The sequence below is a fragment of the Pseudaminobacter sp. Soil_N_29 genome (assembly GCF_057656055.1).
This window is the reverse complement of sequence record NZ_JBDGLC010000010.1, coordinates 1-55,229: the sequence shown is the minus strand read 5'-3', so window position 1 is coordinate 55,229 and position 55,229 is coordinate 1. Positions and strand designations below refer to the sequence as shown.

At 63.6% G+C, this 55,229-nt stretch carries 56 protein-coding genes and 1 tRNA gene (1 of these 57 running past the window's edge); 25 read left to right on the top strand and 32 right to left on the bottom strand.

What is annotated here, in order from left to right; translation table 11 throughout:
- Positions 1-843, top strand: partial view of an NAD-dependent epimerase/dehydratase family protein gene (locus AC3A4H_RS20630; protein ID WP_487768383.1) — the 3' portion only. 162 nt of this gene lie to the left of the window's left edge; only the last 843 of its 1,005 coding nucleotides appear in the window; the start codon falls outside the window, past its left edge; its stop codon occupies positions 841-843.
- 9 nt (positions 844-852) lie between these two features.
- On the opposite strand, the gene AC3A4H_RS20625 is transcribed toward AC3A4H_RS20630, so the two are convergent.
- The 6 genes from AC3A4H_RS20625 to AC3A4H_RS20600 all read right to left on the bottom strand — a co-directional run bounded on the left by AC3A4H_RS20625 (position 853) and on the right by AC3A4H_RS20600 (position 9,478).
- Positions 853-1,011 (bottom strand): DUF3309 family protein, encoded by a 159-nt coding sequence (locus AC3A4H_RS20625; protein ID WP_348780198.1) that lies wholly within the window; start codon positions 1,009-1,011, stop codon positions 853-855.
- Between the two features lie 158 nt (positions 1,012-1,169).
- A complete protein-coding gene (locus AC3A4H_RS20620) occupies positions 1,170-4,331 on the bottom strand; it encodes an efflux RND transporter permease subunit (RefSeq protein WP_487768382.1) in 3,162 nt (1,053 codons plus the stop codon).
- A 40-nt stretch (positions 4,332-4,371) separates the two neighbouring features.
- Positions 4,372-5,505 carry an efflux RND transporter periplasmic adaptor subunit gene (locus tag AC3A4H_RS20615; protein ID WP_487768381.1) on the bottom strand — a complete coding sequence of 378 codons (1,134 nt, stop codon included), beginning with the start codon at positions 5,503-5,505 and terminating at the stop codon, positions 4,372-4,374.
- A gap of 356 nt (positions 5,506-5,861) precedes the next feature.
- The gene (locus tag AC3A4H_RS20610; protein ID WP_487768380.1) at positions 5,862-8,129 is read right to left on the bottom strand and encodes a xanthine dehydrogenase family protein molybdopterin-binding subunit; all 2,268 of its coding nucleotides are present in this window, start codon (positions 8,127-8,129) and stop codon (positions 5,862-5,864) included.
- 1 nt (position 8,130) lies between these two features.
- Entirely contained in the window at positions 8,131-8,589 is a 459-nt protein-coding gene (locus tag AC3A4H_RS20605; RefSeq protein ID WP_487768379.1) for a (2Fe-2S)-binding protein, read from the bottom strand.
- Positions 8,590-8,695: 106 nt separating this feature from the next.
- The gene (locus tag AC3A4H_RS20600; protein ID WP_487768378.1) at positions 8,696-9,478 is read right to left on the bottom strand and encodes a 3-hydroxybutyrate dehydrogenase; all 783 of its coding nucleotides are present in this window, start codon (positions 9,476-9,478) and stop codon (positions 8,696-8,698) included.
- 129 nt (positions 9,479-9,607) lie between these two features.
- Here AC3A4H_RS20600 and AC3A4H_RS20595 point away from each other — a divergent pair, with 129 nt between their 5' ends.
- Entirely contained in the window at positions 9,608-10,447 is an 840-nt protein-coding gene (locus tag AC3A4H_RS20595) for an AAA family ATPase (protein ID WP_487768377.1), read from the top strand.
- Between the two features lie 122 nt (positions 10,448-10,569).
- A complete protein-coding gene (locus AC3A4H_RS20590) occupies positions 10,570-11,016 on the top strand; it encodes an N-acetyltransferase family protein (protein ID WP_487768376.1) in 447 nt (148 codons plus the stop codon).
- A 38-nt stretch (positions 11,017-11,054) separates the two neighbouring features.
- Here AC3A4H_RS20590 and AC3A4H_RS20585 read toward each other — a convergent pair whose 3' ends face one another.
- Complete coding sequence (locus AC3A4H_RS20585) at positions 11,055-12,119, bottom strand: GH25 family lysozyme (RefSeq protein WP_487768375.1); 1,065 nt, start codon at positions 12,117-12,119, stop codon at positions 11,055-11,057.
- Between the two features lie 177 nt (positions 12,120-12,296).
- On the opposite strand from AC3A4H_RS20585, the gene AC3A4H_RS20580 reads away from it, so the two are divergent.
- From AC3A4H_RS20580 to AC3A4H_RS20570, 3 genes are all read left to right on the top strand, one after another.
- The gene (locus AC3A4H_RS20580; RefSeq protein WP_487768374.1) at positions 12,297-13,487 is read left to right on the top strand and encodes a vWA domain-containing protein; all 1,191 of its coding nucleotides are present in this window, start codon (positions 12,297-12,299) and stop codon (positions 13,485-13,487) included.
- A 103-nt stretch (positions 13,488-13,590) separates the two neighbouring features.
- A complete protein-coding gene (msrB, locus tag AC3A4H_RS20575; RefSeq protein ID WP_348780208.1) occupies positions 13,591-13,992 on the top strand; it encodes a peptide-methionine (R)-S-oxide reductase MsrB in 402 nt (133 codons plus the stop codon).
- Between the two features lie 4 nt (positions 13,993-13,996).
- Complete coding sequence (locus AC3A4H_RS20570) at positions 13,997-14,362, top strand: DUF488 domain-containing protein (RefSeq protein WP_487768373.1); 366 nt, start codon at positions 13,997-13,999, stop codon at positions 14,360-14,362.
- A gap of 54 nt (positions 14,363-14,416) precedes the next feature.
- Here the strand turns inward: AC3A4H_RS20570 and AC3A4H_RS20565 are convergent, their stop codons facing one another.
- The 6 genes from AC3A4H_RS20565 to AC3A4H_RS20540 form a co-directional block, all read right to left on the bottom strand.
- Positions 14,417-14,803, bottom strand: a complete 387-nt coding sequence (locus tag AC3A4H_RS20565) for a VOC family protein (protein WP_487768372.1) — start codon at positions 14,801-14,803, stop codon at positions 14,417-14,419.
- Between the two features lie 141 nt (positions 14,804-14,944).
- A complete protein-coding gene (locus AC3A4H_RS20560) occupies positions 14,945-15,538 on the bottom strand; it encodes a DJ-1/PfpI family protein (protein WP_487768371.1) in 594 nt (197 codons plus the stop codon).
- Between the two features lie 67 nt (positions 15,539-15,605).
- A complete protein-coding gene (locus tag AC3A4H_RS20555; protein WP_487768370.1) occupies positions 15,606-16,559 on the bottom strand; it encodes a substrate-binding domain-containing protein in 954 nt (317 codons plus the stop codon).
- 59 nt (positions 16,560-16,618) lie between these two features.
- The gene (locus AC3A4H_RS20550; RefSeq protein ID WP_487768369.1) at positions 16,619-17,611 is read right to left on the bottom strand and encodes an ABC transporter permease; all 993 of its coding nucleotides are present in this window, start codon (positions 17,609-17,611) and stop codon (positions 16,619-16,621) included.
- On the bottom strand, positions 17,608-19,203 hold the full coding sequence (locus AC3A4H_RS20545; protein ID WP_487768368.1) for a sugar ABC transporter ATP-binding protein: 1,596 nt from the start codon (positions 19,201-19,203) through the stop codon (positions 17,608-17,610). Before AC3A4H_RS20545 ends, AC3A4H_RS20550 begins: the two co-directional genes overlap by 4 nt.
- A 4-nt stretch (positions 19,204-19,207) precedes the next feature.
- Positions 19,208-19,906 carry a GntR family transcriptional regulator gene (locus AC3A4H_RS20540; protein ID WP_487768367.1) on the bottom strand — a complete coding sequence of 233 codons (699 nt, stop codon included), beginning with the start codon at positions 19,904-19,906 and terminating at the stop codon, positions 19,208-19,210.
- A gap of 161 nt (positions 19,907-20,067) precedes the next feature.
- Here AC3A4H_RS20540 and AC3A4H_RS20535 point away from each other — a divergent pair, with 161 nt between their 5' ends.
- From AC3A4H_RS20535 to AC3A4H_RS20485, 11 genes are all read left to right on the top strand, one after another.
- Positions 20,068-20,307 (top strand): hypothetical protein, encoded by a 240-nt coding sequence (locus AC3A4H_RS20535; RefSeq protein WP_487768366.1) that lies wholly within the window; start codon positions 20,068-20,070, stop codon positions 20,305-20,307.
- A complete protein-coding gene (locus AC3A4H_RS20530) occupies positions 20,307-21,533 on the top strand; it encodes an iron-containing alcohol dehydrogenase (protein WP_487768365.1) in 1,227 nt (408 codons plus the stop codon). Before AC3A4H_RS20535 ends, AC3A4H_RS20530 begins: the two co-directional genes overlap by 1 nt.
- Before the next feature lie 15 nt (positions 21,534-21,548).
- Positions 21,549-23,024 (top strand): NAD-dependent succinate-semialdehyde dehydrogenase, encoded by a 1,476-nt coding sequence (locus AC3A4H_RS20525; RefSeq protein WP_487768364.1) that lies wholly within the window; start codon positions 21,549-21,551, stop codon positions 23,022-23,024.
- A gap of 8 nt (positions 23,025-23,032) precedes the next feature.
- Positions 23,033-23,893: an alpha/beta hydrolase gene (locus AC3A4H_RS20520; RefSeq protein ID WP_487768363.1), complete on the top strand. Its 861-nt coding sequence runs from the start codon at positions 23,033-23,035 to the stop codon at positions 23,891-23,893.
- A gap of 382 nt (positions 23,894-24,275) precedes the next feature.
- Entirely contained in the window at positions 24,276-25,202 is a 927-nt protein-coding gene (locus tag AC3A4H_RS20515; protein WP_487768362.1) for an NAD(P)-binding domain-containing protein, read from the top strand.
- Between the two features lie 3 nt (positions 25,203-25,205).
- Positions 25,206-26,570: an MmgE/PrpD family protein gene (locus AC3A4H_RS20510; RefSeq protein WP_487768361.1), complete on the top strand. Its 1,365-nt coding sequence runs from the start codon at positions 25,206-25,208 to the stop codon at positions 26,568-26,570.
- Positions 26,571-26,578: 8 nt separating this feature from the next.
- Positions 26,579-27,562, top strand: coding sequence for an aminopeptidase (locus tag AC3A4H_RS20505; RefSeq protein ID WP_348780221.1), 984 nt, complete (start codon positions 26,579-26,581; stop codon positions 27,560-27,562).
- Positions 27,563-27,633: 71 nt separating this feature from the next.
- Positions 27,634-28,629 carry a TRAP transporter substrate-binding protein gene (locus AC3A4H_RS20500; protein ID WP_487768360.1) on the top strand — a complete coding sequence of 332 codons (996 nt, stop codon included), beginning with the start codon at positions 27,634-27,636 and terminating at the stop codon, positions 28,627-28,629.
- Between the two features lie 7 nt (positions 28,630-28,636).
- Entirely contained in the window at positions 28,637-29,206 is a 570-nt protein-coding gene (locus tag AC3A4H_RS20495; RefSeq protein ID WP_487768359.1) for a TRAP transporter small permease, read from the top strand.
- Positions 29,207-29,226: 20 nt separating this feature from the next.
- Complete coding sequence (locus AC3A4H_RS20490) at positions 29,227-30,543, top strand: TRAP transporter large permease (RefSeq protein ID WP_487768358.1); 1,317 nt, start codon at positions 29,227-29,229, stop codon at positions 30,541-30,543.
- Between the two features lie 72 nt (positions 30,544-30,615).
- Positions 30,616-31,401 carry an IclR family transcriptional regulator gene (locus tag AC3A4H_RS20485; protein ID WP_487768357.1) on the top strand — a complete coding sequence of 262 codons (786 nt, stop codon included), beginning with the start codon at positions 30,616-30,618 and terminating at the stop codon, positions 31,399-31,401.
- 171 nt (positions 31,402-31,572) lie between these two features.
- Here AC3A4H_RS20485 and AC3A4H_RS20480 read toward each other — a convergent pair whose 3' ends face one another.
- The 3 genes from AC3A4H_RS20480 to AC3A4H_RS20470 all read right to left on the bottom strand — a co-directional run bounded on the left by AC3A4H_RS20480 (position 31,573) and on the right by AC3A4H_RS20470 (position 33,076).
- Positions 31,573-31,833: a DUF2312 domain-containing protein gene (locus tag AC3A4H_RS20480; protein ID WP_348780226.1), complete on the bottom strand. Its 261-nt coding sequence runs from the start codon at positions 31,831-31,833 to the stop codon at positions 31,573-31,575.
- Between the two features lie 125 nt (positions 31,834-31,958).
- Positions 31,959-32,267: a DUF1244 domain-containing protein gene (locus AC3A4H_RS20475; RefSeq protein WP_487768356.1), complete on the bottom strand. Its 309-nt coding sequence runs from the start codon at positions 32,265-32,267 to the stop codon at positions 31,959-31,961.
- Positions 32,268-32,278: 11 nt separating this feature from the next.
- Entirely contained in the window at positions 32,279-33,076 is a 798-nt protein-coding gene (locus AC3A4H_RS20470; RefSeq protein ID WP_487768355.1) for an N-formylglutamate amidohydrolase, read from the bottom strand.
- Positions 33,077-33,319: 243 nt separating this feature from the next.
- Between AC3A4H_RS20470 and AC3A4H_RS20465 the strand changes: the two genes are divergently transcribed.
- Positions 33,320-33,808, top strand: a complete 489-nt coding sequence (locus tag AC3A4H_RS20465; RefSeq protein ID WP_487768494.1) for a DUF1036 domain-containing protein — start codon at positions 33,320-33,322, stop codon at positions 33,806-33,808.
- Complete coding sequence (gene pyk / locus AC3A4H_RS20460) at positions 33,805-35,241, top strand: pyruvate kinase (protein ID WP_487768354.1); 1,437 nt, start codon at positions 33,805-33,807, stop codon at positions 35,239-35,241. The genes AC3A4H_RS20465 and pyk overlap by 4 nt, the downstream gene beginning before the upstream one ends.
- A 58-nt stretch (positions 35,242-35,299) precedes the next feature.
- On the opposite strand, the gene AC3A4H_RS20455 is transcribed toward pyk, so the two are convergent.
- From AC3A4H_RS20455 to AC3A4H_RS20435, 5 genes are all read right to left on the bottom strand, one after another.
- Positions 35,300-35,890 carry a tetratricopeptide repeat protein gene (locus AC3A4H_RS20455; protein ID WP_487768353.1) on the bottom strand — a complete coding sequence of 197 codons (591 nt, stop codon included), beginning with the start codon at positions 35,888-35,890 and terminating at the stop codon, positions 35,300-35,302.
- Between the two features lie 96 nt (positions 35,891-35,986).
- Positions 35,987-36,112: a type B 50S ribosomal protein L36 gene (gene ykgO / locus AC3A4H_RS20450; protein ID WP_348780232.1), complete on the bottom strand. Its 126-nt coding sequence runs from the start codon at positions 36,110-36,112 to the stop codon at positions 35,987-35,989.
- Between the two features lie 197 nt (positions 36,113-36,309).
- A complete protein-coding gene (locus AC3A4H_RS20445; protein WP_487768352.1) occupies positions 36,310-37,398 on the bottom strand; it encodes a 5-(carboxyamino)imidazole ribonucleotide synthase in 1,089 nt (362 codons plus the stop codon).
- A complete protein-coding gene (purE, locus tag AC3A4H_RS20440) occupies positions 37,395-37,892 on the bottom strand; it encodes a 5-(carboxyamino)imidazole ribonucleotide mutase (RefSeq protein WP_487768351.1) in 498 nt (165 codons plus the stop codon). Before purE ends, AC3A4H_RS20445 begins: the two co-directional genes overlap by 4 nt.
- 201 nt (positions 37,893-38,093) lie before the next feature.
- Positions 38,094-38,297, bottom strand: a complete 204-nt coding sequence (locus AC3A4H_RS20435; protein WP_348780235.1) for a YdcH family protein — start codon at positions 38,295-38,297, stop codon at positions 38,094-38,096.
- A 232-nt stretch (positions 38,298-38,529) separates the two neighbouring features.
- Between AC3A4H_RS20435 and AC3A4H_RS20430 the strand changes: the two genes are divergently transcribed.
- Entirely contained in the window at positions 38,530-38,709 is a 180-nt protein-coding gene (locus tag AC3A4H_RS20430) for a YdcH family protein (protein WP_348780236.1), read from the top strand.
- A gap of 199 nt (positions 38,710-38,908) precedes the next feature.
- Here the strand turns inward: AC3A4H_RS20430 and AC3A4H_RS20425 are convergent, their stop codons facing one another.
- The 3 genes from AC3A4H_RS20425 to tkt all read right to left on the bottom strand — a co-directional run bounded on the left by AC3A4H_RS20425 (position 38,909) and on the right by tkt (position 43,961).
- On the bottom strand, positions 38,909-40,732 hold the full coding sequence (locus AC3A4H_RS20425; protein WP_487768350.1) for a potassium/proton antiporter: 1,824 nt from the start codon (positions 40,730-40,732) through the stop codon (positions 38,909-38,911).
- Positions 40,733-40,926: 194 nt separating this feature from the next.
- Positions 40,927-41,937 carry a type I glyceraldehyde-3-phosphate dehydrogenase gene (gene gap / locus AC3A4H_RS20420; protein WP_487768349.1) on the bottom strand — a complete coding sequence of 337 codons (1,011 nt, stop codon included), beginning with the start codon at positions 41,935-41,937 and terminating at the stop codon, positions 40,927-40,929.
- 26 nt (positions 41,938-41,963) lie between these two features.
- Positions 41,964-43,961 carry a transketolase gene (gene tkt, locus AC3A4H_RS20415; protein ID WP_348780239.1) on the bottom strand — a complete coding sequence of 666 codons (1,998 nt, stop codon included), beginning with the start codon at positions 43,959-43,961 and terminating at the stop codon, positions 41,964-41,966.
- A 260-nt stretch (positions 43,962-44,221) separates the two neighbouring features.
- On the opposite strand from tkt, the gene AC3A4H_RS20410 reads away from it, so the two are divergent.
- Positions 44,222-44,494, top strand: coding sequence for a DUF4164 domain-containing protein (locus tag AC3A4H_RS20410; protein ID WP_348780240.1), 273 nt, complete (start codon positions 44,222-44,224; stop codon positions 44,492-44,494).
- 6 nt (positions 44,495-44,500) lie between these two features.
- The gene (locus tag AC3A4H_RS20405) at positions 44,501-44,863 is read left to right on the top strand and encodes a cell division protein ZapA (protein WP_487768348.1); all 363 of its coding nucleotides are present in this window, start codon (positions 44,501-44,503) and stop codon (positions 44,861-44,863) included.
- Positions 44,864-45,345: 482 nt separating this feature from the next.
- Here the strand turns inward: AC3A4H_RS20405 and AC3A4H_RS20400 are convergent, their stop codons facing one another.
- The 3 genes from AC3A4H_RS20400 to AC3A4H_RS20390 form a co-directional block, all read right to left on the bottom strand.
- The gene (locus AC3A4H_RS20400) at positions 45,346-45,636 is read right to left on the bottom strand and encodes a GIY-YIG nuclease family protein (RefSeq protein WP_487768347.1); all 291 of its coding nucleotides are present in this window, start codon (positions 45,634-45,636) and stop codon (positions 45,346-45,348) included.
- A 627-nt stretch (positions 45,637-46,263) separates the two neighbouring features.
- Positions 46,264-47,175 (bottom strand): RNA polymerase sigma factor RpoH, encoded by a 912-nt coding sequence (gene rpoH / locus AC3A4H_RS20395; protein WP_348780243.1) that lies wholly within the window; start codon positions 47,173-47,175, stop codon positions 46,264-46,266.
- A 176-nt stretch (positions 47,176-47,351) separates the two neighbouring features.
- The gene (locus AC3A4H_RS20390; protein ID WP_487768346.1) at positions 47,352-48,380 is read right to left on the bottom strand and encodes an RluA family pseudouridine synthase; all 1,029 of its coding nucleotides are present in this window, start codon (positions 48,378-48,380) and stop codon (positions 47,352-47,354) included.
- Positions 48,381-48,410: 30 nt separating this feature from the next.
- Here AC3A4H_RS20390 and AC3A4H_RS20385 point away from each other — a divergent pair, with 30 nt between their 5' ends.
- The 3 genes from AC3A4H_RS20385 (at position 48,411) to AC3A4H_RS20375 (ending at position 49,371) form a co-directional block, all read left to right on the top strand.
- Positions 48,411-48,800, top strand: coding sequence for a fimbrial protein (locus AC3A4H_RS20385; protein WP_487768345.1), 390 nt, complete (start codon positions 48,411-48,413; stop codon positions 48,798-48,800).
- Entirely contained in the window at positions 48,797-49,198 is a 402-nt protein-coding gene (locus tag AC3A4H_RS20380) for a VOC family protein (protein WP_487768344.1), read from the top strand. Before AC3A4H_RS20385 ends, AC3A4H_RS20380 begins: the two co-directional genes overlap by 4 nt.
- A 98-nt stretch (positions 49,199-49,296) precedes the next feature.
- Positions 49,297-49,371, top strand: a tRNA-Glu gene (locus AC3A4H_RS20375).
- A gap of 642 nt (positions 49,372-50,013) precedes the next feature.
- Here the strand turns inward: AC3A4H_RS20375 and AC3A4H_RS20370 are convergent.
- The 5 genes from AC3A4H_RS20370 to AC3A4H_RS20350 all read right to left on the bottom strand — a co-directional run bounded on the left by AC3A4H_RS20370 (position 50,014) and on the right by AC3A4H_RS20350 (position 54,526).
- A complete protein-coding gene (locus tag AC3A4H_RS20370; RefSeq protein WP_487768343.1) occupies positions 50,014-51,477 on the bottom strand; it encodes an MFS transporter in 1,464 nt (487 codons plus the stop codon).
- 427 nt (positions 51,478-51,904) lie between these two features.
- A complete protein-coding gene (locus AC3A4H_RS20365; RefSeq protein ID WP_487768342.1) occupies positions 51,905-52,474 on the bottom strand; it encodes a tetratricopeptide repeat protein in 570 nt (189 codons plus the stop codon).
- Positions 52,475-52,565: 91 nt separating this feature from the next.
- Positions 52,566-52,796: a hypothetical protein gene (locus AC3A4H_RS20360; RefSeq protein ID WP_487768341.1), complete on the bottom strand. Its 231-nt coding sequence runs from the start codon at positions 52,794-52,796 to the stop codon at positions 52,566-52,568.
- A 60-nt stretch (positions 52,797-52,856) separates the two neighbouring features.
- On the bottom strand, positions 52,857-52,988 hold the full coding sequence (locus AC3A4H_RS20355; RefSeq protein WP_487768340.1) for a putative transporter small subunit: 132 nt from the start codon (positions 52,986-52,988) through the stop codon (positions 52,857-52,859).
- A 17-nt stretch (positions 52,989-53,005) separates the two neighbouring features.
- Positions 53,006-54,526 (bottom strand): sodium:solute symporter family transporter, encoded by a 1,521-nt coding sequence (locus AC3A4H_RS20350; protein ID WP_487768339.1) that lies wholly within the window; start codon positions 54,524-54,526, stop codon positions 53,006-53,008.
- Positions 54,527-55,229 lie beyond the last annotated feature (703 nt).

Sequence of the window (55,229 nt, the reverse complement as noted above, 5' to 3'; positions counted from 1 at the left end):
CAGTCGCTGATCCGCGCCACGCAAGGCGTGGACATCGTCTTCAACGGGCTGAGCCCGATCTATTCCGACTGGAGCAACTGCCTGCCAATGGCGGAAAACGTGATGGCCGCCTGCCACGCCAACCTTGCCCTGCACCTGTTCCCGGGTTCAGTCTACAATTTCGGATCGCCGATGCCGGCGGTCATCACCGAGGAAACTCCGCAGCACCCTACTACCGAAAAGGGCCGTATCCGGGTCGCGATGGAAGGCCTGTTCCGCCGTGAGGCCGCCGCCGGCCGGGTTCGCACCACTTTGCTCCGCGCCGGAGATTTCTTCGGCGGCAAGGGCGCGGGATCGTGGTTCGACCTGGTCGTGGCCTCCAAGATCGCGAAGGGCGTCTACACCGCGCCGGGTCCGGTCGATCTCGTGCACGAGTGGACCTATCTGCCGGATTTCGCCGCCGCCTTCGTCGCACTGGCCGACAAGCGCGACCTGCTGGGCGCCTATGAAAACCTGAATTTCCCGGGCCATGCCGCGACCGACCTAGAGATGAAGGAGGCGGCCGAGAAGGCAGTCGGGTGCACGCTGAAGCTTGCCTCGATGCCCTGGTGGGTGCTGCGGGCGGGCAGCCCGTTCGTGCCGATGTGGAAGGCGATCCTGTCGATGTCCTATCTGCACTTCGAGGAACACCGACTGGCGTCGACGCGGCTGGAAGGCATTATCGGAACTGTCCCGCACACACCGCTGGATGAGGCCGTGGCGCAGGCGCTCGCCGATCTTGGTCTGGCGGGCGCAGCGCGCCAGCAGGCGGCGTTTCTAAAAGACAAGGACGCCCGGAGCACAATTGCTGCGGGCGTTCTTTAGACGAGACGGTCAGACGCGGCCCGTCAGCAACAGGATCACCAGAACGATCAACAAAATACCGACGATGCCGGAGGGGCCATAACCCCAGCCGCGTGAATAGGGCCACGCCGGAAAGGCGCCGACCAGGATCAGGATCAGGATTATGATCAGCAGTGTGGATAGCGTCATGAGTGTCTCCCTCCATTGAAAAGTTTCAATGGGTTGACAATGCTTGACGGGAATTGTGGTTCCCTGCGCGTCGGCCAGAGCAGAACTCGCGGCCCCGGGCCGAGCGGCCTGCCGAGACGCGCCGCACGCCGTTCAGGTGGCGTACGGCGCGGGGCGCATCACTCCGCGGCCTTGGGATAGGCAACGGCGCCGGAGCCGTCGGCCGGTTCTGTGGTTGCCCCGGCCGTTTCGGCCTTGCCGCCGCGGCGGAACACCCGGCCGAGGAAGCGATTGACGCGGCTGTCCTTGCTGCGCGTGAACACCATCAGCATCGCCGGCGTGACGATCAGCGTCAGGACCGTCGCGAAGGACAGGCCGAAGACGATGGCGCTCGACAGCGAGATCCACCACTGCGTCGACGGCGCATTGATCGTGGTCTCGTGATGGAAGATTTCCAGCCCGAGGCCGAAGGCGATCGGCAAGACGCCGAAGATGGCCGACAGCGCCGTCAGCACCACCGGGCGGGCACGCTCGCGGCAGGTCTGCAGCACCGCTTCCATCTTGTCCCAGCCTTCGTGGCGCAGCCGGTCATAGGTGTCGATCAGCACGATGTTGTTGTTCACCACCACGCCGGCCAGCGCGATGACGCCGATGCCGGACATGACGATGCCGAAGGGCTGGCCGGTGATGAGCAGCCCCAGGAACACGCCGATGGTCGACATGACCACGCAGGAAAGAACCATCATCACGCTGCCGAACTTGTTGAACTGCGCCAGCAGCACGATGAAGATCAGGAACAGCGCCGCGCCGAAGGCCTTGCCGAGGAAGGCGCTTGCCGCCTTGCTTTCCTCGTCCTGGCCCGCGAGCTTCCAGCGTATGCCGGGCAGGTCCATCTTCTTCATCGCCTCGGTCACCTGCGCCTGCGCCGCTGCCGGCTGCACGCCGCTGGCGACGTTGGCCTGCACGACGATGGTGCGCTGGCCGTCGATGCGGTTGAGGATGCCGATCTTCGGCTCGGGTTGGCGGGTGACGAAGTTCGAGATCGGCACCGAGCCCTGCGCGGTCTCCACCCGAAGCTGGTCGAGCGTCGACAATGTGCGGCGGTCTTCCGGAAGCCGCAGGCGGATGTCGACGGCGTCGTCAGCGCCGGCGGGGCGGTAATCCGACAGCTTCAGGCCAGTGGTGACGAGCTGCACGACCGAACCGACCGCAAACGGGCTAACGCCATATTGCGCGGCCTTGCTGCGGTCTATCTTCAGCGCCCAGTCGATGCCGGGCGGCGGCAGGCCGTCCGAGACGTCGATCACGCCGGGGATGGTCTTCAGCATTGCCGCGACTTCGCGCGCCTTGTCGTTGAGCCCGGTCGGGTCGACAGCCGAAAGTCGCACCTGGATCGCCTTGCCGGTGGGCGGGCCGGCCTCGGGCACCTGCACTTCCACGCTCACGCCCGGAATGCCGGCCATGGCGGCGCGCAGTTCGTCCAGAACTTCATGTGCCGGCTTGCGCTCGCGCCAGTCGACGAATTCGTACTGGATCACGCCGACGACATCCTCGTCGACATTGTTGCCGCCGCCGGTGGTCTTGCCGGCGCGCGTATAGACGGACTTCACGCCCGGCCAGCCCAGGATGCGCTTCTCCGCCTGGCTGACAGCCGCGTCCATCTCCGCCAGCGAAAGGTTGCCGCGCGCATGGACGTAGAGCAGGCCGTATTCCGGCTCGACATTGGGGAAGAACTCGACGCCCTTGCCCTTGTGGGCATAGACCCAGGGCACGGCGACGAGAAGGGCGACGGCCAGAAGCATCGTGCTGATCGGATGGCGCACGGCCAGCTTGACCGTGTTCATGTAGAGGCCGTCCTTGTGCTCCGGCTCGTGATGCGCCTTGCCGAAGATCGCGCCCAGCGTCGGCGTGAACACCAGCGCATAGAGCATCGAGGCCGATAGCGTCACGATAAGCGTGATCGGCATGTATTTCATGAACTCGCCGACGATGCCCGGCCAGAACAGCAGCGGCGAGAAGGCCGCGATGCGGGTCATGGTGGCGGCGATGACGGGGCCGGCCATGCGGTTGGCCGCCAGTGCGTAGGCCTCCTTCTTGTCCATGCCCTCGGCCATGCGCCGCTCGGCAAATTCGGTGACGATGATGGCATCGTCGACCAGCATGCCGACCGCAAGGATCAGGCTGAACAGCACCACGATGTTGACCGTGTAGCCGGCCAGCGAGAGCAGCAATATTCCAAGCAGGAACGAGGTCGGGATCGCCAGGCCGATCAATATGGAGGCGCGGCCCGAGAGCGCGTAGAGAATGATGATGAACACCAGGATGACGGCGATCATCACATGGTTCTGGAGGTCGCCGAGCAACTGCCGGATCGAGGTCGACTTGTCCTGGCTGTAGGACACGACGCTGCCCTCGGGCAGCTTCTTGGCGAACTCGTCGGCCACCACCTTCACCGCGTCGACCGTCTCGACCAGATTGGCGCCGACGCGCTTCTTGACCTCGATGGCGATCGCCGGCTTGCCGTCCAGGCGGGTGATGGTCTCGGCGTCCTTGTAGGTCGAACGAACGGTGGCGACATCCTGGGCACGCACCACGGCGTTGGGGCCGGCCACGATCGGCAGGTTTGCGATGTCTTCCGGCGTTTCGATCAGCGACGGCACCTTGATCGCGTAGCGACCTTCCGCGCCCTCGATATTGCCGGCGGCGACCAGGCTGTTGGAGGCGTTGACGCCCTGAATGAGCTGGTCGAGGCGCAGGCCGTAGGAGGTGAGCTTGACCGGGTCGATGATGACCTCGACCAAGTCGTCGCGAGCGCCCCGCAGGTCCGCCTGCAGCACGCCCGGAACCTCCTCGATGCGATCACGCAATTCGCGCGCCGCCCCGGTCAGCGTGCGCTCGGGCACGTTGCCGGCGAGCGTGACCACCAGAACCGGAAATTCCGACAGGTTGACCTCGTTTACGGTCGGTTCTTCCGCGCCTTGCGGCAGGTCGCGCTTGGCGTCCTGAACCTTGGCGCGGACGTTTTCCAGCGCGTTGGAAAGGTCCGCGCCGGCATTGAACTCGACCAGAACGTAGCCGCCGCCCTGGTAGGCGGCCGAGCGCATCTCCTTGACGTTGGAGAGGCTCTTCATCCGGGTCTCGACCGGCCTCAGCAGCAGCCGCTCGGAATCCTCTGGCGAGATGCCGTTATAGGCCAGGCTGACATAGATGATCGGAATCTTGACGTCCGGTTCGGCTTCCTTGGGGATCGACTGATAGGCCAGCGCGCCGGCGATCAGGAAGAACACCATAAAGGAAAGCGTGAGCCGCGCATTGCGGATTGCGTAGCCGACGATACCCATTGTTGAAACCTTTATCGTGTGGGCAGGTGTTCTGCCGGCCCTACTGAACGCTTCCGGTCACTTCGCCGGCCAGCTTCTTGATCGTTTCGGCGTCCGCCTCCACGGCCTCGACCTCGTCGCCCTCGCTGACCAGGTCCTGCCCGGCGACGATGATGCGGGCTTCCGTCGGAATTCCGCCGAGCACCAGCCCGTTGGGCGTGTCGTCCACCAGGTCGATCGGGTGGAACGTGACCTTGCCCTCCTGGTCGACGGCGCGGATGCCGAGGTCGCCATTGTCGCTCAACGTCACTACCGAACGCGGCAGGATGACCGCGTCGGCCGGTTTCGCGCGCAGCGTGATCTCGGCTGTCATGCCCGCCGGTATCGCACCGTCGGCATTGGGCACGTCGACTTCGAGGCGGAATGTGCGCGTCGGCGCGGAGGCGTCGCGGCTGATGTAGCGAACGGTGCCCTTGACGGTCTGGCCATCGACCAGCTTCACCTGCGCCTCGTCGCCGAGCTTCACATAGCTCAGGTCGCGTTCGCTGATTTCGCCCTTGGCAACGATGGGATCGAGGCTGAGAATGGTTGCGACTTCGCCGCCGGTCATGATCGAGCTGCCGAGCTCGACCGGCAGGCGGTCGATGACGCCATCGAACGGCGCCTTGACCTCGGTGCGCGCAAGTTCTGCCTGCGCGGCCTCGAGCTGCGACTTGGCGGCGGCCAGCGCGGAGCGGACGATATCGCCCTGAAGCTTGGGCGAGTTGCCGGACTTGACCAGGCGCTCCTGGGCTTCCGCTTCGGCCTGCCGCTGAGCGACCAGCTGGCGCGCGGTTTCCACCGCGGCGGTCTTTTCCTCGGCGTCCAGCATCAGCACCAGGTCACCTGCCTTGACGTGCTGTCCCTGCTTGACCGGCAGCTTGGCGATGATGCCGCCTGCACGCGTCGCAAGAACGGCGCGCTTGTCGGCCGCGGTCTGGCCAGACATCCGGATGGCGCGGGCATGCAGGGTGCGCGGCGGCGTGATCACCGCTACCGTCCTCACCGGAGGCTTGACCTGCTCCGCTTCTGCGGGCTTCTTGTCATTTTCGGCTGCCGCGCTGCCGACCGATGAAAATTCGCCCGTGCCCATCCAGACTGCAAAGCCGATGAGCACGCCGATAGCGGCAAGCTTGTGAAACCTAAACCTGGCCATGATCAATTCCAATAATCTGGGTCCCCGGCGAGACCACGGTCGTTTGCAGGCGTGCCGCTCTATAGGGGTCCGTTCCCCGGACGATTCAATCGGTTTATCCACCTAAGCCGACAGGCGGCGGTTTCTACATCAAAGTCCAGACGCAAAACAGTCAGAAAAATTCATCGACCGACAATTACTGACAATGGGTTGTCAGGAACCTCGCTTCACACAAGAGTCTCCGAAAGACGCTTATCTTTCGACATAGCCGACATGTCGGCGAAATATTTCCGGCTGCAAGAGCTCGACCGGGCCGTCGCATAAGAATGTTACCTAGAGCTTGCATCATGCGATCCCCTCTCCAGGAAATCGATGGTTCAGGCGAACCTGACCTGCTTGTTCAAGGGCAATTCACGAATCCGCTTGCCGGTAAGGGCGAAGACTGCGTTGGCGAGCGCGGGAAGCGAAGGCGGCGTCCCGACCTCACCGACACCACCCATCTCGGGCGCGTTCTCCAGAATGGCGACCTCGAATTGCGGGCACTGAGACATGCGCATTAAGTCGAAATCATGGAAATTCGACTGCTCGACCTTGCCCTCTGCAAAAGTTATCTCCTGCCCCATCGCAGCCGACAGGCCGAAAACGGCGCCCGAGGTAAGCTGCGCCTCGATGATGCCGGGGTTGAGCGCGGTGCCGACATCGGCGGCGATCCAGACCCTTTCGATGCGGATGCCTTGCGGCGTTTCGGCGATCTGCACCACCTGGGCCACCCAGCTTCCGAAACTCAGCGTGAAGGCAAAGCCCTTCGCCTTGCCGCTCGGCAGCGTCTCGTCCCAGTGCGACATGGCTGCGACCTTCTCAACCACTTTCACGGCAGTGGGATAGGCCGCCATCAGCCGCTTGCGAAGTTCGACCGGATCGATGCCTCCGGCCGTCGCAATCTCGTCCATGAACGCTTCGTGGAAGAAGCCGTTGATGGAATTGCCTACCGAACGCCAGAAGCCGACCGGTACGGCAAGCGCGGCCTTCACGCCGGAAACCCGATAGTTCGGGATCTGGTAGGGCTGGTTGAACAGACCGTCGGTCAGCGTCTTGTCGGGGCCGAGCGCCGAAAGCATCGGATAGAAGCGCGGCAGCACGCTGGCCATGATCGAGGGCGAGACCACCTTCAGGTCCACCGCCACCGGCATGCCGGCCTCGTCCAGCCTCGCGCGGAAGCGGCCGAGGGCTGCCGGGCGATAGGTGTCGTGCGTGATGTCTTCCTCGCGCGTCCAGGTCACCTTCACCGGCCGCCCGTCGGCGACCTGCGCGAGCTTGGTGGCATAGAGCGCGTAGTCCGCTTCCAGCCGCCGCCCGAAGCCGCCGCCGAGATAGGTCACGTGGACGTTGCACTTCGCCTCGTCGATACCGGCTTCGCGGGCGCAGACAGTGCGCAGCAGCGACGGCGCCTGGTTCGGCACCCAGATGTCGAGCACCCCATCCTTGAGGCGCGCAGTGGCGTTCATCGGCTCCATTGCCGCATGGGCCAGGAACGGCACCTGGTACTCCGCCTCGATCAGCCTCTCGCGCGGCGCGTCGGCGAATTCGTTCTCGACATTGCCGTCGTCGCGCATGACCGAGCCGTTTCCGGCTGCGGCGTCGGCCAGCACCTGCCACATGGCGGCACTGTCGGCGGGGTAGGGGGCCTGGCCCCATTCCACCTTGACCGCATCGGCCGCCCGGAAGGCGTGCCATGTCGTCTTCGCGATCACGCCGAAACCGTTGCCGAGATGCGTGCGGATCGGCACGACCTTGATGACGCCCGGCATCTTCTCGGCTTCGGACGCATCGATCGAGACGAGCGCGCCGCCCAGATGCGGGTTCATGCGCACGGTGCCGAAGACCATGTCGGGCAGATCGACATCGATGCCGAAGATCGGCTGGCCGGTGACCTTGGCAAGCATGTCGGTGCGCATCTGCGGCTTGCCGAGCAGGCGCCACTCGCCGCGCTTTCGCAGCGCGATGTCCGCCGGCGGCGCAAGCTTCGCGGCGGCCGCGGCAAGAGCCCCATAGGTCATGCTCCTGCCGGACGCGGGATCGGTGACCCTGCTGTTCCCCGTGGCCAGCGTGGATGCGGCGACGCCGAATTCCTTTGCCGCCGCCGCCTTCAGCATCTCGCGGGCGGCGGCACCGGCACGGCGCATCTTGTCGAAGGCATCGATGGTTGTGGTCGACCCGCCGGTCGCCTGCACCGCCAGGAACTTGCCCACGATGGCCATGCCGTCGCGAGCCAGTTTGGCCAGCGTGGACTGGTCGAAGACCGGGAAGGGCAGGCCGTCGGTCAGAAGGGCGATGTTGGCATAGGCTAAAGCCACCGGGCCGTGCTCGACCTTGATGGCAGCCAGGTCGACGTCGAGCTCCTCCGCCACCAGTGCCGCCAGCGTCGTTTCCACGCCCTGGCCCATCTCGGCGCGTGGCGCGATCACGGTTATCGTGTTGTCGGGGGCGATCTTCACATAGGGATTGAAGGTCGCCTCGCCGTCTGCAAGATCGCCCTCCAGAGGGTTGGGGAAGGGTTTGCGATAGCTGTAGTAACCGAAGGCGACGCCACCGGCGACTGCGGCGGCTCCGATAAGGAAGGTGCGCCGTGCAATCTTTCCGACCATGTCAGGCTCCCGCCTTCAGCGATGCCGCGCGCTTGATCGCCGCCCGGATGCGTGGATAGGTGCCGCAGCGGCACAGATTGCCGCTCATCGCCTGGTCGATATCGGCGTCGGTCGGCTCCGGCGTATGCTCGAGCAGCGCCACGGCGCTCATGATCTGGCCGGTTTGGCAATAGCCGCATTGCGCGACCTGCTCATCAAGCCAGGCCTGCTGCACCGGATGCAGTTTACCATCCGTCGAAAGGCCCTCGATGGTGGTGATGGCGCCCTCAACCTGGCCGACCGGCAGCGTGCAGGAGCGCACCGCCTCGCCGTTCACGAGCACAGTGCAGGCGCCGCACAAGGCGATGCCGCAGCCGAATTTCACGCCCCTCTTGCCGGCAAGGTCGCGTAGCGCCCACAAGAGCGGCATGTCCGGATCGGCGTCGATATCGATCGGCTTTCCGTCGACCACAAGGTGCATGGCAGCTCCTTCCTGAAGTTGCGACTTTCGAAACTAGCATGTCATGAGTTTCGAAAGTCCATCATTGAGCATTCCATCGCGCGGAGTTCGCGCAAGAGCACGGCCCTCAGCCCGCCGTCCATCCGCCGTCGACGGAGAGATGGGTCCCGTTGATCTGGGCCGCCGCGTCCGAGCAGAGGAAGACCGTGGCGGCGCCAATCTGGTCGACGGTCACGAATTCCTTGGTCGGCTGCTTGTCCAGCATCACCTCGCGGATCACGGTTTCGCGGTCCATATTGTGCGCCTTCATCTGGTCGGGAATCTGCGCCTCGACCAGAGGCGTCAGCACATAGCCCGGGCAGATGGCGTTGCAGGTGATGCCGAAGGTCGCGACTTCCAGCGCCACTGTCTTGGTAAGACCCATGATGCCGTGCTTGGCCGAGACATAGGCCGACTTGAACGGCGAGGCGATCAGGCCGTGGGCGGAGGCGATGTTGACGATGCGTCCCTTGCCCTGCTTCTTCATGAGCGGGATGGCAGCCGCGATGGTGTGGAAGGCCGAGGAAAGGTTGATGGCGATGATCGCATCCCATTTCTCGATCGGAAAATCCTCCACCGGCGCGACATGCTGGATGCCGGCATTGTTGACGAGAATGTCCACCGAGCCGAAACGTTCGGCTGCCTTGTCCACCAGCGCGCGGCATTCGGCCGGTTTCGACATGTCGGCCTGTATGTAGACAGCCTTGACATTGTGGTCGTCGGCAATCCCCTTGGCTGTCGCATGGTCGCTTTCCGTGTCGGAAAAGGAATTGACGACGATGTTGCAGCCTTCTGCCGCCAGCGCATGGGCGATTGCGAGGCCGATGCCCGAAGTGGAGCCGGTTACGATGGCGGTCTTCCTGGCGCTCATTGCTTGCGTCCTTTGTCCGAGGGTGCGATCCCATTCTATATATTGAAGTGCAGCAAGTTTGCGAACTGCGCCTTGTCGCGATGGCCTGCGGCTCCTAGTGTCGCCGCCGGCATGAAAGCGGAGTTTGGAATGCGTTTCGAAGGCACTTCGGCCTATGTCGCCGAAAAGGATCTGATGGTGGCCGTAAATGCGGCGATCGCACTGGAGCGGCCGCTGCTGGTCAAGGGCGAACCCGGCACCGGCAAGACCGAGCTCGCCAAGCAGGTGGCCGCGGCCCTTGGCCTCGATCTCCTCGAATGGCACATCAAGTCCACCACCAAGGCGCAGCAGGGCCTTTATGAATATGACGCCGTCTCGCGCCTGCGCGACAGCCAGCTCGGCGACGACCGCTTCAACGACATCAACAACTACATCCGCCGCGGCAAGCTGTGGGAGGCCTTTGCCGCGGGCCGCAAGGTGGTGCTGCTGATCGACGAGATCGACAAGGCCGACATCGAGTTTCCCAACGATCTCTTGCAGGAACTCGATAAGATGGAGTTCTTCGTCTACGAGACCGGCGAGACGATCCGCGCGGAGCACCGCCCCATCGTCATCATCACCTCCAACAACGAGAAGGAGCTGCCCGACGCCTTCCTGCGCCGCTGCTTCTTCCACTACATCCGCTTTCCCGACGCCGAGACGCTCGCCAAGATCGTCGAGGTCCATTATCCGGGCATCAAGCAGAGCCTGGTGCGCGCGGCGTTGACGCAGTTCTACGAGGTGCGCGAGGTGCCGGGGCTGAAGAAGAAGCCGTCCACCTCCGAGGCGCTCGACTGGATCAGGCTGCTGGTGGCCGACGATGTCGATCCGGCCGACCTGCGCGCCGACCCCAAGAACGCGCTCCCGAAGCTGCATGGCGCGCTGCTCAAGAACGAGCAGGACGTGAATCTGTTCGAGCGCCTGGCGTTCATGGCGAGACGGCAGGGATAGGGGGCCGCGAAGCCGCCGGGTGAGGGGCAGGCCAGCGGTTTTCGTTATCTGGCCCGTTGGCGTTGAAACGATGCTCGGGCAGGCTGCCGCAATCAGGTAACAATCAGGGAAAGCGACAGCCGATGAGCGACGTCACCATCCGCCCTCTCCAGCAGGCCGACCATGACGACTGGCGGCGCCTCTGGACAGCCTATCTCGAATTCTACAAGGCGACTGTTTCGGAAGAGGTCTACCAGACCACCTGGAAGCGCCTGTTCACCGATGGCGAGTTCGAGCCCAAAGGCTTCCTCGCCCTGATCGACGGCAAGCCGGTCGGGCTGGTGCACTACCTCTACCACCGCTCATGCTGGTCGATCGTGAACAACTGCTATCTGCAGGACCTGTTCACCGCGCCGGAAACGCGCGGCAAGGGCGTGGGCGCGGCGTTGATCGATGCGGTCAAGCAAGAGGCTGCCAAGATCGGCGTGACCAACGTGTACTGGATGACGCACGAAACCAACGCCACTGCGCGCAAGCTTTACGATCGCGTCGCGCGACAGACCGGCTTCGTCGAATACGACCTGCTCTAGTTCCTGCGGACTGCTGCCGGTTCTGTGGTCGCGGCGACCTAGCTCGATTTCGCCGCGACCCAGCGGTGCCAGTCGTCCTCGCTGCCGTGGAAGACGTTGAGGTCGATCTTGCCGTCCACGCCCTGCGAGAGGCCCGAGCCCGAATACTGCCAGAACACCCACTTCCGGCCCGGATAGACCTTTGACGGATGCTCTGCCACTGCGCGCAGCCAGAACGGATAATCCAGGAACGCGCCCTGAAGGTTATCGCGATAGAAGTCCGGCGCGGTGTAGATGATCGGACGCTGGCCGTAGTGGCGTTCCAGCTTGTCCATGAAGACCTGCATCTTCTCGCGGATTTTCTCGGGCGACAGGCGCCGCTTGCAGCTCGACTCGCCATTGTACTCAACGTCGATGACCGGCGGCAGCGCGCCCGGTTCCCTCGGAACGTTGCGGATGAACCAGTCGGCCTGCTCGCCGGCGGTGCGGCACCAGTAGAAGAAATGATAGGCGCCGCGCTTCAGCCCGGCTTCGTGGGCGGCGCGCCAGTTCTTCCTGAACATCGGATCGAGATGGTCGCCGCCGTCGGTCGCCTTGATGAAGGCGAAGTTCGCGCCCTGCGTGCGCAGCTTCGGCCAGTCGATGTCGGCTTGCCACCGGGAAACATCGACACCGTGGACAGCCAGCGCCCGCGGCGAAGCCTTGCCGAAATTGATCGGCTTGGCGTCGCGGAAGCGGTGGCCGTAGATCTTGCCCCGCCCATGCGGCCTCGCGCCGGTGGACGGCTTGGCCGGCACCACGAACGCCGCCGGCTTCGCCGAGGGAATGGGCAATTCCGGCTCTGGCCTGGGAGGCAGCAGCGCCATCGGCACGGGCATGGGCGCGGCCATTGCCATCTGCGCCGGTGGCATCGTTTCCACCGAGATCGTCGGCACCTGCTGTTCCGCGACCGCCGGCCCCACATCTGCCGACGGAACGGGGCTGCTTGGCCTGGTAACGGAATTCGTCGTCTCGCGAGATGGCGGCTGAACCTGCGCCATCAGGTCGGCCAGGCCGGAACTGGATGAGCAGCCGGCAAGCGACATGCACGCCAAGAGAATTGCTGACACGCCTGAGAAACGCATAGGAACCCGCACGCAAAACAGAATCGACGGCGAAATCGGCGCCATCGGAACCCACTGCCCGAATTGCTAACGGGAAATTACCAAGAAAGACTGAATCCGAATTTTTACCAATGTGGCGCCGCACCGATTCGGGAACCGCGGCTTGCCTCGACGGCTTATGCGACGCAAAGTGAAAGCATGTTCATACCCTTCTTCCTCGAGCTCAAGGCAGCCAAGGTCCCGGTTTCGCTGCGAGAATACCTGTCGCTGCTCGAGGGCATGGAGGCTGGGCTGGTCGACTATGATGTCGAAGGTTTTTATTACCTGGCACGCTCGGCGCTGGTGAAGGACGAGCGCCATATCGACCGCTTCGACCGGGTCTTCGCCCATGTCTTCAAGGGCGTGGAGGCGGTGTCGGGCGAGGGGGCCGTCGACGTCGCCAACATTCCGGAGGAATGGCTGCGGCGGCTCGCCGAAAAGCACCTGACCGAAGAGGAAAAGAAGCTCGTCGAGGCGCTGGGCGGCTTCGAGAAGCTGATGGAGACCTTGAGGCAGCGGCTTCAGGAGCAGCAGGGGCGGCATCAGGGCGGTTCGAAATGGATCGGCACGGGCGGCACTTCGCCCTTCGGTGCCTATGGCTACAATCCCGAGGGCGTGCGCATCGGCCAACACGAAAGCCGCCATCGCCGCGCGGTGAAAGTGTGGGACAAGCGCGAGTTCCGCAACTTCGACGACGCCGTTGAGATCGGCACGCGCAACATCAAGGTGGCGTTGAAGCGCTTGAGGCGCTGGGTGCGGGAAGGGGCGGATGAAGAATTCGACCTGCCAGGCACCATCCACGCCACGGCCGAGCACGGCTATCTCGACGTGCGCACGCGGCCCGAGCGGCGCAACGCGGTGAAGCTGCTGATGTTCTTCGACGTCGGCGGCTCGATGGACGACCATATCCAGGTGGTCGAGGAGCTGTTTTCGGCGGCGCGTGCGGAATTCCGGCAGCTCGAATATTTCTATTTCCACAACTGCCTCTATGAGGGCGTGTGGAAGGACAACCGCCGCCGCTACTCCGAGACCGTGCCCACGCTCGACGTGCTCCACAAATACGGACACGACTACAAGGTGATCTTCGTCGGCGACGCCTCGATGAGCCCCTATGAGATCACCTATGCCGGCGGCTCCGTCGAGCACTGGAACCCCGAGCCCGGCGCGCTGTGGCTGCAGCGCGTGCTCCAGCAATGGCCGAACGCGGTCTGGCTCAATCCGACGGCCGAAAAGCACTGGAGCTATACGCATTCCATCGGCATGATCCGCGAGATTTTTGCGGGCCGCATGTATCCGCTGACGCTTTCGGGGCTGGAAAGCGCGACCAGGGAGCTGTCAAGGAAGCACTGAGCACCAGCGAAATGCCCTCGGCCTTTGCAGCGGGCAGGCTGCGGCACTACATTTCGGCTCGGACTGTCGAAAATCGAGCCGGCGATTCAGGGAGTTTGAGAAAATGGATGAACATCGCTTTCCGGTGACCCGCACCGACGCGGAATGGCGCGCGCTTTTGACGCCGGAGCAATATGCGGTCATGCGCGGCCATGGCACCGAGCGGCCGGGCAGTTGTGCGCTGCTTCACGAGAAGCGCGCCGGCACCTTCACCTGCGCCGGCTGCGACCAGCCGCTGTTTGAATCGAAGCTGAAATTCGAGAGCGGCACCGGCTGGCCAAGCTTCAACGACCCGGTAGAAGGCTCGGTGGAAACCACCGTCGACCGCAGCTACGGCATGGTCCGCACCGAGGTTCATTGCGCGCGCTGCGGCAGCCATCTCGGCCACGTCTTCGAGGACGGCCCGCCGCCGACGGGCCTGCGCTATTGCATCAATGGCGTGGCGCTGAACTTCCAGCCGGCGTGACGACATGGCCGGGCCCATCCCAGCGGAAAGGGTCAGGCTCAAGCGGGCCTATGAGCCGCCGTCTTCCGGGGATGGCATTCGTGTCCTGGTCGATCGGCTCTGGCCGCGCGGCGTCGCCAAGGCAGACGCCGCAATCGACGAATGGCTGAAGGAAATCGCCCCGAGCACCGAACTGCGCCAATGGTTCGGCCACGATCCTGAAAAATGGGAAGAGTTCCGCCGTCGCTATCGCGCCGAACTCACTGCGCGCGGCGCCGAACTGGATCGTCTGCGCAATCTGGCCCACAAGGGTGCCCTGACGCTGGTCTATGCAGCCCATGACGAGGAGCACAACGATGCAGTCGTGCTGCGCGAGGTGCTGCTGGAATGAGCGCCGGCCGCGACCGGCCGGACGAACTGGCACGCGGCTCAGGTACCTTGGGCGCTAATCCCGACGCGCCGGCTGGAAGAGTTCCACCAGGTTCCCGGATGGATCAACCAGAAGAACCTGCGACCCGCCCGGCCCCGACACGATGTCGTTGCGCAGGCGCACGCCGGCAGCCTTGAGGCGAGAGACCTCGGAGGCAATATCCTCGACGATCAGATGGATGCGGTTCCAGCCGCCGGGCCGGGGTTGCTCGCCATCGGCCATGGGCCTGCCGGCGGAGCTGGTCGGCCCGCTCAGCAGCAGCCGCAACGAACCGCGCCGAACGTCGGCGAAGGCCGGGCTTTGCTTGAAGGCGAGCGTGAACCCGAGATGCGTGGTGTACCACGCGACCGCGGCTTCGACGTCATCGACGATGTAGCGGACGCTGACGGTATCGGTTGTCATGTTGCCTCCTAGTGCCACTTCATGGTCCACCTCAATGACTGATGTCGCTGTCTGATGCAATCGGCACCAGCAGTCACTGGCAACACCGCCGAGGCTGCCGCGCACACGGGTTGTGTGTGGCGGCAGCCTGGGTTGGTGGGGTCAGCTGTGGCGGATCTCGGTGCCCAGCACTTTCAGGCATTCCCGGATGAATGCGGCGAGCGCGGTCCAGCCCTTGGCCGAGACCATCGTTCCATCGACATAGGCTTCCGTCGGCGACAGGTCGATATAGGTGCCGCCGGCAAGCGTTACCTCCGGCTCGCAGGCGCCGAGGGCCCCGACCTTCTTGCCGCGCACCACGCCGTCCACTGCAATCAGGATCTGGACGCCGTGGCAGATGGTGAAAATGGGCTTTTGCTCCTCATGGAAGTGACGGACGATCGCCTGGACCCGCTTGTCCGTGCGGATGTATTCCGGGCCGCGACCGCCGGCGCAGTAGACCGCGTGATACTGGTCAAGCTGCCGTTCCGCTTCCGAAAACGTCTTGTTGATCAGGGCGTAGTGACCCAGCTTCTCGGTATAGGTTTGGTCGCCTTCGAAGTCGTGCAGCGACGTCTTGATCAGGTCGCCGGCATTCTTGTCGGGGCAGACGACATGCACGGTGTGTCCCACCGCTTCCATGGCCTGCTGGAATACGTAGATCTCGTACTCCTCGGTGAATTCACCGGTCAGCATCAGTATTCTTTTGCCTGGCAAAATGAAGTCCTCCTCCAGTTCGGGAACGCGGGACGGCAAAGCCACCGTCCCGCTTTTGGTTGGGTGCTCAGAAGGGTGAATCGGGGAAGTAGAATTCCTCGGCGTTCTGCTGGGTGATCAGCGGCGCGTCGAGCTTGACGGCGCCGCGCACCGGCGCATGCCCCACGAGATTGGCGACGGTCATGTAGACGGCCGTCTTGATCATCGACGGCGGATAAGGCGTCTCGACCGGCGTCACCGGATCGCCGTCGATGACCTTCTTGACGATTTCCTTCATGCCGTTGCCGCCTAGCGCATACTTGATCTCGCTGCGTCCCGATTCCTTGACCGCCTCGAGCACGCCAAGCAGCATGTCGTCGTCATTGGCCCAGACCGCATCGATATGCGGATATTTGGCCAGATAATCCTGCATCAGCTTGAAGGCGTCATCGCTGTTCCAGTTGGCATACTGGATATCCAGGATCTTGAGTTCGGAGCCTTCAATGCCTTCCTGAAAACCCTTGATGCGTTCGTCGTCGATGACGGTCGGGATGCCGCGAAGCACCACGAGATTGCCCTTGCCGCCCAGCTTGTCGACCAGGTACTTCGCCGTGTTCTTGCCCACCGCGATATTGTCGCCGGCGACATAGAGGTCCTGGATGGTCGGGTCGTTGAGGCCGCGGTCGACGACCGTGATGAAGGTGCCCGCGTCCTTGACGGCCTTCACCGGCATCGTCAGTTCCTCGGAGGTGTGCGGGAGAATGACCAGCGCATCCAGCTTCCGACCCGCCGAGAGATCTTCCAGCGCACTCACCTGCGCGCTGGCCGACGGCGAGGTCTTCACGACCACTTCGACAGTGTCCGCAAAGGCGGCATTGATTTCCTTGGCCGCAGCCTGTGCGTGGTAGACAACGCCCGCGGTCCAGCCGTGGTCGGCTGCCGGGATCGACACGGCGACGACCTTCTTCTCGGCCGCCCAGGCCTGGCCGGCGACAAGCAGGGCGCCCAGCGCGGCCGTCGCAATCCAACTTGCTCTCAACATTGATACCTCCCTTTGAAATGGACCGATTGAAAACGGCACCCGCCTGGTCCGAACGCGGGCTACTTGGAAAACCTCTGGATGAGCATGGCGATGATGATGATGACCCCCTGCACCGCGGCCACGAGGTACTCGGAAACGAAGTCCGAAAGCACCATCAGGTTGGCGATGAGTTCGAGGATCACCGCTCCGGCAACGGTCCCCCATACCCGCCCCTTGCCGCCTCGCAACGCCGTGCCGCCGATGACGACGGCGGTAATGACCTGCAGCTCCCACAGAACACCGGTGGTCGGCGTTGCGGCGCCCAGGCGGGGCACGTAGCAGATGGCCGCGATGGCGACGCAGGCGCCCTGGATCACATAGGCCAGGGTCCGGGTCTTGATGATGGAGATCCCTGAATAGCGGGCCACATCCTCGTTGGCGCCAACGGCAGCGCATTTGCGGCCATACTTCATCTTGTAGAGGATGAAAGAGCCAATCGCCGCCACCGCAAGCGAGATGAGGATCGGCACTGGAATACCCACCACCGTGCCGAAATAGACCGGCCGATAGGCTTCGCGCAGGGTGCGGTCGATCGGGATCGTTCCCCCATCGGACATGTAGGTGATCAGCGCGCGGAAGATGCCCATCGTTCCCAGTGTGGCGATGAACGGCTCTATCCTGCCGACCGTGACGATCAGGCCGTTGGCCAATCCACATGCCGCTCCGGCGACAAGGGCGATAGTCATGCCCGCGGGAATGGCCCAGGCGCCATAACTGGGAGCCATCATGTTCATGAACATGATGGTGATGCCGGTGATGAACGCAGCCATGGAGCCGACGGAAAGATCGAGACCGCCGGACGAGATCACGAATGTCGCGCCCACGGCGATGATCGCAATGAAGGCGCTACGGGTGATGACATTGCCGAGATTGGTGGCCGAGAGAAAATCGGGATTGATCGCAAAGCCGATGACCAGGAGCGCGGCAAGGGCGAGGAACGGCCCAGCATCGGCCCAGGTGACAAAAAATTCCTTGTCGCGCGCGAGACGGGCGGTCTGGCTGATGGCGGTCATGATCTCCCCCCTCGGGCGACGCTTCCGGCGCCAGCATCGCTGGTCGCCAACAATGCAATGTTCTTTTCGGTCATCTCGTCTCCGGAGACTTCGCCCGTGATCCGGCCTTGGCGCATGACCAGAATGCGGTCGCAGATGCCGATCAGCTCCTGCATCTCGGACGAGATGACGATGCAGGCCTTGCCCTGGGCGACGAGCTGCTGGATGAAGGCGTAGATTTGCGCCTTGTTGGCGATGTCGATGCCGCGTGTCGGCTCGTCGATGATGACGACCGATGGATCGGTCAGGAGCACCTTGGCGAGCAGCAGTTTTTGCTGGTTGCCGCCCGAAAGCTGGCCGGCCCTGGCGCTCATGCTCTTCAGGCGGATGTCGTAATTCTCCACCGCCTGCGCGAGCGCCTCGGCCTCCCGGGCACGGCGCAAGTAAAGCCCTGGATGGAAGCGGGCGAGCGCCGAGAGCGTCAGGTTCGGAGCAAGGCGCTCCTGCAGCAAGAGGCCCTTGCCCTTGCGATCCTCCGTCAGATAGCCGATGCCTGCCTCGATCGCTTCGCGCTGGGAGCGGATATGGATGGGTTTGCCGTTCAGCTCGACATCCGCGACCGCAGGGCGCAATCCCACGATGCCCTCGAACAGCTCGGTCCGGCCGGCACCGATCATGCCGGCGAAGCCAAGGATCTCGCCCTTGTGGACGGTGAAGGAGACGCTTTCGCCAAAGCCCGCGACAAGGGCATTCCTGACGCTGAGGATCGCCTCGGCCGTCTTGAACGCTCCTTTCGGGGGATAGAGCGCCGCCAACTCGCGACCGACCATGAGCTGCGCCATCTCCATCTGGCTCAACGTGCGGCCCGGATAGGTGCCAACCATCTTGCCGTCGCGCAAAACGGTCACCCGGTCGGCCAGCCTCTGCACTTCGTCGAGCCTATGGCTGATGTAGAGAACGGCGATGCCTTCGGACTTCAGGCGAAAGATGATCTCGAGAAGCCTCTCGACTTCTTCGCCGGTCAGCACCGCCGTGGGTTCGTCGAAAATCACGAGCTTGTGGTGATCGAGCAGCGCGCGGGCGATCTGAACGAGCTGCCGATCCGCCAGCGCGACGTTTCGCACGAGCGCGTTGGGAGAAATATGGCATCCGAGCTCCGCGAGCTTTTCCGCCGTCCTGCGCCTCATCGTGCGGTCGTCGACCATGCCGTTCCGGGTCAACTCCTGCCCGAGGAAGACGTTTTCGGCGACGGTCAATCCATCGGCAAGGAGGATCTCCTGGTGGACGAGAGCGATTCCAGCATCCTGCGCCGCATGCGGGTTGGGGAAGCTGACCGGCTTGCCCTCCAGGAACAGGGCGCCGTCCGTCGGGTCGGCATAGCCGGACAAGAGGCGCATCAAGGTCGACTTGCCCGCGCCGTTCTCTCCGATGATGGCGTGTATTTCACCGGGAACGATGTCCAGGGAGATGTCCGAGAGAACCGTTACCGCGCCATACCGCTTGCAAAGGCCCTCCGCCCGCAGCAACGCCGAGGCATGCGGCCCAGTGCTGCGGCTGACGTCATGAGACGGCGTGTGGTCCTCAAGCATATCGACGCTCTCGGCAGCGGACATCGACTCAGTCCCGCTCGAATGCCGGCAGCAGCCGGTCTCGCGAACGCTCGATGTGAAGGCGCATGGCCTTTGCTGCGGCGTCAGGATCGCGGGCCGCAAACGCATCGAGGATGGCCTGGTGCTCGTCCAGCGCCTCTTCGGTGACGCGCCAATGGAACATCAGGCGGAAAATGTGGAAATGGGTGTGCTGGAAGCTCAGCGTCTGCCGGATGAGCTGATTTCCGGCGAACTCCATGATCTTGTCGTGAAAGACCCCATCCTGACGGGCAAAGGTTGAATAGTGGAGGCGCTCGTCCTTGTCGTCGCGGCGGGCCATCACTCCGGCAGCGTCCTGCAGGACCTTGAGCTTCTCCTCATCCATTGAGGCCGCTGCCTTTGCAGCCCCATCCGGCTCCAGAAGCAGGCGCAGCTCGTACAGCTCGTCAAAGCGGCGCCGCGTGATCTGCGGCGCGGCCCGATAGCCCACCAGGTGCGTCTTGACCACCAGCCCTTCGCCTTCCAGGCGCCCCAGCGCCTCGCGAATGGGCGTGTGGGAAACATTGAACTGCTTGACGAGCGTGTCGACGGTGATCCGCTCGCCCGGAGCGATCTTCAGCGACATGAGCTGCGCAAAGATCGCCTCATACACGTCGTCCGAGAGACTGTTGGCGCGATGGATATGATGGGTTCCATCGGGCGCATCCGAAAGCCTGGGTGAATTCATGACCTGCCGTCTTTTTTCGTCTTGACAGGTCACATCGCTAGCATGGATGCTCCGCGCAATGCAATACTATATCCTATACGATTTTATATAGGAGACGATTTTATTTCTGCTCCGGGCGCGCTCTGCGCTCGCCAGCGGTTCTCTTGGAGGAGAGTTCTGCCTTGAAAAAACTAGCTTTTCCCTGGTTTCCATTGGCCCGCGGTTCAGCGCCGGGCCAATTTCCCGCAGCTTTGCTGCGCTTGCTGAATGCCACGGTCCGCATAGCCCCCTACGCGACCAAGGCCGCAGCCTTGATGCTTGCGGCACCATATCGGCTGCGCGCCACGGCCGATCTCAAGCCGTGGGCTGCCGCCCTTCCGAAATCACGTGCTCTTTCCCCCGCCTTCGAAGGAAATCGATAATGACGCTCTATGCCGCCATGAGGCTGCCGCGCGAGATTCTGTTTGGACAAGGGCAGCGCCGGGCATTGCCCAGCGTCGCCCTGAAGCACGGCAAGCGGGCCTTGATCTGTACCGACAAACGCTTTGCAGGTACCGAGCTCTTCGCCGACATATTGCAAGGGCTGAAGGCGGCGGCGATCGATGCTGTCGTCTACGATCGTGTCTTGCCTGACGTTCCCCGCGACACGGTCGCCTCATGCGTGGAGGAGGTTCGATCCTTCAATCCAGACATGGTGATAGGCATCGGCGGCGGCAGTTGCCTGGACATGGCCAAGTGCGCGGCATTGCTGCTCACGCATGGGGGCGCGCTCCCGGACTATTATGGGGAGTTCAAGGTTCCGGGCCCGATCTTGCCGGTCATCGCCGTGCCGACGACCTCTGGCACCGGATCGGAAGTGACGCCGGTGGCCGTGATCTCCGATCCCGACCGAACGCTGAAGGTGGGGATTTCCAGCCCTCACCTCATCGCATCCTGCGCCATCTGCGATCCCGACCTGACATTGACATGTCCGGCAGGCTTGACGGCGATAGCTGGCGCTGACGCGCTGACCCACGCCATCGAGGCCTTCACCGCCGCAAGGCGCGGCAACGGCCACGAGCTCGCACAGCAGCACGTCTTCATCGGCAAGAATGCCATGAGCGACCATTTTGCGCTGCTTGCGATCAGGCTGCTCGGGCGCAGCCTGGAAAAGGCGTTCCTGGACGGCTCCGACGAGGCGGCCCGCGCCGACGTGATGATGGGCGCTCTCGCCGCCGGCTGCGCCTTCGGCACGGCGGGAACCGCCGCCGCCCATGCCGTCCAGTATCCTGCCGGCGCCCTCACCCACACCGCGCACGGCCTGGGGGTCGCGACCATGTTGCCCTATGTGATGAGCTATAACCGGGCGGTCGCCGCTGCCGAGATCGCGCAGATCGGCGCAGCCCTGGGGCTCGACGACACCGGCCGTAGCACCGAGGAGATGGCCGATGCGACGATTGCCGAAATCGGCAGGCTCTTCGCCGCAATAGGCATCACGCCGACTCTCGCTTCTTTGGGGCTTCCCGCCGACAAGCTCGACTGGACGGCAGAGCAAGCCCTCGGCATCGACCGGCTCATCAAGAACAACCCGCGCACCTTCGATCTCGCTGCAATGAGGCGCCTCCTCCAGGCCGCCTATGACGGCGACCTTGCCGCTTCCGCCGTCTGACAATCAGGACCTCCGATGAACATTTCCCATCAGTCTGCCCATCAACACGACATCAGCGCCTTTTCGCGCGGCCTCTATATAGACGGCGAATGGCGTCAGTCCGGAAGCGGAGAGCTGATCGAGGTCGTCGATCCTTCGACTGAGGCCGTGATCGCCGCGGTTCCGGACGCGACCCTCGAAGACGCCGCCTCAGCCGTCGAGGCGGCCGCCAGGGCTGCCGCCGGCTGGCGCGAGACGGCACCGCGCAAGCGCTCCGAGATCCTCCGGCGCTGTTTCGAGCTCATGGTCGAGCGATCGGAAATGCTCGCGACCCTGATTTCGCTGGAGAACGGCAAGGCGCTGCGCGATGCGCGCGGCGAGGTTGCCTATGCCGCGGAGTTCTTTCGCTGGAACGCGGAAGAAGCAGTCCGTATCACCGGCGAATACGCAATCGCGCCCAGCGGCACGAACCGCATAGTGGTCGACCATCAGCCGATCGGCATCTGCGTGCTCATCACGCCGTGGAACTTCCCGGCCGCGATGGCGACCCGCAAGATCGCACCGGCTCTCGCGGCCGGCTGCACGGTAATCCTCAAGCCTGCCAGTGAAACGCCGCTGACCGCCTTTGCGCTCGCGGCCCTCTACGAGGAAGCCGGCGTTCCGCGCGGTGTCGTCAACGTTCTGACGACGTCGCGGCCCGGCCCCGTCACCGCGGCAATGCTGGCCGATCCTCGCGTGCGCAAGCTGTCCTTTACCGGATCGACCGGCGTTGGCCGGGTGCTGCTCGCGGAGGCCGCAAAGAACGTTATCTCCTGCTCGATGGAGCTTGGCGGAAATGCGCCATTCATCGTCTTCGACGATGCCGATCTTGAGGCCGCGCTCGACGCCGCCATGATCGCCAAGATGCGCAATGCAGGCGAAGCATGCACGGCGGCAAACCGCGTCTATGTCCAATCAGGCATCTACCAGGCCTTTGCGGAAGGCCTGCGAAGCCGCATGGCAGCTTTGAGGGTGGGAGCCGGCGTCGACAGCGCGACCGAATGCGGGCCCATGATCACGCGCAGGGCGGTCGAAAAGCTCGACCGCCTGGTGACCGACGCCGTCTCCCGCGGCGCGCGGGTTCTTTGCGGCGGCGTCGTTCCTGAAGGAAGCGGTTTCTTCTACCCGCCGACCGTCCTGTCGGACGTGCCCGCCGATGCCGAGATGGCGCATGAGGAGATATTCGGGCCTGTCGCGCCGCTTTCGCGCTTCGATAGCGAGGATGAAGTCATCGCAAAGGCAAACGACACCGAATATGGTCTTGTCGCCTACATTTTCACGCGCGATCTTGCGCGCGGCATGCAGGTGGGCTCAAAGATCGAAGCGGGCATGATCGCCCTCAACCGGGGGCTGGTGTCCGATCCGGCTGCGCCATTCGGGGGGATGAAGCAAAGCGGCCTGGGGCGAGAAGGCGGCCAGCACCACGGCATCGCCGAGTTCCTCGAGATGAAATACTTCGCCGCCAGCTTTTGAGAGGGCAGATGGCATCGACGACCGACCCTTTCCGCATCCGCGATCATGTTGCCGAGTTCGACGATATCGTTCGCGAAATCGTCAGCAGAAGCGAGAAGACGCGCCTGCAACTGCCCATGGTCGCCGATGTCGCCTATGGCGCCGACCCGACCGAGACCGTCGATCTGTTCTTTCCGGTCGTCCGCCAGGAAAGCATGCCCGTGCACATGTTCATCCACGGCGGCTACTGGCGGATGTTCTCCAAGCGCGACTATTCCTATGTCGCCGAAACCGTCACCAAGGCCGGGGCAATCGCCGTCATTGTCGACTATGCCCTGATGCCGTCGGTCAGGATGGCCACAATCGTCGACCAGGTGCGACGGGCAAAACGCTGGGTTGTCGACCACATCGCCGAGTTCGGCGGCGACCCGGCACGGCTGACGGTGAGCGGCCATTCCGCCGGCGCGCATCTTGCGACATTCCTGTTCAACGAAACGGAATTGCCATCGGGGATACAGGCTGCGCTGCTGCTCGGCGGCCTGTATGAACTCAAGCCGCTCCAATCATCCTTCCTGCAGGGCGAGATCGGCATCACCGACGAGGAAGTCGACAGCTTCACGCCGTTGACCCACCGGCATGACCGGAACACGAAGGTCACGATCATGGTCGGAGCGGACGAAACTGCGCCCTTCCACGATCAGGCGGAGAAATTCGCGAACTCCCTTCGGTCGCAGGGCCTGCCGGTCTCATCCATGACTCTGGCCGGCCGCAATCATATGGATAGCGTCAGAGACCTAGGAATCGCCTCCTCCGAGGCTGGTCGGCGTTTGATGGAGGTCATAGAGCTTGGGTATGACGCAGCACCCGCGATGCACCCAAGCGTCATCTAGTGCGGCCAGCCCGGGTTAAGACTTTCCGGGACCAGACATCGTCCGGCAGTGGTGCCGAAGAGCCGTCCACGGCGAATCGGCGCCGTCTGAGCGCTGTGGGATCGTACCCGTTGTAGCCCCTGCGCCATTCTTCCCTTCGTCCGGCGTCGTCACAGCGCTCATGACAATCGGATGTCCGGTAGTCGACTGCCTGGCACGCGCGATCTTTGTGCGACGGACCCGCTGCCGGATATAGCGGCTCTTCGCCAACCAAACCCACTAAAAGCTTTGCACTACAGCCCACGACATCTGCCATATCATTCCATCCAGTAGAATATAATTTCATCTGTTGACATTCTGTACCCTTCGTGGAAGGTTCCTCGCCAACGGAGGCTAGGGGGCCATGCTCTATTTTGCCGAGGCAGACAGCCGGGGCGCGATCGAGATCGCACTTGCGGCGCAGATTATCGACGACACCTACCGTTCCATCGGGGAAGGGCGCGTCCATGCGTCAGCGCCGTCTATGATGCGGATCGGAACCACGCCGCACCGCCTGGGGGTCAAGGGTGCCGTGCTCGACCATCTCGGCGTTGCCGGCGTCCGGCTCACCTCTCGCGCCGCGCCGCGGCTGGTGCTGTGGTCGCTCGAGACAGGCGAGCCGGTTGCCTTCTTTGACGAGCGTACGATGTACAGGTTCCGCACCGGGGTTTCAGCGGCGGTCGTCGCGGGATACCTGCTGCGGGCGCGTCCGCTTCGCCGCGCCGCCATCATCGGCGCCGGCCCGATAGCAAGCCAGATTGCCCTGGCAATCCATGAACTGCTGAAGCCGTCACAGATCGTCGTCGCATCGCGCAGTCCAGAGTCCGCGGAGCGTTTCGCCGCCGATTGTCGTGCCTCCGGGCTTCCGGCCTCTTCCGCGCAATCCGCCCCTGAGGCAGTGCATGAGGCGGACCTTGTCGTCACGATCACCACCGCCAATGAAGTGCTCGTGCGGCGCGAGCATCTGAAGGATGGGGCGACGGTTCTTTCGATGGGCGGCGGCCTCGAGATCGACCCTGGGATCTGGGCCTCGGCTGCCGTTCGCTTCGTCGACGACCTCAGCTACGCGCTCCTTCAAGGAGACGCCCATGCCTGGATAGCGGGCGGCCTTATCGATGCGGCCGGGTTCGAGGCTAGCCTTTCCGGCACGATCGGCGAACTCGCCGCCGGGCGCGTTCCGGACCTGCCGTCTGACGGCATCGCCATGGCGATCGTTCAGGGAACCACCGCGCTCGATATCGCACTCGCACACGCAATCTACAACGCCAGGCTGAACAACAGGAACAACTAGACGATGTCGAACGACTTTCTCGACCGCCTGTGCAACGCGGTACTCGAGCCCGCCATCGTCACGCCCCCGGAGCAGCGCCATCTGATCGCGCGCGCCATGGCCGACACGATTGCGGTTGCGGCCGCCGGCTTTCCCGAGCCCGTCACCCGCAACGTCCTCGCGGCCTATGGCGGCAACGGGCCGCGCACCTGGTCCGGAGAACCTTGCGAGAGCGCAGAAGCGGCGATCCTCGTCAACGGCGTCGCCTCGCATGCGCTCGATTTCGATGACGTCTACCTTGAAAGCATGGCGCATATCAGCACCGTGCTGTTGCCGGCAGTGCTGCGCCACGGCGATGACGATCCGGACGAAGTCATCGCGGCGTTTGCAGCCGGGCTTATTGCCGCCAAGGCAGTTGCGCGCCGTGTCGGTCCCGGCCACTACCACAAGGGCTTTCACGGCACCGGCACGATCGGCACTTTTGCCGCTGCCGCTGCCTGCGGGCGCCTGGCCGGCCTCGCGCCGGCGCAGATGGCCAACGCGCTCGCCATCGCGGCATCGCTGTCGAGCGGGCTTCAGGCGAATTTCTCGACCCAGACCAAGCCGGCCCATGCGGGGTTTGCCGCCGCCGCAGGCTATCGCGCGGCCCGGCTTGCGCAGGCCGGCGTCACCGGCTCTCGCACGGTGTTTTCAGAGCGTGGCTATCCCGGTCTCTATGGGGCAGGCGACGGCGAGGAAGCCCCCGGAGATGACGCGTTCGAGCTTCGGCCCGACCTCATCTCGGTCAAGCTCTTTCCCTGCTGCTATGCATCGCATCGTCTTGTCGGCATCGCGCTGGACGCGCGCGCCGCGCTCGGCGACGAAGCCCTGCAACCTGGCGCACGCTACACGCTCAGCGTGCCCGCCTCCAGCATCAGTCTCCTGAAGCACAACCGCCCTCGTGACGGGATGCAGGCGAAATTTTCAGCCACCTATCCCTTTGCGGTGGCGCTTCTGCGCGGCACGCCGACCCTTGCCGACTTTACTGACAGCGGGGTGGGCGAGGCAAAAGTGACGCAACTGATGGAGCGCTTGGAGATCGTCGAGGACGAGACGCAGCCGAGCGGCGGCGATATCGAGTTCGGCCAGGTGACGCTGACCATCGAAATGCCGTCGGGCGGCCAGCGGCGTTTCGTTCGCGCGGCGCTTCCGGGCTCTCCGCTCGACCCGCCCGCGCCGGATGCGCTGAGAGAAAAGCTTGCCGGCTGCCTCTCGGTCTACGAGCGGTGGAGCGGCCATGCGTTCCCGCTGCGCGGCCGGACGCCGGGCCTCGGAATCGAAGGCTGGCTGCCAGATGCGGCCAATGCCGGGGATGACCATGCACCTGATACATACGGAGTGAAGTCTTGAGCGTACAAATGATCGATCTTGTCAAAATCCTGCGCACGCCGCTTGAGCTTAACGCCAAGCCGGGCGACAAGATCCTGATCGTCACCGACACGGCGATCGAAACGGTGCTCTGGCAGTCGCTCGCCGCTGCCGCAGGCACCATGGGCATCGAATATACGATCGCGATGATGTCGCCGCGCGCAACCCACGCGCTGAACCCGACCAGCGCGATCTGCTCGGCCGCCAAGGACCCCGACACCGACCTCGTGATCTACCTGACCAGCACGGCTCTGGCGCATTCGCCGCTCAACGCCGAGTTGCTGGAAATTGGCAAGCGTCACCTGCTGATGGAAGAACTGACGACGGCGATGCTGAACCCCGACGGTCCGGCGGGAGCCGACTACCCGGCGATGAATGTGCTCGGCAAGAAGGTCGAGAAGATCTTCAGCGACGGAAAGACTATCCGCGTCACCTGCCCGAACGGCACCGACCTGACCGCAAGCATCGAGGGCCGTCCCGGCCGCGCGATCACCGGCAAGGTGTTCCAGATGCGCGAGAACGGCGGCGGCGGATGCGCGTTCCCGGATGGCGAGACCCACATCTGCCCGGTTGAGGGCACCGGCGAGGGCCGGGTGGTGTTCGACCTGACGGCGCACTCGGTCGGCGCGCTCAAGGAGCCGATCATCCTGACGATCGAGAAGGGCTTCGTCACCAAGATCGAGGGCGGCGCACAGGCTGACGTCTGGAAGAACATCCTTGCGACGCATGGCGATGCCGGAAGCTACAACGCGCCCGCAGAGATCGCCCTCGGCCTGAACCCCAAGGTGAAGCCTGTCGGCTCCATGCGTACCGACAAGAAGATGTATGGCACGGCCCATATCGGCCTTGGCGATACCGTCACGCTCGGCGGCACCTGCCACGCGAAGCTGCGGCTAGAAGGCGTCATCAGCAAACCCGAAATCACAGTCGACGGCGTCGTTGTGTCCAGCCAGGGCAAGATACTCGTCGACTAAGTCCCAAAACTATCGGAGCGCCAGGGCCACTGGCGCTCCGACGCACCAATACAGGCGGAGGAAATCCAACCATGACACGTAAACTGCTTGCCACTCTTGCCGCCGGTGCCGCCGCGCTGCTCATTGCATCGGGTGCCGCTCTGGCCCAGTCGGTCACGCTGACACTGGCACACCAATATCCGAGCACGCAGCCGATCGGCGACGGCTATAATCTCTGGGCCAAGCGCGTTGAGGAACTGAGCAACGGCGACATCAAGGTCCGCGTCTTTCCAGGCAGCACGCTGATCGGCAGCGACGAGTCCTTCTCGGCGGTTTCGACCGGCTCCGTCAGCGCCTCGAACATGATCGGCGGTTTCCAGGGAGGTGACATCCCGGAACTGGGAGCGATCACGATGCCGTTCCTTTTCGACGATTACGGCCACTACAAGCGTGCGGTCGACGGCGGCCTGCGCGAGCTGGTTTCGGGCTGGTACGAGGCGAAGAACATCAAGCTGTTGAGCTTCTTCCCGAAGGGCAACGACCAGGTCTTCCACAAGTCGAAATTCCTGACCAATCCGGAGGACTTCGTCGGCGCCCAGATCCGCGGCGTCGGCGGCGTATCCGACGCCGTGCTGACCGCTCTGGGAGCCAACGTCGTGCGCCTGCCCACCACTGAAGTGACGCAGGGCCTGCAGCGCGGCGTCGTCGACGGCATCGTCACCAATTGCGTTGCCCATATCGGCCGCTCCTGGTTCGAGCAGGCGCCCTATGCTTCCGTCGTCTCGCTCAAGAACGACATCGAGAGCCTCGGCCTCAATCTCGATGTCTGGAAGGGATTGACCGAGGAACAGCAGAAGGTCGTGCTGGACGCGGCATCCGAAATGGAAGCATTCGAGTGGGAACTGATGGAGCGCGTCGAATCCAAGGACTGCTTCGCAGATTGGGAAGAGCGCAAGGTCAACGTCCAGGTCACCACACCTGAGCAGAAGGCTGCCCTGAAGGCGGCCGTTGCATCGGTCTACGACGACTACAGGGTGACGCTGCCAATTCTCGACGACGTGCTGAAGATCGTAGAAGCGGCGCGCTGACGCATCGGTGGACGACGAGGACTTCCCAATGTCTCACAATTCAGGTCACTCGGACGATACGATCGAACCGATTGGACAGAACCCACTGGAGAAGATCGCAACTGGGGCAGTGCATGTGGCTGCGCTCATCCTCCAGATCGCGGCGGTGGCCCTCGTCGTCAATGCCGCCTATCGCTACACGGTCGGAGGCGGGTTCACGCTCATCTCCGAAGCGACCCGCTTCTCGCTCTTGATCGTGGTGTTCCTCGGTCTCGCCGGCACCCATATCGTCGGCGGGCACGTCCGCGTCGACCTCTTGCTGTCGGCGCTGCCGGATCGCGCCAAGGAACTGATCGCCGGCTATCTCGTGCCTGTCGCGAGCATCTTCTATCTCAGCCTTCTCGGGTGGTCGGGCTGGGTGGCGACGGCCCAGATGTTCGCGCAGGGAACGACTACGCCGAGCCAACCATACATCACGCTCTGGCCGATCGCCTCGGTGATTCCGATCGGCTGCGGCCTTCTGATTCTTATTCTTCTGCTTCATCTCGCGCGCCGTATTTCCCGGGCGAAAACCCGTGATCTGACCACGCAAGACTGATCGCCTCACGGAGATACAAAATGAATATCGGTATCACTGCCGGTCTGGCGACCGCCGGTCTGATTGCGCTGTTGCTGCTTGGCATTCCCATCGCCTATGTCCTTGGCATGACGGGCATTTTTGGCCTGTTCTCGGCAACCGGGGGGACCAGCGCTTGGCTGTCGCTGACTTCCGGCGCAGCGCTCCACCTGTCCAGCTCCAGCCTGCTCGCCATCCCGCTCTTCATGCTGATGAGCGCCTACATCACCGAGAGCGGCATGGGGCCGAAGCTGCTCGACTTCACCGACAAGTGGTTCTCGAAGATGCCTGGGGCGCTCTACAATGCAGCCCTTGCGGCTTGCGGCGCCTTCTCGACCCTTTCCGGATCGAGCGTCGCGACTGCCGGCGCCATCGGCGGCGTCGTCATTCCCGAGTTCAAGCGCCGCGGCCTCAACGTCAAGCGAGGCATGGGCGCGGTTGCCGCCGGCGGCACGCTGGGCGTCCTCATTCCGCCGAGCACCGCTTTCATCATCTATGGCGAACTCACCGAAACGTCGGTTGCCCGGCTGTTCATGGCGGGTGTCGTTCCAGGCGTGCTGATCCTGGCGGTGTTCATCGTCTACACGATGATCGTGTCGCATGCGGAAGAGCGCAAGGCGCCGCCGGTCGACACGCCAGACGTGACCTGGGTGGAACGCTGGGCGTCGCTGCGCCAGATCTGGTCGGCCATCGTGCTGATGGCGGCGGTTCTCGGCGGCATCTTCTTCGGCGTGGTCACCCCGACCGAAGCCGCCGCTCTCGGCGCCCTCTCCGCGATGCTGATCGGCGTCTACGTGCTCAAGGGGCTGAGCTGGAAGGGCGTGCACCGGGCCGCCGTCCGTTCGATCTACTCGATCACCATGATCGGGACGATCCTGCTCGGCGGCCTCATCCTCGGCCGCGCGGTCACCATGCTCGGCATCTCGCAGGACCTAGTCGATCTGATCCAGGGCACCGGCCAGCCTGGCTGGATGGTGATCATGTGGATCATGCTGCTGCTGCTGTTCCTGGGCATGTTCCTCGACGGCGCGGCGATGACCGTCATCACCATTCCGCTGCTGTTTCCGGTGATCACCTCCTATGGCTACGACCCGGTCTGGTTCGCCATCATCTTTGTCGTCAACACCGAGATCGGGTTGCTCACCCCGCCGGTCGGCATGAACCTCTTTGTTGTGAAGGCGATTTCGGGCGAGCCGATGATCGATGTGGTGAAGGGTGCTTTGCCCTACACGTTGCTGTTGGGCTTGATGCTGATCGTCCTCATCATCTTCCCGCAGATCAGCCTGTGGCTGCCCGACTTGCTGCTTGGTCCCCGCTGATTTTCTTGACAACAATCTGCCGACCCTGAACAAAGGTCGGCAAGTTCTACTGAGTTGAACGCAGGCTGCCGTATGACCACGAAAGATGCTGCACGTCTTGACGGACCGATCGTTCGTTGTGTGAAACTCATCCGTCTGCTGGCGGAGATAGAGAGCGACATCTCGATCAAGGACGCGGCAAGCCATCTGGATCTGCCCGCAAGCACCACGCATCGCCTGCTGCGGGTGCTTATGCAGGAAGGGATGGTCGCCAAGGACCCCAAGACATCCCGCTATCGTGCAGGCATCGACCTCGAGCGGCTGGGTTCGCTTCTCAGCTACAAGAAGGGGTTCCGGGACCTTACGCTTCCCTACCTGGAACGGATCGTCGCCCAGTGCGGAGAGGCCTGCATGTTTGTTGCCTACCTTCCGGCAACCCATCAGGTCAGCGTCATGGCAGCTGTAAACTCGCTGCACCCCTTGCGCTACGAGATGGAGCTGTACGTTCCGCATACCGTTTTATGGGGCGCGACGGGAAGGTCGATCCTCGCCTTCCTCCCGGAAGAAGAGCAGCGTGCCATCGCAGCCAAGGGTGACCGCTCACCCGCAACCGGTGCTCCTCCACCCGCGTGGGAAATCCTGAAAGCGGAACTCGACGCAATCAGGGATCGCGGCTACGTACTGACGCGCAGCCAGAAATTGAGTGGTGCCGTCGGTATCGGGGCCCCAGTCAGGAACGGCAGTGCCACCGTCATCGGAAGCTTTTGCATCACAGTTCCGGAAATCCGCTTCGACCCCGGAAAGGAAAAGGCTCTGGCGACCTCGTTAATCGAGCAGGCCGCGGAGTTCAGCGCATCTATCGGATTTCGTTCTCGCTAGCTGCGTAAAGGCGTGCAGCGGGCCGGGGCCGCACAAAGGCGGGGGCAGCTCTGCGCTTCACCCCAGCGACTGTTGGCCTTCAGCCACTGCGTCGCCCACCGCTATTGACGATACACCGTCCACCAGTAGCCAGCTTCCGGGACGCGCTCAATGGATGTGCGCCGCCCGGCCTCACTCCATTCCCAGCGCGGCCTTGTAGAGGTCGAGGATTGCTTCCTCTTCCTGACGCTCGGCTGCATCCTTCTTGCGCAGGCGGATGATGGTGCGCAGCGCTTTGGTGTCGAAACCGGTGCCTTTTGCCTCGGCAAAGACGTCCTTGATGTCGTCGGCGATGGTCTGCTTCTCTTCCTCAAGACGCTCGATGCGCTCGATGAACGCGCGCAGCTGGCCCGCGGCAACGGTCTGGCTGGTTTCGGTGATCTCGTCGGCCATTCTTATGCTCCGGATGAAAAAGCCGCGACTCGGCGCGGCGTATGGGTAGCCGTTCGATGCCTTACCCGTCCTGAGGGGTCAAGGGCGGAATGGCAACACAATCGTCCGGAAAATGCGAGAGGCCGTCAGTGATCCTTCGGCCGGCTTGCCTCGAACCGGGCCTTCTGCGCGTCGGAGGCCTCGGTCTGGTACTTCGCCTGCCATTCGGCATAGGGCATGCCGTAGACGATCTCTCGCGACTCTTCCTTGGTAAGCGCCACGCCGCTCTCCTCGGCGGCTTCGCGATACCAGTTGGAGAGGCAGTTGCGGCAGAAGCCGGCAAGGTTCATCAGGTCGATGTTCTGCACATCGGTGCGCTCGCGCAGGTGCCGGACCAGCCTGCGAAAGGCGGCGGCCTCGAAGTCGCGTTGCTGGTCGTTGCTCAGTTCTGCCATGGCGGCCTCCGTCACAGCGGCCCGGTGCGCGAGCCGAATTGCTTTACCTGATGTATATCGGGGCGATCGTTGATGGCGTCAACAATGGGTGCCAGCCGCGCCGCCCAGTCGTCGGCAGTGGCCTCGTCGGCGATCAGGTCCTGACGGATCTCTATCAGCGCGTGGGCGTAGCCGTTGACAATGGCGTGCCTGAACATGGTGTCGCCGCGCAGCGCGCCGTCATAGGGCTCGTTGTCGCCGATGATCAGGGTTCTATCCTGCGCCAGAAGTTCGATCAGCGGCCGCACCGCGCGGTCGTCGCGGTCCCACAGCAGGCCGACATGCCACGGCCGGGTGTGCCCTTGCATGACCGGCGTGAAGGAATGGACGGAGAGCAGGAAAGGCGCCTTGCCGGTTTCCCGTGCCACCGACGCCACCATCGCTCCGACCGCATCGTGGTAGGGGCGGTAATATTTCTCGAGCCGCTTCTCGCGCTCTTCGGGCGCCATCGGATAGTTTCCGGGCACCACCGTGCCGTCGTAGAGCTGGCGAATCAGCGTCGGGTCGTCCTCGCCGCGATTGGGATCGATCAGCAGCCGCGAGAAATTGGCCATTATCGCCGGCACGCCGAGCAGCGCGGCGAGCCTTCTCGTCAGCTGCTCCACGCCGATGTCATAGGCTATATGGCGCTGGAACTCGGCAGGCGGCAGGCCAAGGTCGCCATACTCGTCGGGCAGGTCGCGCTTAGCATGGTCGGCCAACAGGACGATGCCTCGCTTGCGGTCGCCCTCGACGATTTCGAAGGGGGCAAAAACTGCGGATCGAGTCATGGGCTTGCAACTGTCCCGTCTGGCGGTGTTGATGGGATAGGCTGGTCATTCCACGAAGTCAGGCTGCATGCAATGTCGTTGTTTGGTCAATGTTGTGGCCGAAACCTTGTCTGCGCGACCAAACCTGCCGCTCACATACATCTAAATCGATTGGATTCCGGCCGACGGCGCGTTGACATGCGCCCGGACTTTGCCGAAAAGGAGCACCTGGACATGCCGATACGAAGCAAGAGGGGGTCGAGGATGAGTTTTGCCGTGGCACCGCGCATTCATTCTGCGTGGGCTGCGTTGCTGTTCTCCCTCCTCGTGCCGCTGTTCTTCGTCGCGACTGCAAGCACGGCGCACGCCGATTTCCGGGTGTGCAATGCCACGCAGAACCTGGTTGGCGTCGGCATCGGCTACCGCGCCAAGGCGGGCTGGGTCACGGAAGGCTGGTGGCATATCGAAGGCTCCACCTGCAAGACACTGATCGAGGGGCCCTTGTCATCGCGGTTTTACTATCTTTATGCAGAGGATGCCGAGCGCGGTGGGCGCTGGGACGGTCCGATAACCATGTGCGTTGCCGAAAAAGAGTTCAAGATCGCTGGCGTGACCGATTGCGTCGCCCGCGGGTTCCAGCGCGCAGGCTTCAAGGAATATGATACGGGCGAGCAGGCAAGCTGGATGGTCCAACTGACCGACGAACCCGCAACGGACGGCGCCGCCGCCGTCACGGGAACCAATTCTCAATGAGACGCAGCCGAAAGGTAAAAATCCTCGCAACGCTTGGTCCGGCCTCCTCCTCCGAGGCCATGATCAAAAGCCTCTTCCAGGCGGGAGCCGACGTCTTCCGCATCAATATGAGCCATGCCGACCACACCCTCATGCGCGAGCTCGTCCGCCGCATTCGGGCGGTCGAGACTGAACTTGGGCGTCCAATCGGCATCCTGGCCGACCTGCAGGGGCCGAAGCTGCGCGTCGGCAAGTTCGCCAATGGCAAGGAAATGCTCGAGATCGGCCAGACCTTCACGCTGGACGACGACCCAAAGCCCGGCGACGCGACGCGAGTTTGCCTGCCGCACCCGGAGATCCTGGCCTCGGTACAGCCGGGGCATCGCCTGCTCATCGATGATGGCCGGCTGGAACTTCGCGCGGTCGCCTGCGACGGCAGGTCGATCACCTGCACGGTTGTCGCCGGCAGCAGGATTTCAGACCGCAAGGGCGTCAGCCTGCCCGACACGGACCTGCCCGTCGGCGCGCTGACGGAAAAGGACCGTTCTGATCTGGATGCGGTTCTGGCCGAGGGCGTGGACTGGATCGCCCTGTCCTTCATCCAGCGCCCGGAGGACCTTGCCGAGGCGCGCAAGATCGCGCGCGGCCGTGCCCTGATCCTGTCGAAGATCGAGAAGCCGCAGGCCGTGTTACGCCTTGCGGAGATCATCGAATTGTCCGACGCGCTGATGGTGGCGCGCGGCGACCTCGGCGTGGAAATGCCGCTGGAAGCCGTGCCCGGCATCCAGAAGCAGATCACTCGGGCCGCGCGGCGCGCCGGCAAGCCGGTGGTAATCGCCACGCAGATGCTGGAATCGATGATTTCTGCCCCGGTGCCGACCCGCGCCGAGGTTTCGGACGTGGCGACGGCCGTGTTCGAAGGGGCGGATGCGATCATGCTCTCGGCCGAGTCGGCGGCGGGGGAATATCCCGTCGAGGCGGTCGCGACGATGAGCCGGATCGCGCAGCGCGTCGAGCAGGACCCCACTTACGCCACCATCATCAACGCGCAGCGCTCCGAGCCGGAAGCGACCGGCGCCGACGCCATTTCGCTGGCCTCGCGGCAGATCGCCGAAACGCTGAAGCTGTCGGCCATCGTCACCTACACCTCTTCCGGCACGACCGGGTTGCGTGCCGCGCGCGAGCGGCCGCAGGTGCCCATCATCGCCTTGTCGCCGGTCGTGGAAACCGCACGGCGGCTGTCGCTGGTCTGGGGTACGCATTGCGTGGTCACCGAGGATGCCCAGGATCTCGACGACATGGTCAACCGCGCCTGCCGCATCGCCTATGAGGAAGGCTTCGGCCGCCCCGGCGACCGTATCATCATCACCGCGGGTGTGCCGCTGCGCACGCCGGGCGCCACCAACATGCTGCGCATAGCCTATGTGGGGGCGGAGGGGCGTGGCGGCGCCTGAGCCGTCGCTCTGACGCCGTATCTGGAGTTCGGAAGGGTGGTCTTGGCCGGTTCGCCGGTCAGATCGCCTCGCCGGCCAGTTCTTCTGACAGCTTGGACACTTTCTCCTGCGCGCTGCGCTGCATCGGATAGATGTCGAGCACCTTCTGCCAGGCCTGCAGTGCCAGCTGCTTGCGGCCTGTCGATTCCAGGATCTGTGCCATACCGGCCAGGGCGCCGAAATGGCGCGGCTCAAGCTGCAGCACCCGGTCTATGTCGGCCATGGACTTGCGATAGTTCTGCATCAGGAAATGCACCGTCGCCCGGCGGTTCCAGCCCTCGACGTAATTCGGCGCCAGGGTCACGACTTCATCGAGGAAGTCGAGCGCGACGTCGAATTTCTGAGCCTGGATGGCCTTCTGCGACCACTGCATCATCAGGTCGATCGACGCGCTGCCGGACTTGTTCCACTGTTCCTGGATGCGGGCGGCGATGCGCTCGGCCGCCTTTTCGTTGCGCTCGCGCTTCAGGGCGCCAAACAGCGTGTCGAGCCTGGTTTCGGCCTTGGCCAGGGGAGGGGTGTCGCGGTGAGGTGCGGCCGACTGCGCCTGAGCAGCGCCAGACGCGCCGATCAACGCCAAGCCGATACAGAATGCAAAAACGCTCCGCATGCCCAAGGATTTAACCTTCGGCATGGGAACGTCAAATTGAATTTCGCGTGAAACGGGCAAGCCGTCTCGGAAAGCGCGAAGCCTTCCGGCCCGGGCTTAGCCCTGGCGCGCCTTGTAGCGCGGGGCGGTCTTGTTGATGAGGTAGACGCGGCCCTTGCGGCGAACCAGCTGGCAGTCGCGATGGCGGGCCTTGAGGGCCTTGAGCGAATTCTTGATCTTCATGGTCTGATCCGTCGAACTGGGCCGTTGACCGGCCGAATTGAAAGACGCGCCCGAGAGCGCGTCCGAATTTGTGAAAAGCTCATAGACGAGGTTCCGCCATCCTGTCAACCGCGCCCCGCGATGAATCATCCGGCATCGCATATGGTTGCCGAAATTGGCAAAACGCCGCTGCCCAACCGGCCGCGTTGGCGGTGCGATCAGGCTTCCGTCAGCGGGCCCAGGCGGGTGAAATGCCCCATCTTGCGGCCCGGCCGCGCTTCGGCCTTGCCGTAGAGATGCAGCATCAGGTTCGGCTCGTGAGCCAGTTGCGCAGCCCTTTGCACCTCATCGCCGATCAGGTTTTCCATCACGCAGTCCGAATGCCGGGCGGCGAGGCCCAAAGGCAGGCCGGCAACGGCGCGCACGTGCTGCTCGAATTGCGAGATCGTGCAGGCGGCCTCCGTCCAATGTCCGGAATTGTGCACGCGCGGCGCGATCTCGTTGACGAGCAGCGACCCGTCGGCCAGCACGAAGAATTCGACGCCGATGACCCCGACATAATCCAGCGCCTGGAGAATGGCGAAGGCGGCCTGCTTGGCTGCGGCAGCTACGCCAAGGCCGACCCCGGCGGGCACGGTAGAAGTGTGCAGGATCCCGTCGCGATGGACATTCTCGGCCGGATCGTAGGCGCAGAGGGCTCCGTCGCTTCCGCGCGCGGCGATGACCGAGACCTCCCGTTCGAAATTCACGAAGGACTCGAGAATCAGCGGCACGCCGCCCATGGCCTTGAAGACGCCGCTGGCTTCGTCGGGGCTGGCATTGCAGAACACGCGCTGCCCCTTGCCGTCATAGCCCATGCGCCGGGTCTTGAGGATGCCAAGGCCCTTGAAGTCGCGCAGGGCGGCGCCAAGGTCTTCGTCAGCTTCCACGGCGCGAAAATCCGCCGTGCGCAGGCCGATGCCGTTGAGGAAGGTCTTTTCGGTCAGCCGGTCCTGCGACACGTCGAGCGCGCGCGGCGGCGGCAGCACCGCCACCGTTTCGGCCAGCACCTGCGCCGCGTTCACGGGCACGTTTTCGAACTCGTAGGTCACCACGTCGCAGCGGCGGGCAAGCTCGCGCAAGGCGACCGCGTCGTCATAGGCCCCGACGATCTGGTGGTTCGCGACCTGGGCCGCCGGGCAGTCCGCCTGCGGCTCCAGAACGATGGTGCGGTAGCCCAGCCGGGCGGCGGCCATCGCCAGCATGCGGCCAAGCTGGCCACCGCCGATGATGCCGATCGTCGAGCCTGCGGGGAGCGGGGCGGTCATGATTCCTCCACCGGCCGGTCCGAGACCTTGGCGGTCTGTTCGGCGCGCCAGGCATCCAGCCGCGCGGCCAGCGCCTCGTCGCCCAGCGCCAGCACCGCGGCGGCGAGCAGGGCGGCATTGACCGCGCCCGACTTGCCGATGGCCAGCGTGCCGACCGGAATGCCGGCCGGCATCTGCACGATCGACAGCAGCGAGTCCTGGCCTGACAGCGCCTTGGATTCCACCGGCACGCCGAACACTGGCAGCGGGGTCAGCGCCGCCGTCATTCCGGGCAGATGGGCGGCCCCGCCCGCGCCTGCGATCACCACCTTGAAGCCTTCAGCTTTCGCGCCGCGGGCAAAGTCGTAGAGGCGCTCCGGCGTGCGATGCGCAGACACGATGCGGCTGTCATGGGAAATGCCTAGCGCTGCAAGCGTCTCGGCGGCGTGGCGCATGGTTGCCCAGTCGGACTGGCTGCCCATGATGATAGCGACGTCGGCGCGTCCCTTGTCCAATGTCTGGCCTCCGGTTGTCGAACTGGCCTGCTGGAAGTCAGCGTACCGGGGCATTAACGAAATGCCGCCGCTCCCGCAAGCGCTTCACGGCCGGAAACGAAATTGCCGCGGTCAGCTCAGGCCATGTGCCTGTTGGACCCCTCGGGCGATTGGCGGCGTGGTATTGGCCCGGAAGCTCGCCCGCCGGAGAGCACCGTGCCCTCAGGCGATGATATCCGGAATGATCCTGTCTTCCAGCTTGGACATCTTGTCCTTCAGCTGCAGCTTCTTCTTCTTCATGCGCTGTATCTGCAGCGGATCGCACGCAGTCGCAATCATCGCGTTGATCGCCGCGTCGAAATCGGCGTGCTCCTGCTTCAGCTTTGCAAATTCAAGACGGATTTCGGTCTGTTCCTGGTCTGACATGTCCTACCGTCTGCAAAATATGGCGCTAAAGCGCTGACGGGCAGGCTGGACGCAGCCACCCACCAATGCAGCCTTCATACCACATTTCAAGCTTTCAGGAAATGCTACCACGCCGCATTCGACATGCAGGCGATCTGGTGGCACACTGTCATCATACCGTCACAGAGCAATGCCGGCGGTGGGAGCGCCCTGTGGCGGTATGATCGAGGAAACCAGAACGGGAGTACCAATCATGTCTCTTGCCACCCATCTTGAAGAGTTGCAGCGGAAGCACGGCGATCTCGATCGCGAAATCGACACGGCGATGAGCCACCCGTCGGTTGACGATCTTGAAATCGCGTCTCTCAAGCGACGCAAGCTGGCAATCAAGGACGAGATTGAAAAACTGAAGGCGACAACGACGACGCACTGAAGGCTTTTTCATCCGACGCGCTAGCGGGCGCGTTCTACACTCCGGCGGCAGCACCCTGCCGCCGGGCCAAGGGAAGCAATTTCTCCACGCCGCGACCGAATTAAACCCCGAAAAAACAACCCGCAAACCTCTGGAACTTGGGTGAGCGCTGCAGGTCTGCGCCGCAGCAACTTGGAGGCGCGTGGGCCGGTCGCCGCGGCTACGCCTCGCCTTGGGCCTTGGTTCCTGCGGGGCGGGCGCTTGGGCGTCCAAGGAGCCAGCGAGCGTACTCGCGCAGTTTTTCCGGCACCAGGTGCTGCGGCTGGGTAGGTTCGAATGACAGGCCGACGCCGGTGATCCGGCCGTTTTCGTCGATGTCCCGCACGATGAGCTCTATGGGGCCGAGGGTGAGGCGGTCGGTGTATTCGACATGCCCGCCGAAGCGCGCCAGCAGCAACTCGCCGATGGTCATCTTCATTTCGTCTTCCGACAGGCCGGTTCCATAGGCGGCCTCGAGCTCGGAAGCCGGCCGGTCCGGGTCTAGCGCGAAGGCGCCGAAGAATTCGGCATCCTCCGGATCCACGTCGACGCGGCTGGTGAACAGCCGGTCGAGCAATGCCGGGTAGCGGTCGGAGACGAAGATGTAGACCCGGTCGCCGGCAACCAGGCGGCCGAAGTCGGGGAATTTCATCGAAACGCCGTCGCGCACCACCAGCGAGGGGCGGGCCCAGCGCGGCAGGCGCTCGCCGCGCAGAACCGGGCTGCCCGGTACGACACGGTAGCTCAGCAGTTCGTGGTGGGCCGAGCCCGGCAGTTCCAGCTCCACCTTCTCGATTGGCCCTGCACGGTGCGGCACGATCAGGCCGAGCCGGCGGGCGAGGGGACCGACCGTCCAGCCCTGCACGACCAGCGAGACCAGCACGATGATGAAGGCGGTGTTGAAGATGGCGCGGCCATGCTCCAGTCCGGCCAGCAGCGGGGTTATCGCGAGCAGGATGGAGACCGCCCCGCGCAGGCCGACCCAGGAGATGAAGGCGACCTCGGCCGGGGGCAGCGCAAATGGCTTCAGGCACAGCCATACCGCGATGGGGCGCGCGACGAGGATCAGGAACAGGCCGAGCGCGATCGCCCCGAGAAGAATGGCGGGAAACTGCGAAGGCGTGGCGAACAGGCCCAGCACCAGGAACATGATGATCTGGGCCAGCCACGACATGCCGCTCTGGAAGCGCTTGACGGCGGCCTGGGCCCGCATGTCGGAATTGCCCGCAACCATGCCCGCCAGATAGACCGCCAGGAAGCCCGAGCCGCCGATGGCGCCGGCGGCGGCAAACACCAGCAGCGACAGGGTCAGCACGAAGATCGGCATCAGGCCGCGGTCGAGATTGAGCCTTTCAACCAGGCGCACGATGGCGAAGCCGCCCAGCATGCCGACGGCGGCACCAAGGCCCATGGTGACGAAGAAGCCCAGCACCAGATCGGTGAAAAGTACCTGAGCCTCTGGATTTACGCCGATGGCGATGAGCTCGACCAGCGTCAGGGTCAGGAAGATGGCGATCGGGTCGTTGGTGCCGGATTCGATTTCGAGCGTCGAGCGCACACGTTCGCGCAGGTTGATGTTGCCCGCGCGCAGCAGGAAGAACACCGCCGCCGCGTCGGTGGAGGCGACGGTGGCGCCGAGCAGGAAGGATTCCATCCAGCTGAACCCAGTCAGGTAGCGGCTCATCGCGCCGAAGATGATCGAGGTCAGAGCCACGCCGACAGTGGCCAGCGTCAGGGCCGGCATGCCGGCTTGCCTCAGCACGCTGACAGGCGTGCCGAATCCTGAGTCGAACAGAATGACCGCCAGCGCCAGCGATCCGACGAAATAGGCGACATTGGCGTTGTCGAACTGCAGGCCCAGACCGTTTGCGCCGGCCAGAAGCCCGATGCCCAGGAACAGAAGCAGCAGCGGCGCGCCGAAGCGAAAGGCGATCAGGCTGGAGAATGCCGCAGCGAGCACCAGTGCCGTACCGACCAGCGTCGCGAGATAGATTGCCTGATCCATTGACGGCGCATTTCCCCTAGCTTCGCTGTTTTTTGAATTTTCCTACAGTGAGGCGAAGACAAGGCGATGCGCAAGCAAAGTCACTATGGCGCATGCATTTTTTTCAGGGAGAGAGAATTTTTCCTGTCCGGAAAACAAAACGCCCGGCCGAAGCCGGGCGTTTCACAGGATATTGGCTGCTGCCGCTGGTCGCGTCAGGCGATGACCTTGCCGAAGGCGACGGCGGTGTCGGCCATGCGGTTGGAGAAGCCCCACTCGTTGTCGTACCAGGACATGACGCGCACCAGGTTGCCGTCGATGACCTTGGTCTGGTCGAGCGCGAAGGTGGACGAGGCCGCGTTGTGGTTGAGGTCGATCGAGACCAGCGGCTCGTTGGTGTAGGCCAGAATGCCCTTGAGCGGGCCATCGGCCGCCGCCACCAGCGCGGCGTTGACCTCCTCCACCGTGACCGGCTTCTTCGACACGAACTTGAAATCGATCACCGAGACGTTCGGGGTCGGCACGCGGATCGACACGCCGTCGAGCTTGCCCTTGAGCTCGGGCAGCACGAGGCCGACGGCCTTGGCAGCACCGGTCGAGGTCGGGATCATCGACATGGCCGCGGCGCGGGCGCGGTAGAGGTCCTTGTGCATGGTGTCCAGCGTCGGCTGGTCGCCGGTATAGGCGTGCACCGTGGTCATGAAGCCCTTCTCGATGCCGAAGGCATTGTTGAGCACCATGGCCACCGGCGCCAGGCAGTTCGTGGTGCACGACGCGTTGGAGATGACGACGTGATCCTTGCTGATCTTGTCGTGGTTGACGCCGTAGACGACGGTGAGGTCGGCACCGTCGGCCGGGGCCGAGACGATGACGCGCTTGGCGCCGGCCGTGAGATGGGCGGAAGCCTTCTCCTTCGAGGTGAAGATGCCGGTGCATTCGAGCGCGATGTCGACACCCAGCTCCGCATGCGGCAGCTGCGACGGATCCTTGATCGCGGTGACCTTGATGGCGCCGCTGCCGATGCTGATGGTGTCGCCGTCGACCCTCACCTCGTGCGGGAAGCGGCCATGAACGGAATCGTAGCGCAGCAGGTGCGCGTTGGTCTCGACCGGGCCGAGGTCGTTGATGGCGACGACCTCGATGTCCTTGCGGCCGGATTCGTAGATGGCGCGCAGGATGTTGCGGCCGATGCGGCCGAACCCGTTGATGGCTACTCTGACGGTCATATGTGGTTCTCCCTGGGAGCGAAAATTCAGTTCGACTTCTTGGACAGGCGCGCTTCGGCGGCTTGAACCGCAGCCTCGGCGGTGATGCCGAAGTGCTGGTAGAGCTGCTCGATGGGCGCGCTGGCGCCGAAGCCATGCATGCCGATGAAGATGCCGTCGACGCCGATGAAGCGGTCCCAGCCCATACGGATCGCCGCCTCAATGGCGATCTTGACCGGCGCGTCCCCGATGAGGGCGGCCTTGTAGCTGTCGCTCTGCTGCTCGAACAGCTCGAAGCAGGGCACCGAGACGACGCGGGCCGGGTGGCCGCGTGCCTGCAGCTGGTCACGCGCGGCAAGCGCGATCTCGACCTCGGAGCCGCTGGCGAAGATGGTCACCTCCGCCTCGCCCTCGGCCGTGGCCAGCTCGTAGGCACCGTAGGCGCAGAGGTTTTCCTCGACATACTCGGTGCGCACCGCAGGCAGGTTCTGACGGGTCAGCGCCAGCGTCGACGGGGTCTTGGTCGTCTCCAGCGCCAGCTGCCAGCACTCCGTGGCTTCCGTGGCGTCGGCCGGGCGGAACACGTTGTGGTTGGGGATGGCGCGCAGCGCGGCCAGATGCTCGACCGGCTGGTGGGTCGGGCCGTCCTCGCCGAGGCCGATGGAATCATGCGTCATGACGAAGATGGAGCGGATGCCCATCAGCGAGGCCAGGCGCATGGCCGGGCGGGCATAGTCCGAGAAGGTCAGGAAGGTGCCGCCATAGGGGATGACGCCGCCATGCAGGGTCATGCCGTTCATTGCAGCGGCCATGCCGTGCTCGCGGATGCCATAGTAGACATAGCGTCCGCTGTAGTCGCCGGGGGCGATCGGCTTGGTCTGGCTGGTCTTGGTGTTGTTGGAGCCGGTCAGGTCGGCCGAGCCGCCGATCGTCTCGGGCACCACGGCGTTGATGACTTCCAGCGCCATTTCCGAAGACTTGCGGGTGGCGACCTTCGGCTTGTCGGCAGCCAGCTTCTGCTTGTACTCGGCGATCACGGCATCGAAGCCGCCCGGCAGTTCACCGCGCATGCGGCGCTCGAACTCGGCGCGGATCTCGGCGTCGGCGGCAGCAAGGCGCGCCTCCCATTCGTTGCGCTTCTTGCAGGCGTTGAGGCCCGAGACGCGCCAGGCGTCGAGAATGTCGGAAGGCACCTCGAAGGGCGGATAGTCCCAGCCGAGGGCCTTGCGGGCGCCGGCGATTTCCTCGGCGCCAAGCGGCGAGCCGTGGACCTTGCTGGTGCCGGACTTGGTGGGTGCGCCGAAGCCGATGGTGGTCTTGCAGGCAATCAGCGTCGGCCGGTCGGAACGGCGGGCCGCTTCGATCGCGCCGGCGATGGCTTCCGGATCGTGGCCGTCGACCCGCGCCGTGTTCCAGCCGGACGCGGCGACGCGCGCAAGCTGGTCGGTGGAGTCGGTCAGCGACAGGTCGCCGTCGATGGTGATGTTGTTGTCGTCCCACATCACGATCAGCTTGTTGAGCTTCAGGTGGCCGGCAAGCGCGATGGCTTCCTGGCTGATGCCCTCCATCAGGCAGCCGTCGCCCGAAAGGACATAGGTGTAGTGGTCGACCAGCTCGTCGCCGAACTTGGCGTTCAGGATGCGTTCGGCGAGCGCCATGCCGACCGCGTTGGCGATACCCTGGCCGAGCGGGCCGGTGGTCGTCTCGATGCCGGCGGCATGGCCGTATTCCGGGTGGCCGGCGGTACGGTAGCCGAGCTGGCGGAAATTCTTGATCTGGTCGAGGGTGATGTCCTCGTAGCCGGTCAGATAAAGCAGCGAATAAAGCAGCATCGAACCATGGCCGGCCGACAGCACGAAACGGTCGCGGTCGGGCCAGTGCGGGTTCTGCGGGTCGTGCTTCATGAAGCGCGTGTAGAGCACGGTGGCGATGTCGGCCGCGCCCATGGGCAGGCCGGGATGGCCGGAATTCGCCTTCTCGACGGCATCCATGGACAGAAAGCGGATCGCGTTGGCCATCCGGTCGTGTTTTTCTCGTGAGGTCATGATTGCTCGCCAAGCCTTGATTTTTGGGGGCTTCGCCCCTGTAAAAAAGCAGTGGACACATAGCAGGCACGCCGGATGAGTCAACCAAAGCACCGGCTTTTCGCGGGGAACTTGCGGCCCTTGCGACGAGATGCGGCACGATAGCAGGGGAAAGCCCGAATCGCTTTGTTGACGACGCGTTTGCACGGAGCATAATGTTTTGAGTGTAAGTCGTTCTGAACGCGAACGATTCGGTGATGGGCGGGAGTTTTGACGGAGCCATGACCGGGGAAAGCACGCTCAAAGAGGTAATAAGCCGGCTCGGCAGGGCAATGGATGCCCTGGAGCAGAGCGTCGCCGCGCGCCTTGAACATGAACAGGACTATTTGGAAGCCGAGGCCGAGGTTCAGCGCATGAACGCCGACCGGAGCCGCCTAGCCCAGGAACTCGACAACTCCGAGGCCCGCGCCGAGCGCCTGGAGGAGGCCAACAAGGAGGTGTCGCGCCGGCTGGTGACCGCAATGGAGACCATCCGCGCAGTGCTGGACAGGTAGGGTGTCATGGCGCAAGTGACTGTCACGATCGACGGCAAGGCCTACCGGATGGCCTGCGACGAGGGCCAGGAAGAACACCTGATCGAGCTCGCGCAGAGTTTCGACCTCTATGTCTCGCACCTGAAGGACTCTTTCGGCGAGATCGGTGACCAGCGCCTGACGGTGATGGCCGGCATCATGGTGATGGACGAGCTGTCCGAACTGCGCAAGCGCGTGCAGGGCATGGAAAGCGAAATCAGCACCCTGCGCAAGACCCGCGACGAAGCACTGATGAAGGCCGACAAGAACGACGCAGCCCTTACCGGCGCACTGAGCACGCTCGCCCAGCGCATGGAAGACCTTGCCGAAAGGCTGGCGCGGAAGGGGTAGGGGCGGTCACAGGCGCCTATGAGCCGGAGCCCGCGCGACGCGCAAAAAGTGCAGAAATTTCAGGGAAGCCAAGTCCGTCGGACAGTGGCCGTAGGCGGTAGATGCCTCGTCATCCAAGGCAAGCTGGCGCGTGCCGGCTTGAGCGAGTCAGGCCGGCATCTATTTCTGCCCCCGCTCTGGCTGCATGAAGGACGAGGCATGGGTCCCCGGAACCTCCGCACTTCGCTATCGCTCGTGCTCCGGCCCGAGGACGACGGAGGTAGTGTCGTTGCCGGCCAATCTGCAGCTTTGCGGCCATAGGGGCTTTCAGGGTGAGATATAAGGGGAGATACCAACGCCGGCCTCGAAGATTTACGCAGGCGATTTTTGTCTCCGTCGTCCTCGGGCCGGAGTACGAGCGCAGCGAAGTGCGAAGGTTCCGGGGACCCATGCCTCAACATGGCCGTCAACACCACGGTCCAGAAACTGCAACTCGCGATCCCTCAAACCAAGTGCCATGCAATGTCATGCCAGTGTGGATTATGCTCCTCGATCAGATTGATCTTCCACTGGCGCGGCCACTTCTTCAGGATTTTCTCCCGTGCGATGGCGTCGGTGACCAGCTCATATTCGTCGAACCAGACCAGCCGCATGACGCCGTAGCGCGCGGCAAATTTCGAGCCGGTACCGGTTCGATGCTGCTGGAGGCGGCCGGCTAAATCCGACGTCACGCCGATGTAAAGCGTGCCATTCTTCTGCGACGCAAGAATGTAGACATATCCCCGCCGGCTCATTTGGGGAGTTTAGCTACCTCGTTGGCCGAGGCAAGGGCAGGGGCGCTTCCGCTTGCACGGGGCGGCACCTGCTTCTGCCCCCGCTCTGGCTACATGAAGGGCGAGGCATGGGTCCCCGGAACCCTACGCCCCTGCGGGCTTCGGGCCCGAGGACGAGGGGTAGATAAGTCGCCGGCGCAAATCCTCGACGCTTGAGCTTTGGTCTCCCGCCCTAAGTCTCCCTGGCGACTTCTCAACGGCAGCAACGCCTCGGATTGGCTGGAAACGACCACCCATCCGTCGTCCTCGGGCCGGAGCATGAGCGCGGCGAAGTGCGGAGGTTCCGGGGACCCATGCCTCGACAGAGCCGTCGCCACCACCGTCCAATTCGGGCCCGCAACGCTTCACAGCAGATGCCGTGCAATGTCATGCCAATAGAGGTTGCGCTCCTGGGACCGGCTCTGGCTGCACCAGCGGCGAGGCATGGGTCCCCGGAACCCTGCGCCCCTACGGGGCTTCGGGCCCGAGGGCGACGGAGAGAAAAGTGCACTCGCAATTAAAGCCCGCTAGGCAAACATGAAAATCGCGCCGGCGAAGCCGACGCGATTGCTCTGTTTGGGTTCCGGGCCGGCGCCGCCTGGCCAAAAATCACGCGGCGGGCTGCGCCTCGATGGTGCGCAGGGCCTGGGCCTGGCGCTTGGCGGCCGCCTTGACGGCGTCCTGCACCTTCTCGAAAGCGCGGACCTCGATCTGGCGAACGCGCTCGCGGCTGATGTCGAACTCGGTCGACAGTTCTTCCAGCGTCATCGGATCCTCCGAGAGCCGACGCGCCTCGAAGATGCGCCGCTCGCGCTCGTTCAGCACCGACATGGCGCCGGCTAGCATGCGGCGACGGTTTTCCAACTCGTCCTGCTCGACCAGCATCTCCTCCTGGCTCTCGCGGTCGTCGACCAGCCAGTCCTGCCACTCGCCGGATTCGCCCTCGGTAGCGCGGATGGGCGCATTGAGCGAGGCGTCGCCGGACAGGCGGCGGTTCATCGAGACCACCTCTTCCTCGCTGACGTTCAGGCGCGTCGCGATCTCGGCGATCTGTTCCGGCCTCAAGTCGCCGTCGTCGAGCGCCTGGATCTTGCCCTTCACCTTGCGCAGGTTGAAGAACAGGCGTTTCTGATTGGCGGTGGTGCCCATCTTGACCAGGCTCCACGAGCGCAGGATGTATTCCTGGATCGACGCCTTGATCCACCACATCGCGTAGGTGGCAAGGCGGAAGCCGCGCTCCGGCTCGAATTTCTTCACTGCCTGCATCAGGCCGACATTGCCCTCGGAGATGACTTCGCCGATCGGCAGGCCATAGCCGCGGTAGCCCATGGCGATCTTGGCCACGAGCCGCAGATGGCTGGTCACCAGCTTGTGGGCAGCGTTGGTGTCATCGTGCTCCTGGTACCGCTTGGCGAGCATGTACTCTTCCTGCGGCTGAAGCATCGGAAAACGGCGGATCTCTTCTAGGTAGCGGCTGAGGCCGCCTTCCCCGGAAACAATGCTTGGTAGTGTCTGGGCCATGAACTGCGCCCTCCCTCTTCTCAGGATTTGCCCCCTCAATCAGGCAGGCATGCGGCGCCGGCGCCTCATGCTCTCCGGCGTCAAATACCTTTATATAGGAACAAATCGAGAAAAGCACCCATTTGTTCAACGTGAAACAGATTGTCACGCCAAAGTGAACAAACGGGGTCAAGTTTTCACACCCTGCGAAAATCCTCGACAATCTCCGCCATGTCGGCGGGCAAAGGTGCCTCGAACCGCATTGTCATATGGGTATCGGGATGGCGGAATGCCAGTAGCCGCGCGTGCAGCGCCTGGCGGGGCAGGGCCTGCACCTTTGCCCTGAGCGGCTCGGGCAGGCGGTTGGACTTGGTGCGGAATGCCGTGCCGTAGTCCGGATCGCCGATCACGGGGTGGCCGATATGGGCGAGATGGACGCGGATCTGGTGAGTGCGGCCGGTTTCCAGCCGGCACTCCATCAGGGCCGCTTCGGCGGCCTGCTTCTGCCCCTGGCCGTAACGCTCGAGCACCGTGAAGTGCGTTATCGCATGGCGGGCGTCGTCGCGGGTTTCGGGCACCACCGCACGTCGGACGCGGTCGGCGGCGCGGCCGAGAGGCGCGTCGATCGTTCCGGTCATGCGGGGCGGGATGTTCCACACCAGCGCGACATAGGCACGCTCGAGATCGCCTTCGCGGCCGTGATCGGCGAAAGCCTCCGAAAGCGCCTTGTGGGCGCGGTCGGTCTTGGCCACGACCATGACGCCGGACGTGTCCTTGTCGAGCCGATGGACGATGCCCGGCCGCTTCACGCCGCCGATGCCCGACAGGCTGTCGCCGCAATGATGGATCAGCGCGTTGACCAGGGTGCCCGTCCAGTTGCCAGCGCCGGGGTGGACGACCAGGCCCGCGGGCTTGTTGATGACGATGAGCTGGTCGTCTTCATAGAGTATGTCGAGCGGGATGTTTTCTCCAAGCGGCTCGGCGGGTTCCGGCTCGGGCATCGCCACCGTGACGAGATCCCCTTCGGCCAGCTTGCGCTTGGTCTCGGTTACGGCGCCGCTGTTGACGGCTACCGCACCCTGGCGGATCAGCGCCTGGACGCGGTTGCGGGAGAAATCCGGCCCCAATTCAGCCGCCAGCCACTGGTCGAGCCGCACGCCCGCGGCATCGGCGCCGGCGCGAAACTCTTTCATTAGGCCGTCGGCTTCGCTATCAGGGTCGTTCATTGTGCTTCAACAATCCGGAACCGTATGGAAATGGCATCGCCGCACCTGAATGATGACGACGACGAAAAGCCGCTCGACCCCGCGGTCGAAAGCGTCCGCCGTAAGCTCATACGCTTCATGGCCATCAATCTCGGGGTGCTGCTGATCGCCCTTATGGCTGTAGTGGCCGCGATTGTCTACAAACGCAGCCACAAGCCCGACGTCCCCGTTTCGACCAGCATCGGCGTGCCGTCGCCGGCCGAAGGCGCCTTCCTGTCCGGCGATATCGCGCTGCCGGCGGGCGCGAAAATCGTCTCGCAGTCGCTGTCGGGCAACCGCATCTCCATCGATGTCGAGCTTGCCGACGGTAGCCGCGAAATCTTCCTCTTCGACATCGGCGAGCGCAGGATCATCGGCCGCTTTGCGGTGAAGGCCCAGTGAGCTCGACCGCCCGCAAGGTGGCAACGGTCGCGCTGGTGGTGCGCGACTACGACGAGGCGGTCGCCTGGTATGTCGAAAAGCTCGGCTTCGAGCTCCTGGAGAATGTCGATCTCGGCGGCGGCAAGCGCTGGGTGACGATAGGGCCCGCCGGGGGCAACGGCGCGCGCCTGCTGCTCGCCCAGGCCAAGGGCGAGGCCGAGCTGGCGCGAATCGGCGACCAGACCGGCGGCCGCGTGTTCCTGTTCCTGGAAACCGACGATTTCGCGCGCGACCACGCGGCGATGCTGGCGGCCGGCGTGGAGTTCCGCGAGGCGCCGCGCCACGAGGCCTATGGCTCGGTTGCGGTATTCGCAGACCTTTACGGAAATCTGTGGGATCTGATCGAGCCGCGGCGCTGATAGCGAGGCTTTTCGGCCACAGCGAAAAACATCGTGGCGGGAAGCAACAATCCCGGTTGCGTTTTCCAAAAGGCTCGCCTATATGGCGCAAGTCTCACGCGCCCATCGTCTAGCGGTCAGGACGGCGCCCTCTCACGGCGCAAACAGGGGTTCGATTCCCCTTGGGCGTGCCAGACCTTTCAAACATTCGTGCCTGTCCCGCGGAAAAGTCGTCAAATAAGCTGTCGGACTGGGTTGTTCTGCTCGTGCGCCCCCTTGCGAGCGGGCTGTCATCTTGGCTATGGGGAGGTGTTCAAAAGGTCCCCAAACACGCCCTTCGGCTTATTGCTGGCCGGCCCAATACGGATGGGAGCCGCAATCCCCGGCCCTTTACCGAGCCGGGGATGGTGTGTGTCATAGGCGCCTATTCGACGTTGCCACACTCGATCGATGTCGACCTTTTCTCTCCGCGTAGCGATTCGAAGAGATGCTCCGGCATGCTTCGCGCAACATCGTAGTCGCGCCGGCACCATGGGCACCGAATTGCGGCTCGAGGACGTGGCCCTGCACAGGATGAACAGAACCTGAGAGAAAACATCATTGACCTCCTCTGGCCCTCAAAATCAGCGATTGAGGGCGCGGCTTACGGACTTTGGAAATGGCGCGGGCGCCACTGTCCTCGGAGACGACAAATGTCACCAAACTAAGGCGCTATGTGCCTGAGCTGACAGACAAAATGCCGATGCAAAATCCCGACAGCACGGTGCTTTACTGCCGGAGCCGCGAGCGGCCCGTCGTCTCGACGGGATCATCGCGACGGCTGCATGGGGTCCGGGTCAGTCGCGTAGGACGGATCTACCCTTGGGCACGGTGATCACGATGGACAGAACGGCCGCGGCCACCATCACCAGATTGGCCAGCAGCGCAAAGAATGCCGCCTCGCGCGAGGCCAGGTTTTCCTGATTGCCGACGAAGGTGATCACGCCCTCGATCCAGCGTACGCCCGCGGGATTGCCGGCAATGGCGGTATAGATCGTGGCAGAGATAGCGACGCCGAAGGACGCTCCCAGCGACGACGCCATCTTGTAGATGCCGGCACCGGCACCCGCCTGGTCCTCGGGCAGGTTCGAAAGCGCCGCATCGGTTGAGGGCGTGGCATAGAAGGCCAGGCCAAGCCCGAACAGCGAGAAAGAGATCACGGCCAGCACGGTGTAGGCGCCCAGCATCAGGTTGGTCGGCATCAAAAGGATGATCGACAGGCCGACGATATAGCTGCCCCACAGCATCGGCTTGCGCGGGCCAAGGCGTTGCAGCAGCTTTTCACCGACGCGGATGAACGCCATGATGGTTACGGCGTAGCCGATGGTCAGCAGACCGGCCTGTTGCGCGGTCATCGCCCCGCCCTGTTGCAGAAGCAGCATTGCAACCATGATGATCCCCGCCGTCGCGTTCAGCAGCAGGTTTGAGATCGTGGCTCCGGTATAGGTCAGGTTCCCGAACAGGCGAAACTGCACAAAGGCGTTGGGATTGCCGCTTTCGATCCTGTAGAAGGAAAAGCCAAAGATCACCGCTGCGGCCAGTAACCCCAGCGAGGCAGGGCTGGTCCAGCCCCACTCTGCGCCCTGTGTCGCGAAAATCTGCAGCGCAACCATGGTGACCATGAATGTCAGCACGCCCGGAAGGTCGAATTTATAGCCCTCTTTCGGGGGCGCCTTGCTTTCCGGGGTGCCGCGCGCCATCAGCATGCCGATCAGCGACACGACGGCGGCAATGATGAAGATCCAGCGCCAGCCGATGTTCTCGGCCATCAGCCCGCCAAACAGCGCCGCAAAGCCCGAGCCACCCCACGACCCCATCGACCACAGCGAGATCGCACGCTGGCGTTCCGCGCCGTCCCAATAGGCCTTCACCAGCGCCAGCGAGGACGGCATGATGAATGCGGCGGACAGGCCCTGAAAGATCCGGCCCAGCATCAGGAAGGTGCCGCCCATCGCCCCCGATGGGGCCAGCCCGACCAGCAGCGAGCCGACGATCGAGAAAACAAAGCCCAGCATCAATATCCTGACGCGGCCGACCCTGTCGGCCAGACCGCCAATGACGACAATGAAGATGCCCGAAAACAGCGCCGTGATCGACACGGCGATATTCATGAAGGACTGTTCCAGTTGAAGATCGGCGGCCATCGCCGGCGCGATGTTCAGGGTCGTCTGGGCAAACAGCCAAAAGGCCAGAACGCCCAGGATGATGCCGAACAGCAGGCGATCATTGCCGCGATAGGTATCGGTGACAGCATATTCCATGCGAGCCTCGAAGTTTGACAGCCGGCGGTCGCAAAATGCGGGCCGGAAAACAGGTCAAGGCATATGCGTCGGCGCAACGTGGTTCCGCCGTCAGCTTACCATAGCCGAGATGAGGGTTGCGCGACGAAAATCGGCTCCCCCCCCCGGCTGAAAGGTATGTGGTTCCGCGGTTCCTTCTTGGATTCGCTGGGCTGGGCGACCGCTCCGGCGAGCGTGCCCTCAGTTCTTGCGGTGGGCGACTGGGCTGCGTTCTGCCGGGAAGGCACCCCCAAGCCGTTTCGAACAGACCATTCAGGGTGACGGCATTATGGCGGCATCACCTTGGATCAGAGGCGCGACTGCCGATGAGCGCTATGAGGATGGCTACACCGTCACCATAGCCACGGGTGCCGAGGTAACCCGCGAACGGCGACTGGCCATATGGTCGTCAGATATCTCGGCCCGGGCCGGGCGTCGCCTCACTTGGCACTGGAAGCAACATCGAACGCTCGCGCAGCCAAGGGTGGATTTCCACCGCTTGACGCAACGCCTCCTGACCGAGTCCCATGCGGCCCTGGCGCATCAGGATCATCGCCTTGCCGGCGAGCGCAGCGAAGTGCTTCGGCTCGAGCGCCAGCGCCCGCTCGATATCTTCCAGCGAGCCATCGAAATCCTCTTTCAGAAAACGGACGAAGGCGCGCTGATTCCAGCCCTCGGCGTAGCCGGGCGCCTGCATGACGACGCGGTCGAGGATCACCAGCGCCTTGTCGAAATCATAGCTCTCGCGCGCGTCCATCGCGTCAGCGACGGCGCGGGCGATGTCGAGGCTGGGCGCCATCTCCATCCACATGCGCCAGACCGCATCCTCGGCCAGCCGGCCCTCCCGCTCCGTCATCGCGTTGCGCAGCCGCCTGAAGAGTTCGTCGCGGCGCATCGCGGCGGCGTCATCGCTGCCTTGCGCGAAGGTGGGCCACGGTAGCAGGAGTAGGGCCAGGAGGAGGCTGCGGCGGGTCGGCATCGACTATACTCCGTTCAAGCACGAAGATCGTTGCCCGGTTAAGGCACATCGCGCGGCGAGATGCTGCACGAGCACTAAATACCATCATAGGTCAGCCGGAGATATATTTGTTACAGGACCGCGGAGTTCCACGAAGATATTCCTGAAACTGCTCGCGCACATTCGCCAGGCCTCGGAACATCTCCAATGCCGACTTGAGGGTGAGCATCATGATATTGATCGAATCCACGGGCCGCTCGACAAGATTGGTGAAGAAGCCCGGCTTATCCTTCTCATCGGCTTTGTGCCGGACGACTGGAACGACAACGGGCTTGCTGGCCAAAACGTGCGACGCGTCAAGGTGTCGTCGTGCCGGGGCTGGAGTGCCCCGGCATCTATGGTCCTAGACGAGCGGGCGCCCCTCAGCGCGCGCTTGGCGCCATTCACGCATGAAGGCCGACGCCAACACAAACAGGACGCCGGCAACCAGGGCCGGCCACATCAGCACATAGGCTGTGAGTGCGAAGGTGGACATGAGGTTTCCTTTCCAATTCAGGCGACAGCCTGCTCATCGTCAAAACGGCTCGTCATCTTGCGGATCGTCGTGAAGTCGAAACGGCTGGAGCTTGTGAGCGAGAGCGCGATGCACAGCATGGCGCTGACTGCATAGGCGAGCAGCGAGGCCGTCAGCACCGAATGGGTGTGCATGAAGCCGACGGCGAAAGGCAGCACGCCGACGAAGGCGATGACACCGGCGAAGAGGCCGACACGAATGCCTAAAAAGCCGAACGCCATCAGGCCCATGATCACGCCGACACCGACAGAAGCGATGATGTCCGAGATGACGGCGATGCCTCCGGAGAGCTCGATCAGGCCGAACCGGACAGGGAAGAACACAACCAGTGCGGCAAGCACCGAGACCGTGAACGCCGTGTTGGTCACCCTGTTCCAGTAGAAGCTGGCAATCACCGGGAACACCAGTGCTCCCCAGATGGCGCCGACCAGCACCAGCAGTTCGAGGATATTGAAACGGCTGCTGGCGAAATAGAGCGCTGCGCCGGTCGCCACGATCATCGTCAGGCGTCCGATCAGCAGCATCAGCTGCGGGTTGGCATCACCATTGGCGATGTTGCGTCCGTAGATATCCGCCATGGCGATCGACGACAGAGCCGACAGGTCGGAATCCGCCGTGGAGGCCAGCGAGCCGATGATCAGCAGAAAGAACACGCACAGCATCCCGATACCGAGATAGCTTGCAGCCAGCTGCGGCACGAGATTGTTCGTGTCGCCGTCGAGCGGCTCGATGCCGAGATAGAGCGCCAGAACGCCGAGCATCCCGACGCCGATCACCGTTGCGCCATAGCCGATCGTTGCCGTGACGAAGGTCGGCTTGATCATGTCCTCGCGCACCGCGAACAGGCGCTGGGCGATGGTTTGGTTGCCGATCGCATAGGCCAGAACGGCGCAGATATAGGGCGCGCCCTGGTTGAAGAAGGCTTCCGAGGAAAAGAAGTTCTGTTGCTCGGCCGTCAAATTGTGCACGCCGGCCTCGAAGATCGAAGGGCCGCCAGTGCTGAAGAAGATCGCGGGCACGATCACGATGACTGCACCGAGCATCCCGCAGACCTGGATGAAGTCGGTCAGGATCGAGGCTCGTAGACCGGACCAGAGCGTGTAGAGCAGGACACCTGCCGCTACGATCAGGATTCCGGTCGAAAAGGAGAGTGGGGAGAGCATCGCGATCAGTGCGCCGCCGGCGATGAAGTTCGAGGTCAGGCTGATGACGCTGCCGACGACATTGGAGCCGGCGAGGATCAGCTGGCTCGACCGGCCGTGCCGCGCATGCAGGATTTCCGCCAGCGTGTGCGCTTCGGGCGCAAGCGAGCGGATGCGCCTTCCGAACGGATAGATGAACAGGATCATCAGCGCGCCCCAAAGCCCGTAATGGATCGGTCCCGAAACGCCATAGGTGTAGCCGGAGGTGGCGGAGGCATAGAGAGAGGAAGCCCAGATCCAGGTTGCCGTCATCGAGGCGGCGGAGACGCCGAAGCCGACCCGGTTGCCGGCAGTCATGTAGCTATCGGCGTTTTCCCGCTTCTGACCAATGGACAGGGAGATGATGAAGGTTAGTCCGAAGAAGAGAAATAAAAGCAGAAGAGTGAGAGGGGTTCCTAGTTGTTGAAGTTGCATCGTTCCTATTTTCACGCTTTCGTCACGCGGCTTGAAGAAAATGCAGACCCGTCCTGCAGCGAGTGCAGGAAGGACATGTCCGCGCGGCCAATAAGCGGCAACCAAGTGCCGAGACAGGCGATCCGGATCAGGCCGGATTACATGCGCAAGAAGCGCGCGTCGCCGATGAGTGCTGCGAAGGCAGCCGGGGTTTTCTATCCGACTTGGCGCAATATGCAAGTCTGGGTGTCTGATAACGCGTGCGGGATCGCGCACTCTTTGACCGAGCGATAGACAGAAATCTGCGAGGATACGACCTGGTGCAGATCAGGAACGCGGCTCTTTTGAATCGTTTTCCATGATGGCATCTCTGCCTTCATCTCGGCGGATCGCTGCCGCCACGGCCTGGATAATGGACCTGGACGGCGGCGCTGATCGATCCACATCTGTGTTCAGAAAGAGAGCCCCCATGCGCAATCCCGTGTCCAACTCAGCCAAATGCAAGGTTCGGCTGGATTTCGCCTCCTGCTGGGCATCAGCCGCGCGGCAGGCGGCAGGGATGGGAAACAGCTGATGGCCGCCTATCAACACCCCTCAGGGCACGACC

What these genes read in the sequence shown, in the direction of transcription:
- AC3A4H_RS20625 (WP_348780198.1), bottom strand. Translation starts at nt 1,011, where the DNA reads ATGACGCTATCCACACTGCTGATCATAATCCTGATCCTGATCCTGGTC.
- AC3A4H_RS20620 (WP_487768382.1), bottom strand. Translation starts at nt 4,331, where the DNA reads ATGGGTATCGTCGGCTACGCAATCCGCAATGCGCGGCTCACGCTTTCC.
- AC3A4H_RS20615 (WP_487768381.1), bottom strand. Translation starts at nt 5,505, where the DNA reads ATGGCCAGGTTTAGGTTTCACAAGCTTGCCGCTATCGGCGTGCTCATC.
- AC3A4H_RS20610 (WP_487768380.1), bottom strand. Translation starts at nt 8,129, where the DNA reads ATGGTCGGAAAGATTGCACGGCGCACCTTCCTTATCGGAGCCGCCGCA.
- AC3A4H_RS20605 (WP_487768379.1), bottom strand. Translation starts at nt 8,589, where the DNA reads ATGCACCTTGTGGTCGACGGAAAGCCGATCGATATCGACGCCGATCCG.
- AC3A4H_RS20600 (WP_487768378.1), bottom strand. Translation starts at nt 9,478, where the DNA reads ATGAGCGCCAGGAAGACCGCCATCGTAACCGGCTCCACTTCGGGCATC.
- AC3A4H_RS20595 (WP_487768377.1), top strand. Translation starts at nt 9,608, where the DNA reads ATGCGTTTCGAAGGCACTTCGGCCTATGTCGCCGAAAAGGATCTGATG.
- AC3A4H_RS20590 (WP_487768376.1), top strand. Translation starts at nt 10,570, where the DNA reads ATGAGCGACGTCACCATCCGCCCTCTCCAGCAGGCCGACCATGACGAC.
- AC3A4H_RS20585 (WP_487768375.1), bottom strand. Translation starts at nt 12,119, where the DNA reads ATGCGTTTCTCAGGCGTGTCAGCAATTCTCTTGGCGTGCATGTCGCTT.
- AC3A4H_RS20580 (WP_487768374.1), top strand. Translation starts at nt 12,297, where the DNA reads ATGTTCATACCCTTCTTCCTCGAGCTCAAGGCAGCCAAGGTCCCGGTT.
- msrB (WP_348780208.1), top strand. Translation starts at nt 13,591, where the DNA reads ATGGATGAACATCGCTTTCCGGTGACCCGCACCGACGCGGAATGGCGC.
- AC3A4H_RS20570 (WP_487768373.1), top strand. Translation starts at nt 13,997, where the DNA reads ATGGCCGGGCCCATCCCAGCGGAAAGGGTCAGGCTCAAGCGGGCCTAT.
- AC3A4H_RS20565 (WP_487768372.1), bottom strand. Translation starts at nt 14,803, where the DNA reads ATGACAACCGATACCGTCAGCGTCCGCTACATCGTCGATGACGTCGAA.
- AC3A4H_RS20555 (WP_487768370.1), bottom strand. Translation starts at nt 16,559, where the DNA reads ATGTTGAGAGCAAGTTGGATTGCGACGGCCGCGCTGGGCGCCCTGCTT.
- AC3A4H_RS20550 (WP_487768369.1), bottom strand. Translation starts at nt 17,611, where the DNA reads ATGACCGCCATCAGCCAGACCGCCCGTCTCGCGCGCGACAAGGAATTT.
- AC3A4H_RS20545 (WP_487768368.1), bottom strand. Translation starts at nt 19,203, where the DNA reads ATGTCCGCTGCCGAGAGCGTCGATATGCTTGAGGACCACACGCCGTCT.
- AC3A4H_RS20540 (WP_487768367.1), bottom strand. Translation starts at nt 19,906, where the DNA reads ATGAATTCACCCAGGCTTTCGGATGCGCCCGATGGAACCCATCATATC.
- AC3A4H_RS20530 (WP_487768365.1), top strand. Translation starts at nt 20,307, where the DNA reads ATGACGCTCTATGCCGCCATGAGGCTGCCGCGCGAGATTCTGTTTGGA.
- AC3A4H_RS20525 (WP_487768364.1), top strand. Translation starts at nt 21,549, where the DNA reads ATGAACATTTCCCATCAGTCTGCCCATCAACACGACATCAGCGCCTTT.
- AC3A4H_RS20520 (WP_487768363.1), top strand. Translation starts at nt 23,033, where the DNA reads ATGGCATCGACGACCGACCCTTTCCGCATCCGCGATCATGTTGCCGAG.
- AC3A4H_RS20515 (WP_487768362.1), top strand. Translation starts at nt 24,276, where the DNA reads ATGCTCTATTTTGCCGAGGCAGACAGCCGGGGCGCGATCGAGATCGCA.
- AC3A4H_RS20510 (WP_487768361.1), top strand. Translation starts at nt 25,206, where the DNA reads ATGTCGAACGACTTTCTCGACCGCCTGTGCAACGCGGTACTCGAGCCC.
- AC3A4H_RS20505 (WP_348780221.1), top strand. Translation starts at nt 26,579, where the DNA reads ATGATCGATCTTGTCAAAATCCTGCGCACGCCGCTTGAGCTTAACGCC.
- AC3A4H_RS20500 (WP_487768360.1), top strand. Translation starts at nt 27,634, where the DNA reads ATGACACGTAAACTGCTTGCCACTCTTGCCGCCGGTGCCGCCGCGCTG.
- AC3A4H_RS20490 (WP_487768358.1), top strand. Translation starts at nt 29,227, where the DNA reads ATGAATATCGGTATCACTGCCGGTCTGGCGACCGCCGGTCTGATTGCG.
- AC3A4H_RS20485 (WP_487768357.1), top strand. Translation starts at nt 30,616, where the DNA reads ATGACCACGAAAGATGCTGCACGTCTTGACGGACCGATCGTTCGTTGT.
- AC3A4H_RS20480 (WP_348780226.1), bottom strand. Translation starts at nt 31,833, where the DNA reads ATGGCCGACGAGATCACCGAAACCAGCCAGACCGTTGCCGCGGGCCAG.
- AC3A4H_RS20475 (WP_487768356.1), bottom strand. Translation starts at nt 32,267, where the DNA reads ATGGCAGAACTGAGCAACGACCAGCAACGCGACTTCGAGGCCGCCGCC.
- AC3A4H_RS20470 (WP_487768355.1), bottom strand. Translation starts at nt 33,076, where the DNA reads ATGACTCGATCCGCAGTTTTTGCCCCCTTCGAAATCGTCGAGGGCGAC.
- AC3A4H_RS20465 (WP_487768494.1), top strand. Translation starts at nt 33,320, where the DNA reads ATGAGTTTTGCCGTGGCACCGCGCATTCATTCTGCGTGGGCTGCGTTG.
- pyk (WP_487768354.1), top strand. Translation starts at nt 33,805, where the DNA reads ATGAGACGCAGCCGAAAGGTAAAAATCCTCGCAACGCTTGGTCCGGCC.
- AC3A4H_RS20455 (WP_487768353.1), bottom strand. Translation starts at nt 35,890, where the DNA reads ATGCGGAGCGTTTTTGCATTCTGTATCGGCTTGGCGTTGATCGGCGCG.
- ykgO (WP_348780232.1), bottom strand. Translation starts at nt 36,112, where the DNA reads ATGAAGATCAAGAATTCGCTCAAGGCCCTCAAGGCCCGCCATCGCGAC.
- AC3A4H_RS20445 (WP_487768352.1), bottom strand. Translation starts at nt 37,398, where the DNA reads ATGACCGCCCCGCTCCCCGCAGGCTCGACGATCGGCATCATCGGCGGT.
- AC3A4H_RS20435 (WP_348780235.1), bottom strand. Translation starts at nt 38,297, where the DNA reads ATGTCAGACCAGGAACAGACCGAAATCCGTCTTGAATTTGCAAAGCTG.
- AC3A4H_RS20430 (WP_348780236.1), top strand. Translation starts at nt 38,530, where the DNA reads ATGTCTCTTGCCACCCATCTTGAAGAGTTGCAGCGGAAGCACGGCGAT.
- AC3A4H_RS20425 (WP_487768350.1), bottom strand. Translation starts at nt 40,732, where the DNA reads ATGGATCAGGCAATCTATCTCGCGACGCTGGTCGGTACGGCACTGGTG.
- gap (WP_487768349.1), bottom strand. Translation starts at nt 41,937, where the DNA reads ATGACCGTCAGAGTAGCCATCAACGGGTTCGGCCGCATCGGCCGCAAC.
- tkt (WP_348780239.1), bottom strand. Translation starts at nt 43,961, where the DNA reads ATGACCTCACGAGAAAAACACGACCGGATGGCCAACGCGATCCGCTTT.
- AC3A4H_RS20410 (WP_348780240.1), top strand. Translation starts at nt 44,222, where the DNA reads ATGACCGGGGAAAGCACGCTCAAAGAGGTAATAAGCCGGCTCGGCAGG.
- AC3A4H_RS20405 (WP_487768348.1), top strand. Translation starts at nt 44,501, where the DNA reads ATGGCGCAAGTGACTGTCACGATCGACGGCAAGGCCTACCGGATGGCC.
- AC3A4H_RS20400 (WP_487768347.1), bottom strand. Translation starts at nt 45,636, where the DNA reads ATGAGCCGGCGGGGATATGTCTACATTCTTGCGTCGCAGAAGAATGGC.
- rpoH (WP_348780243.1), bottom strand. Translation starts at nt 47,175, where the DNA reads ATGGCCCAGACACTACCAAGCATTGTTTCCGGGGAAGGCGGCCTCAGC.
- AC3A4H_RS20390 (WP_487768346.1), bottom strand. Translation starts at nt 48,380, where the DNA reads ATGAACGACCCTGATAGCGAAGCCGACGGCCTAATGAAAGAGTTTCGC.
- AC3A4H_RS20385 (WP_487768345.1), top strand. Translation starts at nt 48,411, where the DNA reads ATGGCATCGCCGCACCTGAATGATGACGACGACGAAAAGCCGCTCGAC.
- AC3A4H_RS20370 (WP_487768343.1), bottom strand. Translation starts at nt 51,477, where the DNA reads ATGGAATATGCTGTCACCGATACCTATCGCGGCAATGATCGCCTGCTG.
- AC3A4H_RS20365 (WP_487768342.1), bottom strand. Translation starts at nt 52,474, where the DNA reads ATGCCGACCCGCCGCAGCCTCCTCCTGGCCCTACTCCTGCTACCGTGG.
- AC3A4H_RS20355 (WP_487768340.1), bottom strand. Translation starts at nt 52,988, where the DNA reads ATGTCCACCTTCGCACTCACAGCCTATGTGCTGATGTGGCCGGCCCTG.
- AC3A4H_RS20350 (WP_487768339.1), bottom strand. Translation starts at nt 54,526, where the DNA reads ATGACTGCCGGCAACCGGGTCGGCTTCGGCGTCTCCGCCGCCTCGATG.